The organism is Rothia uropygialis (assembly GCF_004137765.1).
Classification (GTDB): domain Bacteria; phylum Actinomycetota; class Actinomycetes; order Actinomycetales; family Micrococcaceae; genus Rothia.
The window spans coordinates 230,687-287,762 of record NZ_NOIS01000005.1 but is presented as its reverse complement, the minus strand read 5'-3'; the positions used below and the strand labels follow the sequence as shown (position 1 = coordinate 287,762).

The 57,076-nt window shown below is 61.4% G+C and carries 55 protein-coding genes and 1 tRNA gene (2 of these 56 cut by a window edge); 40 read left to right on the top strand and 16 right to left on the bottom strand.

Going from position 1 to position 57,076, the window contains the following annotated elements:
- Positions 1-715, bottom strand: the 5' end (the start) of a protein-coding gene (locus tag EWV35_RS12405) for a beta-phosphoglucomutase family hydrolase (RefSeq protein WP_129662299.1). Its footprint begins 2,597 nt before the window's first position; only the first 715 of its 3,312 coding nucleotides appear in the window; the start codon lies at positions 713-715; the stop codon falls past the left edge of the window.
- A 220-nt stretch (positions 716-935) separates the two neighbouring features.
- Here EWV35_RS12405 and glyA point away from each other — a divergent pair, with 220 nt between their 5' ends.
- The 6 genes from glyA (at position 936) to EWV35_RS12375 (ending at position 6,533) form a co-directional block, all read left to right on the top strand.
- Positions 936-2,222: a serine hydroxymethyltransferase gene (gene glyA, locus EWV35_RS12400; protein ID WP_129662298.1), complete on the top strand. Its 1,287-nt coding sequence runs from the start codon at positions 936-938 to the stop codon at positions 2,220-2,222.
- Between the two features lie 44 nt (positions 2,223-2,266).
- Positions 2,267-3,169 carry a bifunctional methylenetetrahydrofolate dehydrogenase/methenyltetrahydrofolate cyclohydrolase gene (locus tag EWV35_RS12395; protein WP_129662391.1) on the top strand — a complete coding sequence of 301 codons (903 nt, stop codon included), beginning with the start codon at positions 2,267-2,269 and terminating at the stop codon, positions 3,167-3,169.
- A gap of 181 nt (positions 3,170-3,350) precedes the next feature.
- Positions 3,351-3,887 (top strand): hypothetical protein, encoded by a 537-nt coding sequence (locus tag EWV35_RS12390; RefSeq protein WP_129662297.1) that lies wholly within the window; start codon positions 3,351-3,353, stop codon positions 3,885-3,887.
- A 91-nt stretch (positions 3,888-3,978) separates the two neighbouring features.
- Complete coding sequence (locus tag EWV35_RS12385) at positions 3,979-4,848, top strand: exodeoxyribonuclease III (protein ID WP_129662296.1); 870 nt, start codon at positions 3,979-3,981, stop codon at positions 4,846-4,848.
- A gap of 65 nt (positions 4,849-4,913) precedes the next feature.
- Positions 4,914-5,951, top strand: a complete 1,038-nt coding sequence (trpS, locus tag EWV35_RS12380) for a tryptophan--tRNA ligase (protein ID WP_129662295.1) — start codon at positions 4,914-4,916, stop codon at positions 5,949-5,951.
- A 15-nt stretch (positions 5,952-5,966) separates the two neighbouring features.
- On the top strand, positions 5,967-6,533 hold the full coding sequence (locus tag EWV35_RS12375; RefSeq protein ID WP_129662294.1) for a 2'-5' RNA ligase family protein: 567 nt from the start codon (positions 5,967-5,969) through the stop codon (positions 6,531-6,533).
- Between the two features lie 157 nt (positions 6,534-6,690).
- Here the strand turns inward: EWV35_RS12375 and EWV35_RS12370 are convergent, their stop codons facing one another.
- A complete protein-coding gene (locus tag EWV35_RS12370; protein WP_129662293.1) occupies positions 6,691-7,800 on the bottom strand; it encodes a mannose-1-phosphate guanylyltransferase in 1,110 nt (369 codons plus the stop codon).
- A 332-nt stretch (positions 7,801-8,132) separates the two neighbouring features.
- On the opposite strand from EWV35_RS12370, the gene sdhC reads away from it, so the two are divergent.
- The 24 genes from sdhC (at position 8,133) to ilvA (ending at position 34,955) form a co-directional block, all read left to right on the top strand.
- The gene (gene sdhC, locus EWV35_RS12365; RefSeq protein ID WP_129360852.1) at positions 8,133-8,534 is read left to right on the top strand and encodes a succinate dehydrogenase, cytochrome b556 subunit; all 402 of its coding nucleotides are present in this window, start codon (positions 8,133-8,135) and stop codon (positions 8,532-8,534) included.
- A gap of 3 nt (positions 8,535-8,537) precedes the next feature.
- The gene (locus tag EWV35_RS12360; RefSeq protein WP_129662292.1) at positions 8,538-9,023 is read left to right on the top strand and encodes a succinate dehydrogenase hydrophobic membrane anchor subunit; all 486 of its coding nucleotides are present in this window, start codon (positions 8,538-8,540) and stop codon (positions 9,021-9,023) included.
- Positions 9,024-9,108: 85 nt separating this feature from the next.
- Positions 9,109-10,869 (top strand): succinate dehydrogenase flavoprotein subunit, encoded by a 1,761-nt coding sequence (gene sdhA / locus EWV35_RS12355; protein WP_129662291.1) that lies wholly within the window; start codon positions 9,109-9,111, stop codon positions 10,867-10,869.
- The gene (locus tag EWV35_RS12350) at positions 10,869-11,660 is read left to right on the top strand and encodes a succinate dehydrogenase iron-sulfur subunit (protein WP_129360751.1); all 792 of its coding nucleotides are present in this window, start codon (positions 10,869-10,871) and stop codon (positions 11,658-11,660) included. The genes sdhA and EWV35_RS12350 overlap by 1 nt, the downstream gene beginning before the upstream one ends.
- A 125-nt stretch (positions 11,661-11,785) precedes the next feature.
- Complete coding sequence (locus EWV35_RS12345; protein ID WP_129662290.1) at positions 11,786-13,018, top strand: amidohydrolase; 1,233 nt, start codon at positions 11,786-11,788, stop codon at positions 13,016-13,018.
- Between the two features lie 132 nt (positions 13,019-13,150).
- Positions 13,151-14,269, top strand: a complete 1,119-nt coding sequence (locus EWV35_RS12340; protein ID WP_238654494.1) for a BMP family lipoprotein — start codon at positions 13,151-13,153, stop codon at positions 14,267-14,269.
- An 11-nt stretch (positions 14,270-14,280) separates the two neighbouring features.
- Positions 14,281-15,840: an ABC transporter ATP-binding protein gene (locus tag EWV35_RS12335; protein ID WP_129662289.1), complete on the top strand. Its 1,560-nt coding sequence runs from the start codon at positions 14,281-14,283 to the stop codon at positions 15,838-15,840.
- Positions 15,837-17,153, top strand: a complete 1,317-nt coding sequence (locus tag EWV35_RS12330) for an ABC transporter permease (protein WP_129662288.1) — start codon at positions 15,837-15,839, stop codon at positions 17,151-17,153. Before EWV35_RS12335 ends, EWV35_RS12330 begins: the two co-directional genes overlap by 4 nt.
- Positions 17,150-18,454, top strand: coding sequence for an ABC transporter permease (locus EWV35_RS12325; protein WP_129662287.1), 1,305 nt, complete (start codon positions 17,150-17,152; stop codon positions 18,452-18,454). Before EWV35_RS12330 ends, EWV35_RS12325 begins: the two co-directional genes overlap by 4 nt.
- 5 nt (positions 18,455-18,459) lie before the next feature.
- On the top strand, positions 18,460-18,885 hold the full coding sequence (locus tag EWV35_RS12320; protein ID WP_129662286.1) for a cytidine deaminase: 426 nt from the start codon (positions 18,460-18,462) through the stop codon (positions 18,883-18,885).
- 64 nt (positions 18,886-18,949) lie between these two features.
- Positions 18,950-20,257: a thymidine phosphorylase gene (locus EWV35_RS12315; protein ID WP_129662285.1), complete on the top strand. Its 1,308-nt coding sequence runs from the start codon at positions 18,950-18,952 to the stop codon at positions 20,255-20,257.
- Between the two features lie 76 nt (positions 20,258-20,333).
- Entirely contained in the window at positions 20,334-22,130 is a 1,797-nt protein-coding gene (locus tag EWV35_RS12310; protein WP_129662284.1) for a hypothetical protein, read from the top strand.
- Positions 22,131-22,169: 39 nt separating this feature from the next.
- Positions 22,170-23,417 carry an adenosine deaminase gene (locus tag EWV35_RS12305; protein WP_129662283.1) on the top strand — a complete coding sequence of 416 codons (1,248 nt, stop codon included), beginning with the start codon at positions 22,170-22,172 and terminating at the stop codon, positions 23,415-23,417.
- Complete coding sequence (locus EWV35_RS12300; protein WP_238654492.1) at positions 23,414-24,253, top strand: MazG family protein; 840 nt, start codon at positions 23,414-23,416, stop codon at positions 24,251-24,253. Before EWV35_RS12305 ends, EWV35_RS12300 begins: the two co-directional genes overlap by 4 nt.
- Before the next feature lie 145 nt (positions 24,254-24,398).
- Positions 24,399-25,688 (top strand): phosphopyruvate hydratase, encoded by a 1,290-nt coding sequence (eno, locus tag EWV35_RS12295; RefSeq protein WP_129662282.1) that lies wholly within the window; start codon positions 24,399-24,401, stop codon positions 25,686-25,688.
- 114 nt (positions 25,689-25,802) lie between these two features.
- Entirely contained in the window at positions 25,803-26,450 is a 648-nt protein-coding gene (locus tag EWV35_RS12290) for an FtsB family cell division protein (protein WP_129662281.1), read from the top strand.
- 43 nt (positions 26,451-26,493) lie between these two features.
- Positions 26,494-27,096: a DUF501 domain-containing protein gene (locus EWV35_RS12285; RefSeq protein WP_238654490.1), complete on the top strand. Its 603-nt coding sequence runs from the start codon at positions 26,494-26,496 to the stop codon at positions 27,094-27,096.
- A gap of 15 nt (positions 27,097-27,111) precedes the next feature.
- Positions 27,112-28,083, top strand: coding sequence for a Ppx/GppA phosphatase family protein (locus EWV35_RS12280; RefSeq protein WP_129662280.1), 972 nt, complete (start codon positions 27,112-27,114; stop codon positions 28,081-28,083).
- 6 nt (positions 28,084-28,089) lie between these two features.
- The gene (locus EWV35_RS12275; RefSeq protein WP_129662279.1) at positions 28,090-29,541 is read left to right on the top strand and encodes a S8 family serine peptidase; all 1,452 of its coding nucleotides are present in this window, start codon (positions 28,090-28,092) and stop codon (positions 29,539-29,541) included.
- Positions 29,542-29,640: 99 nt separating this feature from the next.
- On the top strand, positions 29,641-31,026 hold the full coding sequence (locus EWV35_RS12270) for an NAD(P)/FAD-dependent oxidoreductase (RefSeq protein WP_129662278.1): 1,386 nt from the start codon (positions 29,641-29,643) through the stop codon (positions 31,024-31,026).
- An 81-nt stretch (positions 31,027-31,107) separates the two neighbouring features.
- A tRNA-Leu gene (locus tag EWV35_RS12265) sits at positions 31,108-31,184 on the top strand.
- A 165-nt stretch (positions 31,185-31,349) separates the two neighbouring features.
- Positions 31,350-32,204 carry a Bax inhibitor-1/YccA family protein gene (locus EWV35_RS12260; RefSeq protein ID WP_129662277.1) on the top strand — a complete coding sequence of 285 codons (855 nt, stop codon included), beginning with the start codon at positions 31,350-31,352 and terminating at the stop codon, positions 32,202-32,204.
- Between the two features lie 112 nt (positions 32,205-32,316).
- Positions 32,317-33,648: an AI-2E family transporter gene (locus EWV35_RS12255; RefSeq protein ID WP_129662276.1), complete on the top strand. Its 1,332-nt coding sequence runs from the start codon at positions 32,317-32,319 to the stop codon at positions 33,646-33,648.
- Positions 33,649-33,704: 56 nt separating this feature from the next.
- On the top strand, positions 33,705-34,955 hold the full coding sequence (ilvA, locus tag EWV35_RS12250) for a threonine ammonia-lyase (RefSeq protein ID WP_129662275.1): 1,251 nt from the start codon (positions 33,705-33,707) through the stop codon (positions 34,953-34,955).
- Positions 34,956-35,065: 110 nt separating this feature from the next.
- On the opposite strand, the gene greA is transcribed toward ilvA, so the two are convergent.
- Positions 35,066-35,566, bottom strand: coding sequence for a transcription elongation factor GreA (gene greA / locus EWV35_RS12245; RefSeq protein ID WP_129662274.1), 501 nt, complete (start codon positions 35,564-35,566; stop codon positions 35,066-35,068).
- A 177-nt stretch (positions 35,567-35,743) separates the two neighbouring features.
- On the bottom strand, positions 35,744-36,157 hold the full coding sequence (locus tag EWV35_RS12240; RefSeq protein ID WP_165168566.1) for a DUF4307 domain-containing protein: 414 nt from the start codon (positions 36,155-36,157) through the stop codon (positions 35,744-35,746).
- A gap of 180 nt (positions 36,158-36,337) precedes the next feature.
- Between EWV35_RS12240 and mca the strand changes: the two genes are divergently transcribed.
- Both mca and EWV35_RS12230 read left to right on the top strand, forming a co-directional pair.
- Entirely contained in the window at positions 36,338-37,276 is a 939-nt protein-coding gene (gene mca, locus EWV35_RS12235) for a mycothiol conjugate amidase Mca (RefSeq protein ID WP_238654530.1), read from the top strand.
- On the top strand, positions 37,273-37,641 hold the full coding sequence (locus EWV35_RS12230; protein ID WP_193554110.1) for a hypothetical protein: 369 nt from the start codon (positions 37,273-37,275) through the stop codon (positions 37,639-37,641). Before mca ends, EWV35_RS12230 begins: the two co-directional genes overlap by 4 nt.
- Before the next feature lie 6 nt (positions 37,642-37,647).
- Here the strand turns inward: EWV35_RS12230 and trhA are convergent, their stop codons facing one another.
- Positions 37,648-38,451 carry a PAQR family membrane homeostasis protein TrhA gene (trhA, locus tag EWV35_RS12225; protein WP_129662271.1) on the bottom strand — a complete coding sequence of 268 codons (804 nt, stop codon included), beginning with the start codon at positions 38,449-38,451 and terminating at the stop codon, positions 37,648-37,650.
- Positions 38,452-38,644: 193 nt separating this feature from the next.
- Here trhA and EWV35_RS12220 point away from each other — a divergent pair, with 193 nt between their 5' ends.
- Genes EWV35_RS12220 through EWV35_RS12210 form a run of 3 tightly spaced genes read left to right on the top strand, consistent with a single transcriptional unit; the run spans position 38,645 to position 40,487 of the window.
- Positions 38,645-39,406, top strand: coding sequence for an isoprenyl transferase (locus EWV35_RS12220; RefSeq protein WP_129662270.1), 762 nt, complete (start codon positions 38,645-38,647; stop codon positions 39,404-39,406).
- Positions 39,407-39,414: 8 nt separating this feature from the next.
- On the top strand, positions 39,415-39,942 hold the full coding sequence (locus tag EWV35_RS12215; protein ID WP_129662269.1) for a prepilin peptidase: 528 nt from the start codon (positions 39,415-39,417) through the stop codon (positions 39,940-39,942).
- Positions 39,943-40,001: 59 nt separating this feature from the next.
- Positions 40,002-40,487 (top strand): NUDIX hydrolase, encoded by a 486-nt coding sequence (locus EWV35_RS12210; RefSeq protein WP_129662268.1) that lies wholly within the window; start codon positions 40,002-40,004, stop codon positions 40,485-40,487.
- Between the two features lie 77 nt (positions 40,488-40,564).
- Here EWV35_RS12210 and EWV35_RS12205 read toward each other — a convergent pair whose 3' ends face one another.
- The 6 genes from EWV35_RS12205 to EWV35_RS12180 form a co-directional block, all read right to left on the bottom strand.
- On the bottom strand, positions 40,565-42,310 hold the full coding sequence (locus EWV35_RS12205; protein ID WP_129662267.1) for a pyruvate dehydrogenase: 1,746 nt from the start codon (positions 42,308-42,310) through the stop codon (positions 40,565-40,567).
- Positions 42,311-42,484: 174 nt separating this feature from the next.
- Complete coding sequence (locus EWV35_RS12200) at positions 42,485-44,236, bottom strand: MDR family MFS transporter (RefSeq protein ID WP_238654528.1); 1,752 nt, start codon at positions 44,234-44,236, stop codon at positions 42,485-42,487.
- A gap of 86 nt (positions 44,237-44,322) precedes the next feature.
- Complete coding sequence (locus EWV35_RS12195) at positions 44,323-44,994, bottom strand: TetR/AcrR family transcriptional regulator (protein ID WP_238654487.1); 672 nt, start codon at positions 44,992-44,994, stop codon at positions 44,323-44,325.
- Positions 44,995-45,181: 187 nt separating this feature from the next.
- On the bottom strand, positions 45,182-46,588 hold the full coding sequence (locus tag EWV35_RS12190) for a class II fumarate hydratase (RefSeq protein WP_129662265.1): 1,407 nt from the start codon (positions 46,586-46,588) through the stop codon (positions 45,182-45,184).
- Positions 46,589-46,625: 37 nt separating this feature from the next.
- A complete protein-coding gene (locus EWV35_RS12185) occupies positions 46,626-47,264 on the bottom strand; it encodes a carbonic anhydrase (protein ID WP_129662264.1) in 639 nt (212 codons plus the stop codon).
- Positions 47,265-47,340: 76 nt separating this feature from the next.
- On the bottom strand, positions 47,341-48,042 hold the full coding sequence (locus tag EWV35_RS12180) for a DUF4245 domain-containing protein (RefSeq protein ID WP_129662263.1): 702 nt from the start codon (positions 48,040-48,042) through the stop codon (positions 47,341-47,343).
- Positions 48,043-48,322: 280 nt separating this feature from the next.
- Between EWV35_RS12180 and glpX the strand changes: the two genes are divergently transcribed.
- Complete coding sequence (gene glpX, locus EWV35_RS12175) at positions 48,323-49,315, top strand: class II fructose-bisphosphatase (RefSeq protein WP_129662262.1); 993 nt, start codon at positions 48,323-48,325, stop codon at positions 49,313-49,315.
- 246 nt (positions 49,316-49,561) lie between these two features.
- Here glpX and EWV35_RS12170 read toward each other — a convergent pair whose 3' ends face one another.
- The 4 genes from EWV35_RS12170 to EWV35_RS12155 all read right to left on the bottom strand — a co-directional run bounded on the left by EWV35_RS12170 (position 49,562) and on the right by EWV35_RS12155 (position 54,091).
- Positions 49,562-50,563 (bottom strand): lipid II:glycine glycyltransferase FemX, encoded by a 1,002-nt coding sequence (locus EWV35_RS12170; protein ID WP_129662261.1) that lies wholly within the window; start codon positions 50,561-50,563, stop codon positions 49,562-49,564.
- 17 nt (positions 50,564-50,580) lie between these two features.
- Positions 50,581-52,200, bottom strand: coding sequence for an LCP family protein (locus tag EWV35_RS12165; protein ID WP_129662260.1), 1,620 nt, complete (start codon positions 52,198-52,200; stop codon positions 50,581-50,583).
- A gap of 84 nt (positions 52,201-52,284) precedes the next feature.
- On the bottom strand, positions 52,285-52,911 hold the full coding sequence (gene purE / locus EWV35_RS12160; protein WP_129662259.1) for a 5-(carboxyamino)imidazole ribonucleotide mutase: 627 nt from the start codon (positions 52,909-52,911) through the stop codon (positions 52,285-52,287).
- Between the two features lie 37 nt (positions 52,912-52,948).
- Positions 52,949-54,091: a 5-(carboxyamino)imidazole ribonucleotide synthase gene (locus tag EWV35_RS12155; RefSeq protein ID WP_238654526.1), complete on the bottom strand. Its 1,143-nt coding sequence runs from the start codon at positions 54,089-54,091 to the stop codon at positions 52,949-52,951.
- A 275-nt stretch (positions 54,092-54,366) separates the two neighbouring features.
- On the opposite strand from EWV35_RS12155, the gene EWV35_RS12150 reads away from it, so the two are divergent.
- Entirely contained in the window at positions 54,367-54,972 is a 606-nt protein-coding gene (locus EWV35_RS12150; protein WP_129662257.1) for a GtrA family protein, read from the top strand.
- 16 nt (positions 54,973-54,988) lie between these two features.
- On the opposite strand, the gene EWV35_RS12145 is transcribed toward EWV35_RS12150, so the two are convergent.
- Positions 54,989-55,765, bottom strand: coding sequence for a TIGR03089 family protein (locus EWV35_RS12145; protein WP_129662256.1), 777 nt, complete (start codon positions 55,763-55,765; stop codon positions 54,989-54,991).
- Between the two features lie 175 nt (positions 55,766-55,940).
- On the opposite strand from EWV35_RS12145, the gene EWV35_RS13550 reads away from it, so the two are divergent.
- From EWV35_RS13550 to EWV35_RS12130, 3 genes are all read left to right on the top strand, one after another.
- Positions 55,941-56,462, top strand: coding sequence for a WhiB family transcriptional regulator (locus EWV35_RS13550; RefSeq protein WP_129662255.1), 522 nt, complete (start codon positions 55,941-55,943; stop codon positions 56,460-56,462).
- A gap of 47 nt (positions 56,463-56,509) precedes the next feature.
- Complete coding sequence (locus EWV35_RS12135) at positions 56,510-56,845, top strand: DUF3499 family protein (protein ID WP_129662254.1); 336 nt, start codon at positions 56,510-56,512, stop codon at positions 56,843-56,845.
- A 69-nt stretch (positions 56,846-56,914) separates the two neighbouring features.
- On the top strand, positions 56,915-57,076 hold the 5' end (the start) of the coding sequence (locus tag EWV35_RS12130) for a L,D-transpeptidase (protein WP_129662253.1). Its footprint extends 1,134 nt past the window's final position; only the first 162 of its 1,296 coding nucleotides appear in the window; it begins with the start codon at positions 56,915-56,917; the stop codon falls past the right edge of the window.

Sequence of the window (57,076 nt, the reverse complement as noted above, 5' to 3'; positions counted from 1 at the left end):
CGATGACCGCGGCATCCTTGGGGGTGACGCCGAGTTGCTTCGCCGCAGCGAGGAACATATCCGGCGCCGGTTTTCCGGGGACGTTGTTCTGGAGAGCGTAAGTACCGTCGATGATGAGGTCGAAGAGGCCCCCCAGATCTGCGGCCTCGAGAACCGACGTGGAATTTCTGGACGCCGTGACGAGGGCGATTGGCACGCCGCTGCGCTTGAGACGGCGAGCCAGCTCAACGGTTCCCTTGAACACGGTCACCCCGTTGGATTCGAGCTCCTCCTGAAAGTAGTCGTTCTTGAGGCGAGACTGTCCCTGAACCGTCCACTGGCCTGCGGGGTCGTTCTCACTGCCTTCGGGGAGAGCCGCGTTGCGGGCCGCCAGCAAGGTTCGAACGCCGTCCTCGCGGGCACGTCCGTCCACGTAAGAGCGGTAGTCCGTCGTGATGCTGAATTCGCTGCGATCTATGTCCTCGGCGTCGTGCCCGTCCGAAGGCTCCAACCGAGAATCGGACAGGATGGCATCGAAGAGCTTCTTCCACGCGTTCGCGTGCACTGCTGCCGTGTCCGTGACGACGCCGTCCATGTCGAAGATGACGGCCTTCTGGGGCACCGAAAGCGGCAGTTGCGAACGATTTTCTCTCGTAGTGCTCGATTCCGGCCTGTAGGGGGAACCGGATCGCAGGTTAAGGGGATCGCTGGTTCCGAGCGGGTTGAGAGAGTTCATCAAGGACCTTTCCTGTTGGCTCAGGGACCCATTAAACACGCTCAAGTTACCGATTGGTTCGATACGAGGGTTATTTCTTGGGCCGTTCACGTACGGCTGTACACGTCCCGTCCTACTGTGAAACGGACCAATGCCCATAGTGTCCCATGTCCTAGAATGGTGCAGAAGCCTTTCGCGTGCCACGCCGGGCCCGGTGTGGAGTCAGCCCAACAGGAGAACTATGAGCAACTCGTCCGCGCAGGATGTCAACAACCGGCCGCTCGCCGAACTCGACCCCGAAGTTTCGAAAGCCATTGACAACGAGCTGAGCCGACAGCGCAATACCCTGGAAATGATCGCTTCGGAGAATTTCGCTCCTCGGGCGGTTCTGGAAGCACAAGGATCGGTACTGACCAACAAGTACGCGGAGGGTTATCCCGGACGTCGTTACTACGGCGGCTGTGAGTACGTCGACGTCGTCGAGGACCTGGCTCGCGAGCGCGCCAAATCGTTGTTCGGTGCCGAGCACGCCAACGTGCAGCCGCATTCCGGCGCCCAGGCCAACGCGGCCGTGATGATGGCGCTCATGCAGCCGGGGGACACCCTGATGGGCCTGTCACTTGCCCATGGTGGCCACCTGACCCACGGGATGAAGCTCAACGTCTCGGGCAAGCTGTACAACATCGCCGCTTACGAGGTGGATCCGGAAACCGGCCGACTCGATATGGATCGTGTGCGAGAGGTCGCTCTGGAGGCCAAGCCCAAGGTCATCGTCGCCGGCTGGTCAGCGTACCCGCGGGAACAGGATTTCAAGCGTTTCCGTGAGATCGCCGACGAGGTCGGCGCATACCTGTGGGTCGACATGGCTCACTTCGCCGGTCTCGTCGCCGCAGGGATCCATGCGAACCCTGTGCCCCACGCTCACGTCGTGACGTCCACGGTCCACAAGACTCTGGCCGGTCCCCGCTCGGGCGTGATCCTCTGCACCGAGGAACTCAAGAAGAAGGTCGACTCGGCCGTTTTCCCGGGACAGCAGGGAGGACCGTTGATGCACGTCATCGCGGGCAAGGCCGTCGCTTTCAAGATTGCCGCGAGCGACGAGTTCAAGGATCGGCAGAGGCGGACCGTCGAGGGTTCCAAGATCCTCGCGGACCGTCTCACGCAACCCGACGTCGCCGAGCACGGAATTGCCGTCCTTTCCGGAGGCACCGATGTGCATCTGGTTCTGGTGGATCTGCGCAATTCAGAGTTGGACGGCAAGCAAGCCGAAGACATCCTGCACGAGGTCGGCATTACCGTGAACCGCAATGCGGTCCCCAATGATCCTCGTCCGCCCATGGTGACGTCGGGGCTCCGCATTGGAACCCCTGCCTTGGCGACCCGTGGATTCGGTCGGGACGAGTTCACCGAGGTCGCGGACATTATTGCCGCGGCCCTGAAACCGGGCGTCGATATCGAATCGCTGCGGAACAGGGTCGAGAAGCTGGCCGGAGAATTCCCTCTCTACGAGGGCCTCGAGCAGTGGTGACGGTAACCGAAGAAGAAAAAGAAAGAGAATCCGAAATCAGCGATATGGCCAACCACGGCAATTCCCCAAAGATCCTCGATGGCACCGCGACGGCTGCGGCCATCAAGTCAGAGCTCCATGACCGGGTGGAGGTTCTCAAGGGAAAAGGAATCACGGCCGGACTCGGGACGGTTCTGGTCGGTGACGATCCGGCGTCGCACTCCTATGTAGGTGGCAAACATCGCGATTGCGCCGAGGTGGGGATCGCGTCGATTCGCCGAGAACTGCCTGAGGATGTGACCCAGGAAGAGCTCGAAAGAGTTGTCGAGGAGCTGAACCAGGATCCGGAATGCACCGGTTACATCGTTCAACTTCCGTTGCCACCGCATATCGACACGAACCGAATCCTCGAGAAAATCGACCCGGACAAGGACGCTGACGGTCTGCACCCGACCAACCTGGGGCGGCTTGTGCTGAACGTCTACGGGGACATCGATTCTCCGCTTCCGTGCACGCCGAACGGCATCATCGAGCTGATGCATCGGCACGGAATCGATTTGGTCGGAAAGAATGTGGTAGTCCTGGGCCGCGGAATCACTGTCGGGCGGCCTTTGGGTTTGCTGTTGTCGCGCCGAGACATCAACGCGACCGTCACGATCGCTCACACGGGAACCAAGAATCTCGACGATGTTCTGTCCCGTGCGGACATCATTGTTGCGGCAATCGGAGTTCCGCATGCTGTACGGCCGGAACAGGTCGCTGACGGGGCGATTCTGTTGGACGTCGGGGTTTCACGAGTTCTGAACCCGGAGACGGGCAAGAAGAAGCTCACCGGGGACATCCATCCGGAGGCGGCGGCGAAATCCTCATGGTATTCGCCCAACCCGGGCGGAGTCGGGCCGATGACCCGTGCGATGTTGCTCGTGAACGTCGTGGAGAGAGCCGAGAGGCTGGCGGCGGCCGCATAACCGGCCGCGGTTTTTCGCCACTTCGAGCGGCCGCTCGGCGAGCGATCCGTAGAGGAATCGCGTACGTCGGGCGGCCACTTTTTAATAGGGGAGGATGGCCTCTCGATCTGTGGCCATAGGGCTTCTCCACAGGCTCGTCCGCCAGGTGTTTGTGCGAAAACGTCCTTGTACAATGGGCACCATGCAACCGATCGGAAGTTCAGGCCCCCGCGTGGGCAACGCAAGTACCAACAGCGCAACGAGCGGAAGGGCCTTTTGGGCCACCGTGATCGGCATGGCGGTGATGGTTCTGATCTTCGTGTTTGCGGTGATCACCGCGGCCAATGAGCAATCGGTTCTGGGTTGGATCCTGGCCGCTATTGCGCTGGGCTGGCTTGCCCTCGCGGCCTATGCTCTATACCTGGTTCGAGGAACGTTGCGGTTCGGCAAAAATGCTGTCAGAAAGCTGCGGAGCGACCTCGAGGACGCTCAGCTCCGGGCACCGTCTTCGGGAACATCATCTGTACCTGAAGCGGACGCCATGCGGGATCAAAAACTCGCGCACTCCTTCCAGATCGTGCTGGTCCAGAACAAGGTCCTGAAAGAGGAAATCGCCAAAGGCGACCACGCTGATCAGGAAGTCGTCGACCGTGCGATCGATACCATCAACTTCACGGCCAAGAACGGGATGGGTATGGTTCAGTCGCAGGACCCGGTGGACGGTACGGTCGTCGACTGACACCCATCACGAACATCGGCACATGCGCCAGGGCGCCTGAGGGCGCCTCGCGCCGGCAATTCGAAGGATCATGAGGAAGGCCCCCGTATACATGGATGAGAGCACTCGAGACGCCAAAAGTCTGCGCGTCGCGACCGTCAACGTCAATGGAATCCGTGCCGCTTACAACCCCAAAAAGAAGCAGACCATGGGGGACTGGCTGGCAGATCGCGACATCGACATCCTGTGCATGCAGGAAGTTCGTGCTCCGGACAAGAACCTCCGCAACCTTCTCGGTGAAGAGGAATGGGACATCCTCCATGCCGAGGCCGAAGCCAAAGGGCGCGCCGGTGTCGCGATTGCTACTCGCAAGGATTCGGCCGAGCGTCCTTCGCGTTTGTCCGGTCAGCCCGTAGCCAAGAGGGAGAACATCGGAGTCGACTACTTCGCGACGTCGGGCCGCTGGGTCGAGGCCGATTATGAGCTTCCCAACGGTGAAACCCTGACGGTTGTCTCTGCCTACGTCCATTCGGGCGAAGTCGGCACGGAGCGTCAAGATGACAAGTACCGTTTCCTGGACGTCATGCTCGAGCGCCTGCCTGCGTTGGCTCAGCATTCCGACCACGCGCTGATCGTAGGCGACCTCAACGTCGGGCATACCGAACTCGACATCAAGAACTGGAAGGGCAATCTCAAGAACGCCGGATTCCTTCCGGAAGAGCGCGCCTATTTCGATCGATTCTTCGGCGACCTCGGATACCGCGACGTCGCCCGCGAGCTGGCTGGCGAGGTGCCCGGGCCGTATACGTGGTGGTCCTACCGAGGCCAAGCTTTCGACAACGACGCCGGCTGGCGGATCGATTACCACATGGCGACTCCGGCTCTGGCCGAAGCCGCGAAGTCCGCAGTGGTCGACCGCGCGCCGAGTTATGACACCCGTTTCTCCGACCACGCACCGCTCGTGGTCGATTACCAGTTCTAGGAATACCTGGCCCATTCGCCGATGATCGGCCATGAGGGGGCAGGTATTGAAGAGAGTAGAAAAGAATGATTGAACGCACGATCCCCAACGCATCCACCGGCGCGCCCCGAGTATTCTCCGGTGCGCAGCCCTCCGCTGACTCCCTGCATCTGGGCAACTATGTGGGAGCGGTCCGGAACTGGGTGGACATGCAAGAGGAAAACGAGTGCATCTACTTCATTCCCGATCTTCACGCCATTACTGTGCCGCAGGATCCCAAACAGCTCGCGGAACGGACGCGGAAGACGGCTGCGCAGTACATCGCGGCAGGCATCGATCCCACGAAGACGCCGTTTTTCGTGCAGTCGCACGTTCCGGAGCATACGCAACTGGCCTGGTTGCTGAACTGCATCACGGGCGACGGCGAGGCCCGTCGCATGACGCAATTCAAGGACAAATCCGCTAAGCAGGGATCCGAGAACACATCCGCCGGACTGTACGCGTACCCGATGCTCATGGCCGCCGACATCCTGCTGTACCAAACCGACCAAGTCCCGGTCGGCGAAGACCAGCGCCAGCACCTCGAATTGACCCGCAACCTCGCACAACGCTTCAATGCACGTTTTGGGGAGACTTTCGTGGTCCCGGAGGCCAAAATCCTCAAGGACACCGCCAAGATCTACGATCTGCAGAACCCGTCTGCCAAAATGTCCAAGTCTGCGGAGTCTGAGAACGGAATCATCTGGTTGCTGGACGAGCCGAAGAAGTTGGCGAAAAAGATCAAATCCGCGGTCACCGACGACGGCACGGAGATCCGTTTCGACAGGGAATCCAAGCCGGGTGTTTCGAATCTTCTGACCATTTATTCTTCGCTCACCCGTCGTCCGGTCGATGAGATCGTCGCGGAATACGAAGGCAAGATGTACGGACACTTGAAGGTCGGACTGGCCGAAGTCGTCGCTGAGATCTTCGGACCGATCCGTGAACGGACCCTCGAGATTATGGACGATCCCGCTGAATTGGACAGGCTTCTGGCGATCGGAGCCGCCAAAGCCCGGGAAATCGCGGTTCCGACCATCGCCTCAGCTTACGAGCACATGGGATTCCTGCCTCCGCGGGCCTGAAACCTCTTGGAAACCATGGTGTCCACTTCTGACGTGAACAACGGCAAGATCAGCGTGAGCCCGACCATCTTGCCTGGTCACAGCTATCTGAGTCTGGTTCTGGATGTGCCCCTTCAAGTGCACGAGGACGTTATTCGCTGGCGTTCGGAACACTGTACGGGCACTGGGGTTCCTCTCCACATCACGATTTTCATCGCGGAGTTGGGCGAGAATCCTGAAGAAGAAGCCACGGGCTTCCTCTCCGAGTTGCGAGAAAAATGCCGCGGCCTCGCGCCGGGGAACCTCACGCTGTCCGGCACCGGGACTTTCCGGCCCATGAGCGACGTCGTGTTTCTCTCGGTGGGGGAGGGCGAGGACTTTTTGACCGACCTGCACGAGCGGTGCCTGTCGTTACGGCAGAGCGCCTCACCGTTCCTTTATCACCCGCACATGACACTGACTCAGAACGAGAACCGCAGCACCCTCGAGGCGGCCTTGGCTGACTTCCGCGATTACAGGGTCACGTTCCCCCTTCGGGGAATGGACGCCTACATCGGTGAAGTCAGCGGTTGGCGACCGCTGGGAAGAATCAACTTCGGCTGAGACGCCGGTAAGGACCGGCACCCACGGAAGTCAGAGCCACCGCGTCTTCCGCAAGAGACCGGGGCGGCTGCGAGGCTTGCGGGCCCGGCATCGGATCACCAACCGATGCCGGGCCCGCGGCCTCCAGGGGCATTCGGGCATCGTGGCGACAATGCCTTTACAGGACGTCGGTGTCGCCATTCTCTTTGAGTGCATTGACAGCATTCTTGACCCGTTGCGCGTGCTCCTGAGTGGTCACCAGCAGGGCATCCGGGGTATCGACGACGACAATGTCCTCGACCCCGATCAGCGCCACAATGCGGCTCGTGTCCGAGGCGACGATCCCGGAGGCGTTATCGGTCATCACGCGCTTGTTCTTGCCGATGACCGCCACCTCGTCCACGTTGACGGCGCGGTTCAGTCGGCTGATGGCGGCGAAATCCCCGACGTCATCCCACGTGAAAGACGCGGGAACCATGGCGACGTCGCCCGCGGCAGCGGCGGGCTCCGCGACGGCATAGTCGATGGCGATCTTGGGGAGATTCGGCCAGATGCGGTCCATCACCGCATCTCTCTGCTCTGTCTCCCATGCTTTGGCGATCTCCATAATGCCTGCGTGCAGCTCGGGCTGGCTGGCCTCGAGATGGGCCAAGAGGAGCTTGGCTGGCGCCACGAACATTCCGGCATTCCAGGTGTATTCGCCACTGCGGACGTAGGCTCGCGCAGTGTCTTCGTCCGGTTTCTCGACGAATTCGGCGACTTTTAGCGCCGATGGAGCCGCCGGGACGTCGAGACCTTCGTTGGCACGGATATAGCCGAAGCCGGTGGAAGGGGACGTCGGAGTGATACCGATGGTCACGATCCGACCCGTGGCCGCGGTCGCGATCGCTTCCTCGACGACCCTATGGAATTCATCTGTGGGTTCCACCACATGGTCGGCGGCGAACGAGCCGATAATGGCTTCCGGATCCCGCAGGGAGATGATTGCCGAAGCCAGGCCGATAGCTGCACCCGAATCCTTGGGGGAGGGCTCCAAGACCAGATCCGATTCCGAGCATTCCGGCAACTGCTGGCGGACGGCCTGCGCGTGAGAACGGCCAGTGACAACCATCACACCACTCGAGCTGAGATCGATCAGCCTGTCGAAGGTGGAGCGCAGAAGCGAATGGCCCGATCCCGTGAGATCCAGGAGAAATTTTGGCGCGTCTGCCCTAGACAGGGGCCAAAGCCGGGACCCAACCCCGCCTGCCGGGATAAATGGGTGGAAGTGTTTGTGTGGTGATTTCATCGCTCACATCGTACCGGTTGCGTTCGTCATAATTCTCAAGGCTCGGGGAGGGAGCTTTGGGGGCAGGTTGACTAGGCCCCTGGGAATTTCCCGGGAGCCGATCGGCGGAAACAGTGGGAAGCAAGGTATTAGGTGATGAAATTGTTGCTTATTGCCCCCAGGATTCCGGGGAAGAGCGGCGTCGACATGGTGTCAGCAAGCCGTCTGGCTGCTGGTAATCTGACAAGAGAACTCGCTCACTCATGACTCACGGGCCTGCCCGGTCTGCGCAGTGGCAGTGTAAACGTGGGCCCCTCGCCGGATGGAAGACCGACGCCGCGGCCCTCCGGTTGATGAAACAGGGAGGTTATTCAGTGCCGAATACATCCAAGGGCACCCTCTATCGAGGCCGCCAGGGCATGTGGTCCTGGGTGGCCCATCGCGTCACAGGCATCGCTATCTTCTTCTTTTTGCTTGTCCACGTACTTGATACGGCCCTCGTGCGGGTTTCCCCCGAGGCCTACAACCACGTGATCGCCACGTACAAGAACCCGATCATGGGCCTCGGCGAAGCTGGCTTGGTTGCCGCTATCGTCTACCACGCCTTCAACGGTCTTCGGATTATCCTGATCGACTTCTGGAAGAACGGCGCCAAGAACCAGAAGGCGATGCTTTGGGGCGTTCTGATTCTTTGGGTCATTGCCGTTGTGCCGTTCCTCATCCGCCATCTCGCCATCGTCTTTGGAGGTCACTAACCAATGGCAACTCCGTTGAAAACTCGGATAGCGGTTCCCCGTAGCCGTGACAACAGCATCGATGGCATCAAGTACAACCGGTCCGGTTCCAAGCGCAACAACTTCGAGATGTTCGCATGGTTGTACATGCGAGTCTCCGGTGTGCTGCTGATCGTTCTGATCTTCGGCCACTTGTTCGTCAACCTCATGATGGGCGACGGCGTACACGCGATCGACTTCGGCTTCGTGGGCGGCAAATGGGCCAATCCGTTCTGGCAGACCTGGGACTTGATCATGTTGTGGCTCGCCATGATTCACGGAACAAACGGTGTTCGCACCGTGATCGACGACTACGCTGAAAAGGACAAGACCCGCTTCTGGCTCAAGACCCTGCTCTTCCTGGCCTCCGGGTTTATCCTGCTCGTCGGCACCTTGGTGATCTTCACCTTCTCGCCGTGCCCCACGGGCGCAGACCCCTCGCTGGTTCCGTCCTTCTGCCCGGCACCGTAATACCGGCCGAGGCACGACGCCGGGGGATCCGGCCGACCGCCGCCCCCACACATACAGAGACTCAACAAGGAAAGAGCATCGAAGAATGCAGCTTCACAAGTACGATGTGGTCATCGTCGGTGCCGGCGGAGCCGGTATGCGCGCAGCCATCGAGTCCGGCCAGCGCGCCCGCACCGCCGTACTGACCAAGATCTACCCGACCCGTTCGCACACCGGTGCGGCACAGGGCGGTATGTGTGCGGCACTCGCCAATGTCGAGGAAGACAACTGGGAGTGGCACACCTTCGACACCATCAAGGGCGGCGACTACCTGGTGGACCAGGACGCCGCGGAGGTCATGGCCAAGGAAGCCATCGACGCCGTGCTGGACCTCGAGAAAATGGGTCTGCCCTTCAACCGCACGCCCGAGGGCCGCATCGACCAGCGCCGTTTCGGCGGCCACACCCGCGACCACGGCAAATCGCCCGTGCGACGTGCATGCTATGCGGCCGACCGCACCGGGCACATGATTCTCCAGACCCTGTACCAGAACTGCGTCAAGCACAATGTCGAGTTCTTCAACGAGTACTACGTCCTGGACCTGGTCATGACGGAGGTCGACGGCGAGCGCCGCCCCTCCGGCGTCGTCACCTACGACCTCGCGACCGGCGAAGTCCACGTTTTCCAGGCCAAGTCGATCGTCTTCGCTTCCGGCGGTTGCGGGAAGATTTTCAAGACCACTTCGAATGCGCACACCCTCACCGGTGACGGGATGGCCATCGCTTTCCGCAATGGCCTTCCGCTCGAGGACATGGAGTTCGTCCAGTTCCACCCCACGGGACTTGCGGGTCTGGGTATTCTCGTCTCCGAGGCCGCCCGAGGTGAGGGCGGAATCCTCCGTAACTCCGAGGGTGAGCGCTTCATGGAACGCTATGCCCCGACCATCAAGGACCTCGCTCCGCGTGACATCGTGGCCCGATCCATGGCCAATGAGGTGCGAGAAGGCCGTGGTTGCGGCCCGAACAAGGATTACGTCCTGCTCGACCTGACCCACCTCGAGCCGGCGCACATCGACGCGAAATTGCCGGATATCACCGAGTTTGCACGCACCTATCTGGGCGTCGAGCCGTATACCGAGCCCGTCCCGGTGTTCCCGACCGCGCACTACGCGATGGGTGGTATTCCCACCAATATCGACGCCGAGGTCTACCGGAACTCCGAGCAGACTGTCCCCGGGTTGTTTGCGGCGGGAGAGGTCGCCTGCGTGTCCGTTCACGGTTCCAACCGTCTCGGCACCAACTCCCTGCTGGACATCAACGTTTTCGGCAAGCGGGCCGGCATCAAGGCCGCCGAATACGCCGCGACCGCAGATTTCCTGCCGGTTCCGGAGGATGCTGCGCAGCCAACTCTCGACTTGCTCGATCTGATGCGCAATGGAAAGGGCGACCAGAAGGTTGCTGTCCTCCGCAAGGAGCTGCAGGACGTCATGGACGCCGATATGCAGGTGTTCCGCACGGCTGACACCATCCACAATGCTCTGGACAAGATCGCCGATCTGCAGGAGCGTTACAAGCACATTCAGATCCAGGACCAGGGCAAGCGTTTCAACCTGGATCTGCTCGAGGCCGTCGAGCTGGGCTTCTTGCTCGAGCTCGCCAAGGTCATGTCGGTCGCGGCCTTGCACCGTGAGGAGTCACGCGGCGGTCACTTCCGTGAGGACTTCCCGAATCGCGATGACGACAAATTCATGAAGCACTCGATGGCCTACCTGGACGAAGGTGCGGAGACCGACAGCGTCGCCGGCATTCGTCTCGAGACCAAGCCGGTGATCTTCACCCGCTACGAGCCGATGGAGCGTAAGTACTAATGACTACTCAGGAACAGGAAGCTGCCGAGCCGGCATCGAAGGTCGACCTACCGGGTGAGACCGGTGGCGGGGGAGAAATTCCCACGTACGATCTGACCTTGAAGGTTCGGCGCTACAACCCCGAAGTTTCGGACGAGGCTTACTGGGACGAGTTCGAACTCGAGATGTTCGGTACGGACCGTGTTCTGGACGCACTGCACAAGGTCAAGTGGGAGATCGACGGCTCGCTCTCCTTCCGCCGCTCGTGCGCTCACGGTGTGTGCGGTTCGGATGCGATGCGTATCAACGGTCGCAACCGTCTGGCCTGCAAGACCCTTCTCAAGGACCTCGACCTCTCCAAGCCGGTCACGGTCGAGGCCATCAAGGGTCTTCCGTGCGAGAAGGACTTGATCGTGGACATGGAACCGTTCTTCCAGTCCTACCGCGAGATCATGCCGTTCCTCATGAACGAGGGCCACGAGCCTGAGCGGGAACGGTACCAGTCCCAGGAGGATCGCGAACGATTCGATGACACCACCAAGTGCATCCTGTGCGCCGCCTGCACTTCGTCTTGCCCCGTATTCTGGACCGATGGTCAGTACTTCGGACCCGCGGCGATCGTCAATGCGCACCGTTTCATCTTCGATTCGCGTGACGACGCCGGTGATCTTCGTCTGGAGATCCTGAACGACAAGGAAGGCGTGTGGCGTTGCCGCACGACCTTCAACTGCACCGAGGCATGTCCCCGTGGGATCCAGGTGACCAAGGCCATAGCCGAGGTCAAGCAGGCCGTACTGGCTCGCGCCTTCTGATCCAACCGCTGCCGGGCAATATCACGACGCCGCCCTTCCCCGAAAAGGGGGAGGGCGGCGTCGTCATGTTCTGACACGGATGCAACGTGGGCGCGATTGCCTTGCGGGGCGCTAAGGTCGCTTGTATGGCAAATAGTCCGTCTCCTTCAGCATCTGGTAGTCCGCTCCACGTGACCCCGCTCGTGGGCAAATTCATCGACGAACTGATCGATTTCAGACGCGTGATTCACCGCCATCCGGAGCTGTCTTTCCGGGAACACCGAACGACGGACAGGATCGTCGAGCGTCTGGAAGAAGCCGGCCTGCACCCCGTCCGGTTCAAGTACACAGGGTGCTACGTCGACATCGGCAACGGCCCCCTTGCCGTTGCTCTCCGCGCGGACATCGATGCTTTGCCGATCGAAGAGAATACGGGCCTCGAATTCGCCTCGATCAACGAGGGCGTGATGCACGCGTGCGGTCACGATATTCACCAGACCGTCATGCTCGGTGTGGCGCTGACCCTGGCGGACATCAATTCTTCCGCGCCGCTGGCGGGCACCGTGCGGATCATTTTCCAGCCCGCCGAAGAGAAGCTTCCTGGTGGCGCGATTTCGGTGATCAAAGAGGGCGTTCTGAAGGGGGTTCCGAGGGCATTCGCTCTGCATTGCGAGCCGAAGGTCGACGTCGGGCAGGTCGGCACGCGTATCGGAGCAATCACATCCGCGACCGACACGATCAAGCTGACCGTGCGCGGACACGGCGGGCACACGTCCAGGCCGCATCTGACGGAAGACCTGATCTACGCGATGGGCCAGATCGCGATCAACGTTCCGGCGGTACTGTCCAGAAACCTGGATGTCCGCTCGGGAGTCCTGGTGGTCTGGGGACAGATCGAGGCAGGCGTAGCCCCCAACGCGATTCCCGCGACCGGTTATATGGCCGGGACCATGCGGTGCCTGGACGCTGATGCCTGGTACAAGGCGGCAGAAATGCTCGACGAGGTCGTCGAGCAGGTCGCAGCGCCGTATGGCATAGACGTGGAACTGGAACATGTTCCTGGCGTTCCGCCCGTGGTCAACACCGAAGCCGAGACGACGCTGTTGGAAAATGCCGCACGGGCCGAACTGGGCGAAGACTCCGTGGTGCTCATGGAACAGTCCATGGGCGGGGAAGACTTCGCGTGGATGTTGCAAGAAGTTCCCGGTTCGATGATGCGATTGGGAACTCGCCTCCCGGGCGGGCCGACCTACGATCTGCACCAAGCGGACTACGTCGCCGACGAACGAGCCATAGAGTGCGGCGTGCGTGTCATGACAGCCACGGCCCTCCGGGCCATCAACTACCAACGCCGGACTGACGAGGACAAACATCGGTAATTAATGCTGGCAGCTGACAGCGAATGACCGAGTGACGGTTTAGACTATGGGGCGTACCGCAGATCACTCGCTGCCGTCGCCCTCCTGCATCGTCAATGGAGACCCGGGGAACGGCGCACCCGGAGGTTTCTCATGCCTGCCCTTTACCCTATGGGCCCGCGCCGTGCCGTACTGGCAGGTGGCGCCATCGTCAGCGCAACAGCGTTGCTTCTGGCCGGTTGCGCCCCCGCACCGGACAAAGACGCGGATATTGCCAATGACCGCTCGGATTACACGGGATGCATCGTCTCCGACTCGGGCGGATTCGATGATCGCTCATTCAACCAGAACTCGTACGAAGGCTTGCTCAAGACCAAGGACGATTACGGCATCCAGACCAAGCAAGCCGAATCCCAGGCGGTCACGGACTACGAGCCGAACGTCAACTCCATGGTCCGGGGCGGCTGTGGGCTGACCGTGACGGTCGGCTTCAACCTTTCGGACGTTACCAAGTCGACCGCACAAGCACACCCGGACAAGCATTTCGCGACCGTCGACGACAACTCGATCGACCTGCCGAATGTGCGTCCGATCATCTACGACACGTCACAGGCCGCCTTCCTGGCGGGATACTTGGCCGCCGGTTCGACCAAAACCGGCAAAATCGCGACCTTCGGCGGACAGGAGATTCCGACCGTCACGATTTTCATGGACGGCTTCGCCGAGGGCGTGAACTACTACAACCAGCAGAAGCACAAGGATGTATCGCTGCTGGGATGGGACGTCCAGAAACAGACTGGCAGTTTTACGGGCGACTTCGAGGACACGGGCAAAGGCAAGACCACGACCCAGAACTTCCTCAATGAAGGCGCCGACATCGTGATGCCCGTTGCTGGACCCGTCGGCAATGGTGCGATGGACGCGGTAAACGGGTACAACGCCGACGAACCGAAGAACCCCGCCCGCGTCATCTGGGTGGATTCGGATGGATACGAAACCCTGGCTGGCGGACAGGAATATTTGCTGACCTCGGTGATCAAGAAAATGGGCGACGCGGTCGAACAAGCCTATGTGGATGACATGGACGACAAGTTCACCAATACCCCGTACGTCGGCAACCTGGAGAACGACGGCGTCGGGTTGGCCCCGTTCCACGATCAGGACGGCAACGTCTCGGATGAGATGAAGGACGAGTTGAAAGACCTCAAGAGCAAGATCACCAGCGGGGAAATCACAGTGCACTCGCAGGCCAGCCCGGTGAAAAACCAGTAAGGACCCCGACGATGAAACTCGAATTGCGGTCCGTGACCAAGCGTTTCGGCACTTTTGCAGCGAACGACTCCATTGACCTGGCTGTGCAGCCGGGAACCGTCCATTGCCTTCTCGGGGAGAACGGCGCCGGCAAATCGACGCTCATGAACGTGATCTACGGATTGTACGAACCCAGCGCCGGCGAGATCCTGATCGACGGGAGCAAGGTGAGGTTCTCCGGACCTGGCGACGCGATGCGCGCCGGGATCGGGATGGTCCACCAGCATTTCATGTTGGTCCCCGTATTCACGGTCGCGGAGAATATCGCGTTGGGGGCAGAATCGATGCGCGGCCTGAGCCTGGATCTGGATCAGACCCGACGCAAGATCCGCGAAATCTCGGACCGGTACGGATTCCGTGTCGACCCGGACGCGGTCGTCGAGGACTTGCCGGTCGGAGTCCAGCAGCGCGTGGAGATCATCAAAGCACTCGTCCGGGACGCTGAAATCCTGATCCTGGACGAACCCACCGCGGTTCTGACTCCCGCGGAGACGGACGAATTGCTCGCGATCATGGCTCAGCTGCGAGACGACGGCAAATCCTTGTTGTTCATATCGCACAAATTGCGCGAGGTGTGCGCCGTATCGGACGAGATCACCGTGATCCGACGGGGCAAGGTCGTCGGAACCGTGGAACCCACGGCGTCGACCACGCAATTGGCGTCCATGATGGTCGGTCACGATGTCAACCTGACGGTCGCCAAGGAAGAACCGCAGTACAGTGACTCCCGCTTCTGCGTCCGAGGACTCTCCTTGGTCGCTGATTCCGGAGTCAAGGTCCTCGACGACATCGACCTGGACGTCCGCGGAGGCGAGATCGTCGCGGTTGCGGGCGTCCAAGGCAACGGACAGACGGAATTCACGGAGACAGTTCTGGGGCTGCACCCCAAAGCCTCGGGCAAAATCATGCTGGACGGCAAGAACTTGCTGGGTTCCTCGACCAAGAGGATCATCGAATCTGGAGTCGGCTTCGTCCCCGAGGACCGGATGGTCGACGGGCTCGTCGGTACGTTCAGCATCGAGGAGAACCTGGTCCTGAACCAATTCGACCACAAGAAGTTTTCCGCGGGGCCCTCGCTCCGACGAGGAGCGATACGGTCCAACGCCCGAGAGAAAGCCGCTGCTTTCGACATCCGGATGAACGCGGTCAGCGACCAGGTCGCGACCCTTTCCGGCGGCAATCAGCAGAAGGTCGTGGTCGCCAGGGAGCTGTCCCGTCCTCTGAAACTGTTCATCGCCTCGCAACCGACCCGCGGCGTCGACGTTGGGTCGATCGAATTCATCCACGAAAGGATCGTCGCGGAGCGCGACGCCGGTACCCCCGTAATAATTGTCTCGACCGAGCTCGACGAGGTTTACGCCTTGGCGGATCGGATCGCCGTATTCCACCACGGAAGGCTCATGGGGATCGTGGGGCCGGATACCCCCAGGGAAGTCCTCGGTCAGATGATGGCCGGCGCGACCGCCGAGGAAGCCTTCTCCGAAGACCAGGACCACACCGCCCAGATCACCGTCGAAGGAGAGCACGCATGAGCTCGACCGAATCACAGCAGCCCGTTGCGGCCCCGGCCGACGGCTTGGGAGCAACGCCGGAAGCACAGTCCTCGCCGAGCCCGGTAACGCCTCCGTGGGCCACCGGGCCGGAGAAACCGTCGCTGGCGTACCGGATTACGTCCTCACCCCTCGTCCTGTCCGCGGCCGCACTGATCGCCGCTCTGATCGTCGGTGGGCTGCTCATCATTTTCACGGACCAGCGCGTGCTGACCCGGATGAACTACTTCTTCAACCGTCCCAGCGACACTTTCGAGGCCGCATGGAAAGCCTCCAGCACCGCGTACGCCGCGCTGTTCGAAGGCGCGATCTTCAATCCGCACGGTGAGACTTTTGTCGACAAAATCTATCCGCTTACCGAAACACTGACTATTGCGACTCCACTGATCTTTGCCGGTCTGGGTGTGGCGATTTCCTTCCGGTCCGGCCTGTTCAACATTGGCGCACAAGGCCAGATCATCCTCGGTGCAATCGTTGCGGGCTACATCGGGTTCAGCTGGCACTTGCCCATGGCGATTCACCTGCTGCTCGTCGTACTCGGTGGCGTCATCGGCGGCGCGATCTGGGGAGGGCTCGTGGGGCTTCTCAAGGCCAAGACGGGTGCTCACGAGGTCATTCTGTGCATCATGCTCAACTACGTTGCACTCAACCTGGTGTTGTACTTGCTGACGACGCCGGGGTTCCAGCGCCCGGGATCCACGAACCCCATTTCTCCACAGATTGATTCCAGCGCGCAGCTGCCCAAGATGTTCGGTGATTCCTTCCGATTGCACTGGGGCTTCGTGCTGGCGGTTCTCGCGGTCCTCCTGGTCTCCTGGATGATCAATCGTTCAACGATCGGCTTCAGGCTCCGTGCCGTAGGGGCCAATCCCGAGGCGGCGAAGTCGGCCGGCATCAACGTGACCGCCGGCTACATCATCGTCATGCTGATGTCTGGTGGTCTGTCCGGGATGGCGGGCGTATCGCAGATTTCAGGTACGGAAAAGGTCTTGACCGGCGACGTCGCCGCTTCCTTCGGATTCGACGCAATCACCGTCGCGCTCCTGGGCCGTTCGACCCCGTGGGGAACGTTCTGGGCCGGTTTGCTCTATGGCGCTTTTCGCGCCGGCGGTGTCGCCATGCAGACCAATACGGGAACCAACATCAATATCGTTCTGGTGGTCCAGTCCCTGATCGTCCTCTTCATCGCGGCTCCGCCGCTCGTACGGGCGATCTTCCGCTTGCCCGACCCTTCGAAAACCCGCAAAGCCAAGCGCCACATGCCCGCCGCACGGAAGGCAGGAGCCACCCAGTGAGCACCTCCGTTCAGGAATCAACGAATCCCTCCGGCTCGTCCCGGCAAGCAGCTCCCACGGCGATCGTGCGTCAGTGGCGCAACGCCGTCATCTTCACGGTTTTGGCCGTGGTCACCCTGGTGGTGTGCGGTCTCAATTCGATCGAGGACACCGTAGTCTTCCGGTTGTCGGAGTCGGGGGATGCGATCAGGTTGGGTGATGTTCAACTTGCTGCGACCCCCACCGGCTGGGTCCTCGGAACCGTGACCGCTATGATGGCCGTGATCGCTTGGGTGCTCGGCACGCGTGGCCGCAAAGTTCCCAAGTGGTGCGCTGTCGTTTTCTGGGCAGCATTCGTGATCGCGATGCTCGTCTGGGCGGTGAGTCACGCGGACAGCAATAGTTTGTCCTTGCCTGGCCTGCTGGGCGGTTCGCTGACACTCGCGGTGCCGCTGATCTTCGGTTCGATGTCCGGGCTGCTCTGTGAGCGGAGCGGCGTCGTGAACATTGCGATTGAAGGGCAGCTTCTTTTCGGTGCTTTCGCCGCCGCCGTCGCAGGCTCCGTGGCGCACAATGCCTGGGTCGGTCTGGTTGCGGCAATGTTCGGCGCGGTCCTCGTTTCCCTCATCCTCGCGATCTTCTCGATCAAGTATCTGGTCAATCAGGTGATCGTCGGCGTCGTTGTCAACGTGTTGGTCTCCGGACTGACGGGCTTTCTGTACTCGACCGTTCTCTCTCGGTCCAATGTCGGTCTCAACGCTCCGGAGCATCTGCCCAGTTTTTCGATTCCGTTCCTCTCCAAGATTCCGGTCGTCGGCCCGGTCCTCTTCGACCAATCCGTGATCGTGTACTTGATGTACGTCGTCGTGTTCCTGATCTGGTACGGGCTGACCAAGACTCGGTGGGGGTTGCGGACGAGGGCCGTCGGCGAGCACCCGAAGGCGGCGGACACATTGGGCGTCAAGGTCAACCTATTGCGCTTCTGGAACGTGCTTCTCGCCGGCGCCGTTGCGGGCATGGGCGGCGCCTTCTTCACCCTCGTCTCGGTGTCTTCCTTCAATAAGGACATGACCGCTGGTCAGGGGTATATCGCGCTGGCAGCCCTGATTTTCGGCCGCTGGCGTCCCTTCGGCGCACTGTTTGCGGCCCTCCTATTCGGATTTGCGACCAATTTGCAGTCCGTGTTGTCTCTCCTGGGAACAACGGTTCCGAGCCAATTCCTCGCGATGCTTCCGTACCTCGTCACGATCGCGGCAGTGACTGGGCTTGTCGGCCGGTCGCGCGGTCCGGCCGCAAGCGGCGTCCCGTACGTCAAGGAGTAGAAACGATGAACCAGCCTTTGTTTTCTGCCGATGATTCCGTGTGGAGGTCCCTGCTGGACGCGGCCCATCAGGCGCTCGAGCACTCTTACAGTCCGTATTCCCGTTTTCCGGTAGGTGCTGCGGGGCGGGTCGAAGACGGCCGGATCGTCGTCGGCGCCAATATTGAAAATGCCGCATACGGGGTGACCCTCTGCGCGGAATGCTCCATGGTTTCGGATCTGTTCCGGACCGGGGGCGGCAAATTGTCAGCATTCGTCTGCGTCAACGAGCCGGGAGACGTCATTATGCCCTGCGGACGCTGCCGGCAGCTGCTGTACGAGCACCGGGCACCTGATATGCAGATTCTGACGCCGAAGGGCCCATGGAGCATGGACCGGGTGCTGCCCCAGGCCTTCGGGCCGCAGGACATCGCTGGTTACTCGGACCGGTGAGCACGCCCCTTCGGTGAACCGCACGCAGGGAACACCCCAGTCGAAGAGCAAAGGACACAGAGCAATGAGCGAAGCATTCGACGCGGTCGACGTCATCCGCGCCAAACGAGACGGACAGGAACTCAGCGACGAACAGATCGACTGGGTCGTGGATGCGTACACCAGGGGTGCAGTCGCGGAGGAACAAATGTCCGCGCTGGCGATGGCGATTTACCTCAACGGCATGAGACGCGAAGAGATCGCTCGTTGGACGCGAGCCATGATCGCAAGCGGAGAACGGTTGGACTTCTCTGCGATCCTCGGCCCTACGGGCAAGATCGCTACCGCGGACAAGCACTCGACGGGCGGCGTCGGTGACAAAATCACGTTGCCTCTGGCCCCACTCGTGGCCGTCTACGGGATCGCCGTTCCCCAGTTGTCCGGTCGTGGGCTGGGTCACACCGGCGGGACGCTGGACAAATTGGAATCGATCCCCGGATGGCAGGCTTCCGTCAGCAATGAGCGCATGATGAAGATCCTGGGAAGCATCGGGGCCGTCATCTGTGCGGCCGGAACGGGCCTTGCCCCGGCGGACAAGAAACTCTACGCGCTCCGGGACGTCACCGGGACGGTAGAAGCCATACCCCTGATTGCCTCATCCATCATGTCCAAGAAGATCGCCGAGGGCACGGATTCCTTGGTCCTGGACGTCAAGGTCGGATCCGGCGCGTTCATGAAGGATGAGGAGTCCGCCCGCGAACTGGCTCGCACCATGGTCGCCCTCGGAGACGAATCGGGCGTTCGGACCAGCGCATTGTTGACGGATATGTCGACGCCGCTCGGCCTGACCGTGGGCAACGCGATCGAGGTCGAGGAATCCGTCGAGGTACTCTCGGGCGGTGGGCCGGAGGACGTCGTGGAGCTCACTGTCGCATTGGCTCGCGAAATGCTGCTCGCATCGGGGGTCGACGAGGACCCGGCCGAGGCTCTCGCGGACGGACGGGCCATGGACATCTACAAGAATATGATCCGGGCCCAGGGCGGAGACCCGGACGCGGCGCTCCCCGTCGCACGCGAATCGCACGTGATCAAGGCACCGGAAACCGGTACGTTACACAGTTTGGACGCGCTTTCGGTCGGCGTGGCTTCGTGGCGGCTGGGTGCAGGGCGGTCCCGCAAGGAAGACCCCGTGCAGGCCGGCGCGGGCGTGCGTCTTCACGCAAAGCCCGGCGACCACGTCGCCGAGGGTCAACCCCTGATGACCCTGCTGACGGACACACCGGAGCGCTTCGAAAGAGCCCTGAATACTCTGAATGGCAGCTTTAAGATTGCCCAGTCCGGCCCGGCCGATGTCGAAAGGCGCCTGATCCTCGATAGACTGTCGGCAGAATAGGGTTCAACATTCATGTCTCGATCGACTGAGGCATATCTCGAGGCGCCTCACGGGGGCGCAGAAAACAAGGTGAGTCGTGGCTTTCAAGCTTTTCCGCAAGAACTCAGACGACGACGCCGTGCGGCGTTCAGACGACGAGCTGAACGACGCGGGGCGGCAGGAAGAAACACCGTCGAGCTCAGAGGTCCGCGCCCTACCGGACCGCCCCGAGCTGCCGAAGACGAATGGTCTTCCCGAAATCGTCACGATGATGGAGTCCAACAGGGTCGCCACGCTCCAGCTGAACCAGCATGGCAATGAAATGACCGCCGTGATGGATCCCAGCGAAAAGCCTGAGCGCAAAACCACCGTGGATACCCAGTCCACCTGGTTCGACCCGGTGGCCAAGCTCTACACGGCGGCGCAGGCCAGCGAGAACGGACCCTGGCGGCGCGCTGAGATCATGATTTCCTCGGTCAGGAACGGAAAGCGGTCGGTCGAAATCGAGTACACCTACCCGAACTCGGATGAGCAGGCCCGCGAGGCCTACACGCAGACCGTTCCGACCACGCTCTCGCGCGGCGGTGAAGCGACCTCGGTCGATGCAGAGGCCAGCCAGGAGTCGGGACGGTCGGAAGCCGGTAAGGCCGCCGCGACCGGCGCCGTCGCCGGGGGAGCCGCCGGTGCTGCCGCATCGACCACCGCCAAGCCGTCAACCCAGGCCACCCCGTCCGTTGAGAAGGACCGTAGCGAAGCCCTCAGCGCCGTGGCGGACGACGCCGAAGCGCGCAAATCCGGGGGTGACCAGACGAGCTCCTCACCGTCCAAGCCCTCGGTTCTCGGTACGCCCGAGGGATCCGATTCCAGGGCCAAGCCCACGACCTCGAACGAGTCGAGCGCAACCGTAGTTTCCGGAACCGAGAAGACCTCGGCCGTCACGGACGCCTCGAGTGATTCGGAGGATGCCGCCAAGACCTCCTCGTCAGCGCAGACGAGCAGCTCTTTTTCCGAGGCCAACGCCAAAGGATCGAAGAAACAGGCCGACTCGACTTCCGGCGTCGCCGTAGGAGGCGCTGCCCTGGGCGGTGCGGCCGCTGGTGGAACCGCGGCCGCTGTGGCCGATTCGGGCAAGGACTCGAAACAGGGCGAAGAAACGGCCGCGCACCAGGCGGCCCCGTCCGTCAAAGACGTTGACAAGGGCGCGAAGACGGCGACGACAGACGGTCAGTCGACGGCCGAACCGGTTCCCGCCGTGGTCGAGGACTCCCATTGGGAAGAGGAGGAAAACCGCCCCGAGACCGGTGCTCCCTCCGCAGTAGCCGCCGATTTGCCGGATTCCGTGCCGTCCACAGCAGATCAGACCGATGTCGCGCCGTCCTTCTCCAGCTCGGGCCAGTCCGCTCCGCAGAAGCCATCGACCACGCAGCTCGCACCGGGCAACCTGGTCCTGACGGAGGCCGACGTCCTGCACCGCATGGGCGAAGCCCAGAAGACTCTCTTCGGTGCAAACGGTACGGCCCGTGATGTCTCGACGGTGCTCGTCCGCGTGCGCGCTCTCGGCTCCTACTACGATGCTCTGACCCATGTTCGCCGCAATGGTTTCTGGGATCAGCGCAAGACCTTCGATCTCGTTCCCGAAGAGGCCCTCCACATCCTGGAGCTCAAGTCGGATTCGTACCAAGAGGGTGCGGGTTCACCGATCGCGATGATGTTCCGCTTCACCCCCGGTGTTCCTCCCCAGGTTTCGTTCTCCTACGAGGACGAAGAAAGCTTCGTCAAGTACAAGGATCGCCTCCCGGCCCAGCAATACATTGAGGAACTCCGGATGTTCCCCCGCACCGGGGCAAACATCCCCGAGCACATGACCGATGCGCTGACTCAGTGGAGTCTCTGAGCGGAGAATGACAGTACGGACCCGCCGGCGAGCTGCGCAATGAGCGCGCAGGTTGTGACGCCGCTCTTCGATACCGCTTATGACGAAGGGTGGATTGCCGCCCTACCGAAGGTATGTCTGCATGATCACCTGGACGGTTCCTTGCGCCCGCAGACAGTGATCGAGCTGGCCGCCGAGGTCGGGCACGAACTTCCGTGTACCGACCCGGCCCGACTCGAACGGTGGTTCGCAGAAGCAGCGGATTCGAGGTCCCTTGCTCGCTACCTCCAAACTTTCGAGCACACCGTGGGCGTGATGCGCACCGCCGAGGCGCTCGAAAGAGTCGCCAGGGAATACGTGCTCGACGCCGCCGCGGACGGCATCATTCACGGTGAGGTGCGCTGGGCGCCCGAGCAACACCTCGGCCACGGGCTGGACCTCGACGCCGCGATCCATGCGGTAGAGCGCGGGATCGTTGCCGGGGAATCGGAGGCCGCGGACCGCGGGCACATCATCTCGATTCGTCAGATCCTCTGCGCGATGCGGCAGAACGATCGTTCCCTGGAAGTCGCACAGGCCGCCGTGCGGAACCGATCGAGCGGCGTCGTCGGATTCGACCTTGCGGGCCCCGAACTCGGTTTCTCCGCCGAACTGCACCGCGAGGCCTTGGACTACTGCGCGCAGCATTTCCTGCAGGTCACCCTGCACGCAGGAGAAGCCGACGGTGTCGAGTCAATACGTCGGGCTCTCCACGAGGGCAGGGCCGCACGGCTCGGCCACGGGGTCCGTATTGTCGAAGACCTGACTCGCCGGCAGGGTCACTCCGCGCTCGCGGACAATGTGGCACGTCTACCGCATAGCCACGATGTCTCCTTGGTGCCTGCGACCTCGCTGTACTCGATGGGAGAAGTCGCGGCGTGGGTCAGGGACCGGCGCATCCCGCTCGAGATCTGCCCCTGTTCGAATCTTCAGACCGACGCTGCCCCTCGGATGAGCGATATCGGGGTCGCGGCGAGGAGAGGGGATTCGTCGACCGTCTGGGCCAGGAAATACCGGGAACACCCCGTCGAACTGCTGAGGAGCCTCGGTTTCGCCGTGACCATCAATCCGGACAACAGATTGATGTCCCGCACATCGATGACAAGCGAATTTTTGAAACTAGCTCATGAGTTCGGATATGAACGCGACGATTTCCTGAGTGTCACGTTGACCGCGGCGGAAAGCGCATTCCTGCCGTTGGATGAAAGAAACGACCTCGTCGACCGCGTGTTGGCCGGATACTCCACATTCCCGGAGGTCGGTTCATGACCAAATCGCAGATGCCGAAAAGCAAGTCCGATGGGCCGGAACTCGCGACCGAAACCCCGACTGCGGCTTTCGAAGAGCTCATTGCCATCATGGATCGCCTGCGGTCGCCGGGCGGTTGCCCCTGGGACGGCGAACAGACACATGCTTCTTTGGTCCGTTACCTGATCGAAGAGTCCTACGAAGTCGTCGAGGCCATCGAGGCACCGAACGGAGTCGACCGTGCACTTCTGCAGGAAGAGCTCGGTGATGTGCTCCTCCAAGTGGTCTTCCACGCGAGGGTCGCGGAAGAAGTTCCTTCGGAACACGGCGGTTTCGGAATCGTGGACGTCATCCGAGGGCTCAATGACAAATTGATCCGACGGCATCCCCACGTATTCGGGGGATTCGCCGTCGCTGACGACGACCCCGTCGGAGAGCGGACTCTGGCCAGTGACGAGCTCGAAACTCTTACCCGGCGTTGGGATGAGCTCAAACGCGCCGAAAAGCCCGAGCGGAAAGGCCCTTTCGACGGAATACCACCGGCCTTGCCGGCTCTGGCGCTCGCGGAGAAGACACTGAGCAAGGCTGCCAAGGCGTCTTTGCCGTTGCCCGAAGCGGTCGAGACCCAGGACGGCGTGCATTCCTCCGAAGTCGTGGCTTCCTCCGCCCATGATCGCCCGCAGACTCAGATATCTCCGGAGTCGATCGCGCCCGGAACCACGGATAACGCCGAGGAAGAGATAGGCAGGCACCTGCTGGGGGTGGTGGCTCATGCCCGTGAACGGGGCGTGGATCCTGAAAAGGCGTTGCGGCGCGCGGTTCGTCATTTCGTAGATTCCTCAGGTGGGAATGCCTGAGAATATGTGTGCTTATGTGGGAATTGGATAGTATGGGGAGTGAGAACGGCCCCACCGTGCGGGAGCAGTTCAGAATTTCCCACAAACTCACTAGGCTCGGTACAGAAAAGCCAATTCATCCTTCACGATTTTTAGGAGCATCCAGATGGCTATCATCATCGACGTTCATGCCCGTCAGATTCTCGATTCCCGAGGCAACCCGACCGTAGAGGTCGAGGTCCTTCTCGAAGACGGAAGTTTCGGTCGCGCCGCCGTTCCCTCCGGCGCGTCCACGGGCGAGTTCGAGGCGGTCGAGCGCCGCGACGGAGACAAGAGCGTCTACCTGGGCAAAGGTGTCCTGGACGCAGTCAAGGCGGTCATCGAGGAGATCTCTGAGGTCGTCATCGGCCTCGACGCCACGGACCAGCGCGTGGTCGACGCCGCGATGCTCGAGCTCGACGGCACCGACAACAAAGGCAAGCTGGGCGCCAACGCAATTCTGGGTGTGTCCCTCGCTGTTGCCCGTGCGGCCGCCGAAGCGTCGGATCTGCCCCTTTACAAGTACCTCGGCGGACCCAACGCCCACGTTCTGCCGGTCCCGATGATGAACATCCTCAATGGTGGCTCTCACGCGGACTCCAACGTGGACATCCAGGAATTCATGATTGCCCCGATCGGCGCGCCGAATTTCGCAGAAGCCTTGCGCTATGGTGCGGAGGTATACCACGCGCTCAAGTCCGTCCTGAAGGATCGCGGGTTGGCGACGGGCCTCGGTGACGAAGGCGGTTTCGCTCCCAATCTCGATTCGAACCGGGCCGCACTCGACCTGATCCTCGAGGCCATCGAGAAGGCTGGTTACACGCCGGGCAAGGATGTTGCTCTGGCCCTGGACGTCGCCTCTTCCGAATTCTTCAACAAGGAAGACGGCACCTACTCCTTCGAAGGCGGACGCAAGACCGCTCAAGAAATGACGGCCTACTACGACGAACTCGTCAATGCGTACCCGCTCGTGTCGATCGAGGATCCGCTCGACGAAGACGACTGGGACGGCTACCAGACCATCACCCGGCAGCTCGGCGCGAAGGTCCAGATCGTCGGTGACGACCTGTTCGTGACCAACCCCGAGCGGCTCGGCAAGGGCATCAAGCTCGGAGCCGCCAACGCCCTGCTGGTCAAGGTCAACCAGATCGGCTCGTTGACGGAGACCTTCGACGCGATTTCTCTGGCGCAGACCAACGAATTCCGTTGCATGGTTTCTCACCGGTCCGGAGAGACCGAGGACACCACGATCGCGGATATCGCCGTGGCAACCAACGCCGGCCAGATCAAGACCGGTGCCCCGGCACGGTCGGAGCGGGTTGCCAAGTACAACCAGCTTCTGCGCATCGAAGAGGAATTGGGCGGTGCGGCGACTTACGCCGGAGCCTCCGCTTTCCCGCGTTTCTCCGCCGAGTAGTATCTACGCCGGATATCCGATGACGACGCCCCGCCGGGTTCTTACGGGCGGGGCGTCGTTCGGTAGAGTGAGGGTTCGAAAGCTCCTTCCCCTGCTTCGAGAGGTCCGATCGCTATGAAGAACCCCTTCTCAGCCGCGGCTCGCCGTCTCCGTCGCAAGAAGGCGGATAGCTCGAACGATCTCACGGGCGAACCGTACGAGACCCGTTCCGAATCCCCGTCGCGGGAACCCCAGACGCTAGGGTTCGGATCGTGGCGGCAGAAGCGTGTCGTTGAGCGCGCCGAGCCGAGCGGAAGCACTGCGTTTCGCGACCCCAAATCCTCTGACGAGGACCAAATCGGTCGCGAGGACTGGGGCGACGTCGAGGACACCCGAGCACCCGTAGCTGCCAGGACTTTTTCAGGCAGGACCGTATTGCTGCTCCTGATCATCCTGGCCCTCGTCGTTCCTCTGGCCCCCACGGTGCACCGGTACTTTGCCCAGCAGGCAGAGATCAACAGTTTGCAGCAGGATATTTCCCACCTCAAGGACGAGCAACAGGACCTCAAGGATCAGAATGACCGCTGGAACGACGACGACTACGTCCGCCAGCAAGCCCGAGAACGGTTGTTCTACGTCAACCCGGGGGAAACACCGTATGTGGTGACGGGCAAGGACAAGCAGAGTGACCAGGCCGACGACTCATCGGCCGAAGCGACCACGTCGACTCCGCCCTCGTGGGGAGAGAACCTGTGGACGTCGCTGTCGGAGTCGTCGAAATGACCCACGCACAATCCGTGAAAGCAGCACCTCGAGAAGGAGTTCGGTGACTCAGAAATCAGCCGCTCAAGAACCCGGCGGATTCGGCGCCAGCCAGGCCACCCTGGACCCGACCCAACAGGATCTGCTCGTACTCTCGCGCGAGTTGGGGCGGAGCGTGCGTGACGTCGTCGAAATCCCGGCTCGGTGTGTCTGCGGGAACCCGCTGGTTGCCGCGACGGCACCTCGATTGTCGAACGGTTCGCCGTTCCCGACCGTTTTCTATCTGGCCCACCCGATCATTACGCAGGCCGCTTCCCGGTTGGAAGCCGCCGGCCTGATGTACGACATGACGGACCGCATCACGCGGGACCAAGCATTGGCCAAGGCATATCAGGCTGCTCACCAGAATTACCTCGACGAGCGCGAACGGGTGCGTCTCAAAGCAGGCACGGACCCGGTTCCGGAGATCGCTGGAATATCCGCCGGCGGGATGCCGCAACGGGTCAAATGCCTTCACGCCGTGCTCGGCCATACACTGTCGGTGGGCGAAGGAATCAACCCCTTCGGGGACGAGACCTTGCATGCCATTGAGCAGTGGTGGTCACCCGAACAATGCGCCTGCGACCCAGCGTGGCGCGAAGAATCGTCACCGTCGGAACAGGCCTAAGGAGCACGGACAACTATGCGCGTTGGAGCTATAGATTGCGGCACCAATTCGATTCGCCTGCTCATCGCGGACGTCGAGAAGAATTCGTCAGAGGGGATGCCCCCGAAGGTCACCGACATCGTCCGCCAAATGCGGGTCGTTCGGTTGGGCGCGGGAGTCGACGCAACCGGCTGGCTGGCACAGGCTTCCCTGGACCGGACCTTCGCGGCCGCAGAGGAATACGCGGCGTTGATCAAGAAGCACAAGGTCAAACACGTTCGCATGGTCGCGACGAGTGCGACCCGAGACGCGGGCAATCGTGATGCCTTCGTCGAAGGAATCACAGAGCGGCTCGGGGTCGCTCCAGAAGTCATCTCAGGTTCGGAAGAAGCCGAGCTGTCCTTTTACGGTGCCGCCGCGACCATCCAGGCCGCCCACAGCGGACGGGACTTGATCGTCGACGTCGGAGGAGGATCCACGGAATTCGTCTTGGGGGACGAGAACGGCGTGATCGCGTCCCGGTCGGTCAATATAGGTTGCGTTCGGTTGACCGAGCGGCACCTGAGCTCCAATCCGCCGACCGAAGGCCAGGTTCGGCGGCTCCTGGACGACGTCGATGTTGCCGTCACCACGGCGCTCGATTCGGTGGCGATCGGAACCGCAACGCGCCTGGTCGGTGTGGCCGGCTCCGTCACAACGGTCACCGCACAGGCTCTCGGCCTCAAAGAATACGACCCGGATCGGATCCACGGCAGCGAACTGAGCATCGATGCGGTCTCCGAGGCCGCGCGGGCACTGACCAACATGACACGTCAGGAACGTTCCGAACTCGGGATCATGCATGAGGGCCGCGTCGACGTGATCGGTGCGGGCGCTCAGATCTGGGCACGTATTGCGGAACGAACTTCCGAACTGACTGACGGTCGCATAACCACGTGCACCGCGAGCGAACACGACATCCTGGACGGTATCGCCCTGTCCGTCGCCGCTGCACGGAAGAAGCCCTGAGTCATCATGGGGCACGAGCGCGGTCTTCGGGTTGTGGCGGCGGCTCTGGTAGCGGGAATTGTCTCCGTCACTGCCGTTACGTCTGCCCATGCGGAACCGGGCCCATTGCCCGTTGTCCCGGTCGTCTCGTCCCATCCCAAGGGCGACGATGTCAGGGACCACGAGTACTGGCTCGACGAATTGGGCATCCGCTCCGCGTGGAAACAAACGACCGGCAAAGGCGTCAAAGTCGCCGTGATCGATACCGGCGTGGACGGAAACCACCAGGACCTCACGGGAAATGTGGAGTCGGGTAAGGACGTGTCCAAGGGAGGCACCTCGGACGGCTGGAAACCGGTCGGAGCCGAACCCGAACACGGCACCCTCGTTGCGTCGATGATAGCGGGGCACGGACACGAAGGCCGCGATGCGAACAAGGCTCCTAAAGGGGAGCCGGGGCACGGCGCAGGCGTGATCGGCATTGCTCCCGAAGCCAGCATCGTCCCGATCTCTGCGTGGTTGGGAACCCAGAACCCCGGCGGCGTCGCGGTCGAAGACCAGATTCCGCGAGCCGTGCGGGAAGCCGTTGACTCGGGTGCCAAAGTCATCAACCTTTCGGTTGGTTCGTCAAAGACCGATTGGCCGGAATCGTGGGATCAGGCCTTCGAATATGCGCAGGACCACGATGCCGTGGTGGTCGCCTCGGCGGGCAACCGAGGCTCCGGGGTGACACAGGTTGGCGCGCCGTCGACTATCCCCGGGGTACTCTCAGTGGGCGGCGTGGACCGCCAGGGAAAGGCATCGTGGGATTCCTCGGCGCAAGGGATCTCGATCGCCGTTGCGGCTCCGAGCGAGGACCTCATCGGCGCAATGCCCGAGAACAAATACGGACTCTGGTCCGGTACATCGGCCTCAGCACCGATGGTCTCCGGGGTTCTCGCCTTGATGAGGCAGAAGTATCCCGACGAGTCCTCCGCCCAAATCATCAAGCGGCTCATCGACACGGCCAAAGACCAGGGCCCGCCGGGCCGTGATCCCCAATACGGGTACGGGGTCGTCGATCCGATGGCCGCTCTGACGCGAGACGAAGACGTCTCGGGGGTTCGAGACAATCCGTTGGGTTCCGTCGCCGCGTGGGCGAAGATTCATCGTCGGGCGGATCCCACGGACGAGCCCAGCGATCCTCCGGCGGAAGAACACACGGTGGGGGAGAAGATCGATCCAGTCGCCGCCCCCGAGGCGGCCCCGGGTCCACATGTGAACCTTCTGCTGCCGATCGGGCTGATTGCCGCGGTTGCCGGCTGGATGTGGCTGCTGGCCGCCGGAACCGTCGCCAGACTGCGGAGAATTCTGGGCTCGCCACCTCACCCTCCGAGGCGAGTCCTGGCCGAATATCTTGGGCTGGGAAAACGCGGCAGGAACTCTCAAGGGGTATTGGAAGATCAAAGAAGTACAGATTTCTGGGGGCGTAGGCAATAAAGCGGCGGAAACCCGGATAGCGGCGTAAGGTTTTGGATGGCAATATGGGGATTCGAGACCATCGCAGTCCACACATCTCAAGGGAGTAGCATTTATACCATGTCTTTTAACCAGGTGGCGAACGATCGCCCTCGCGTTCTGATAGTTGGCGGCGGATACGTCGGATTCACCGTAGCAACCAAGATCCAGAAGGCCATCAAGGCTTCGGGCGGCGTTGTGACCGTGGTCGACCCCAACCCGTACATGACCTACCAGCCGTTCCTGCCCGAGGTGGCCGCCGGCAGCATCGAGGGGCGCCACGCAACCGTTCCGCTGCGCCAGCACCTCCAGGACTGCGAAATCTTGGGCGCTCGGGTCGAGAAGGTCGACCACGAGTCGAAGACCGCTATTGTGCGCGGCAATGACGACGGTGACACCTACGAACTCAAATACGATCAGATCGTGATCGGCGCCGGTTCCGTAACCCGTGCTTTCCCGATTCCTGGTTTGGCCGAGGCCGCGATCGGCATGAAGACCGTCGAAGAAGCCGTCCACGTTCGTAACTGGGTGCTTGACCGCATCGAAACCGCGTCCCTGCTCAAGGACGAGGCGGCTCGCCGTCGTGCCCTGACGTTCGTGGTGGTCGGCGGCGGTTTCGCCGGCGTAGAGACCATCGCAGAGCTCGAGGACATGGCTCGCGACGCGGTTTGCCGCAACTCCCGCCTTCGCGTTTCCGACCTACGTTTCGTGATGATCGAGGCCATGGGCCGGATCATGCCGGAGGTCCCGGAGGACCGCGCCGAGTCGGTGGTCGCGCACCTGCGTTCGCGCGGCATCGAAGTACTGTTGAATACCTCCTTGGGCGAGGTCGACGGAGACACCTGCAAACTGATCAACATGGGCGACAAGTCGCCGGCCGGTGAGGTCGAGACTCAGACGCTGATCTGGACTGCCGGTGTCATGGCCGCCCCGTTCCTCAAGAACTCCTCATTGCCGATCGATGAGCGCGGCCGTGTCCGTGTGGGCGCAGATCTGCGCGTCACCGGCGACGACGGTGCCCTTGAGGGTGCTTGGGCCGCCGGAGACAACGCTGCCGTTCCGGACCTGACCGGCAAGGGCGTGGGCGGCTTCTGTGTCCCCAACGCTCAGCACGCGTCACGTCAGGCCGTCACGCTGGCCGAGAACCTGTTGGCCGCACGCAACGGTGGACAGCTCAAGGACTACTACCACGAGAATCTGGGTGCCGTGGCCGGTTTGGGCGTCTACAAGGGCGTTGCCAACATCAAGGGCCGTTCCTTCGAAGGACCCGTGGCCTGGCTCATGCACCGTGGATACCACGGCATGGCGATCCCGACCGTCGAGCGGACCACTCGTGTGGCCGCGAACTGGTTGCTGGGCACGATCTTCGGCAGGGACACCTCCCCGATCCGCAATGAGCGTTCCCCGCGGCTGCCCTTCCAAGAGGCAACCGGAACCGCTCCGAAGGAAGAGAAGGCTCGACTCTGATCCGACTTCAGTTCCCGTAATATCGGAGAACGACCAATGACACCACCCCGTACTTTCGCGTGAAAGTGCGGGGTGAGTCTCGCCCCAGTAGCCCAATCGGCAGAGGCAGCGGACTTAAAATCCGTTCAGTGTGGGTTCGAGTCCCACCTGGGGCACCAGAGATATCCATCATTTTCTCGCCCGAGAGCGGAATGGCCGGTATTGCCCTGATGTCCTGGCGCGCCATTCTGTAGAATGGAAAAAATCCCGGGTATGCTTCGGCCGGAGCCACAGGCACGGTGCGCTCGTCCCGGGGGACCACCGCTTGAGAATCGAGGAATCCCATGGGACGTGGAAATCCCCTGATCAGGCGCATGAACAATGATGCGCAGCGAACCGACCATGCTTACGCCGGACAGCCGCAGCAGGGCCAGTACGGGCAGAACCGCTATGGCCAGCCCCAGGGCGACCCACAGCAACAGGCGCCGAGCGCCGCGTCTTTGAATCAGATGTACAACGCTCCCGCGGCAACATCGGCGGATATGCAGCGGGCGACCATGGACGACGTCGTGGTCAAGACTTTGAGCATGCTCGGTCTGATTGCCGTCGGCGGAGCCGTCGGTTGGTTCCTGGGCGGAATTTCCGCTCTCTTCGGGATCATCGGATTCGTCCTGGCGATGGTCGTGATCTTCAAGCGTAAGACTTCGCCAGCCCTAGTGATGGCTTACGCGGTGTGCGAGGGGCTCTTCCTCGGCGGTATCTCTCGTATATTCGAGTCCCAGTTCGGCGGCATCGTCTTGATGGCCGTCGTATCAACACTGGTGGTATTCCTCGGCATGCTGGCCCTCTATGCGAAAGCCGGGGTCCGGATCTCGGGCAAGACCGCGAAGGTCTTGGCCATCGGGATGGTCGCCTACCTGGTCTTTATCGTCGGAAACCTGATTTTCGGCGCCTTCACCGGCTCGTCGATGCGCGACTTCACGATCTTCGGCATCCCCGTGGGAATCATCATCGGTTTGCTCGCCGTGATCATGGCCTGCGCATGCCTCATCCAAGATTTTCAGCAGATCGACGGCGCACTGCGCGCGGGGGTTCCCCAGAAGGAATCCTGGCGACTCGCATTCGGTTTGATTGTCACGCTCGTGTGGCTGTACGTCGAGATTCTTCGTCTCCTCAGTTACTTCATGCCGAGGAATTAGCGGAATCATTTATTCGGGTACGTTTCCCAAACCGACCGGGGCCTCACCTCAAAGGTGAGGCCCCGGTGCCGTCTTCAGAGAAAGAACCACCATCACCTCTATGATGAAATCTATGAACTCGAGTTCGAACGTGACCGCAGAAAACATCTCAGAAGTCCGTGGGGCCAAGAACGGAGGCTCGGGACGCCCATCGACCGGGCCCGATATCCCATACGCTCTCAATGTCGCGGCCGCCTGGTCGTGGCGGATCATCGTGATTCTGGCGATGGCGGGTGTCGTCGTCTTCCTCTCGCGTTCGGTAAGCACCGTGATTATTTCGGTTCTGGTGGCCGCATTGATTGCCGGGCTTCTTTCTCCCTTCGTGTTGTGGCTTCGCGGGAAGAAAGTGCGAGCCGGTATCGCCACCGCGATCGTTGAACTGGGCGGAATCGTTCTGGTCCTCGGTCTTTTGACCCTGGTCGGTCAGCAGCTGGTCAAAGGCTTCTCCCAGCTCTCCGACCAGCTCGTCACCGGCTATCACGAACTCATGCAGTGGCTCTCCGACGGGCCACTGCAGTTGTCGGTGGGCGAAGTCGACAACGCCATCAGCTCGCTGACCACCACGGCCAAGGAGAATTCCAGCCAGCTCATGAGCGGTGCGGCGGCCGTCGGTTCGACCGCCGGAGAAGTCGGCACCGGTTTGCTGATCATGTTGTTCACCCTGATCTTCTTCCTGCTCGAAGGAGAGAAGATCTGGCTCTTCATGCTCAAGTTCTTCCCCCGCAAAGCCCGGCAGGCGGTCAACGGCGCCGGACGCCGAGGATGGCACTCTCTGGTTTCCTACACCCGCGTGCAGGTCCTCGTGGCGTTTGTCGATGCGTTGGGTATTGGACTGGCCGCCCTGATCCTCGGTGTGCCGCTGGCTTTCCCTCTGGGCGTCCTGGTCTTCTTGAGCTCATTCATACCGGTTATCGGTGCCCTCGTCTCCGGCGCGGTGGCCGTATTGCTGGCCCTGATTGCCAACGGACCGATCAACGCGGTCATCATGCTGGCCGCGGTACTTCTGGTCCAGCAAGTCGAGTCCCACATTCTTCAGCCGCTCGTCATGGGCAAAGCCGTCTCCTTGCATCCTCTGGCGGTTGTGCTCGCGGTGGCCCTCGGATCAATGGTCTTGGGCATCATCGGTGCGCTTTTCGCCGTTCCTGTTCTCGCTGTGGTGAACACCGTGATCCGTTACCTGGCCAACCGGGAATGGGAGGACGACCCCAATATTCGAACCACCCCGTATGCCTTTGAGTGGGAGATACGACGGGCTCAAAAGAAGTCCGCGGCCCAGAAGGTCAAGGAAAGGCTTTCCAAGAGCAACGGTTCCACGAAAGCCCCCGCGGCCGACACCGATGCGCCGGACGTCCAGAACGCGGACGACGAGGGATCGCCCTCGACTCAGGTGTCCAACGAAAAGTAGTTTGTCGTGAGTGGGCCAACGCCCATGACGGCAGTATCCGAAGTAAGGATGGATCAGTGACCCCTTTGGAAAATCTCCCTGTCCAGATCGAGGACATAGAACAAGCGGCCCAGCTTGTGGAAGGGATCATTGAGAGGACTCCTATCGCGCATTCTCGAGCGCTCGAACGGAAGATTGGTTCGCCGGTCTATTTCAAGTGCGAGAACCTGCAGCGTTCCGGATCATTCAAGGTGCGAGGCGCCTACAACCGTATAGCCCAGCTCAGCGACGAGGAGAAGGCCGCGGGCGTGGTCGCTGCCTCCGCCGGCAACCACGCGCAAGGAGTTGCGCTGGCAGCGTCGAAATTGGGAATCACCGCTCGTATCTACATGCCACAGGGCGCGGCCCTGCCGAAGATAGCGGCGACCCAAGGACACGGTGCAGAGGTCATCCTCCACGGGGACACGGTGGACGAGGCCTTGGCCGAGGCTCAACGATACTCGGACGAGACGGGCGCGGTGTTCGTTCACCCTTTCGACAACAAGAACATCGTGGCGGGCCAGGGAACGCTCGGCACCGAAATCATCGCCCAAGTGCCCGAGGTTGACACCATCATCACCGGCGTCGGCGGCGGGGGTCTTCTGGCCGGCGTGGCCGTAGCGGCCAAGAACCATGAGGCCAGAACCGGCAAGAAGATCCGAGTGATCGGCGTTCAGGCCGAGCACGCGGCCGCCTATCCTCCGTCCCTGGCCGCGGACGCGTTGGTCCCTCTCAAGAAGGTCTCGACGATCGCAGACGGCATTGCGGTGGGCCGTCCGGGCCAGTTGCCCTTCTCCATCATCAAAGAGCTTGTTGACGACGTCGTCACGGTATCCGAAGACGACCTCGCCCGTGCTCTCATCTTCCTGATCGAGCGCAATAAGCTCGTGGTCGAACCGGCCGGAGCCGTCGGCGTCGCCGCCTTGATGAATGGCAAACTCAACGAGAAATACGGCAACCTCGGCTCGACCGTGTGCCTACTCTCGGGCGGCAACATCGATCCCATGCTGATGCTGAAGGTGATCCAGCGGGGTCTCTCGGCCGCAGGACGCTACCTGACGGTCAAGATCATGTTGACCGACCACCCGGGGGAGCTGCGCGACATTTCCCGTATCATCTCGGACTGCGATGCAAACGTGACAGGTGTGGACCACACGCGCGTCGGCGGCTCGCTGTCGATGGGGGACGTGTCCATCACGATCGACATGGAGACAAAGGGGGAGGAGCACAGCAACGAAGTGCTTCAGGCCCTCGAAGCCGAGGGCTTCACACCGATGGTCGTCGGCTGACGACGTAGCGTGCGTGGGAGCCAACCGGCCTCCCAGACGCTCTGAGACGACAAAAATCCGGACCCGCCGATAGCGGGTCCGGATTTTTCATGACGTCTGGAAGGGATGGACTAGTACGGCTTGGCCGAGAGGACCTTCAACTGAATGTCCTTTCCGTTGGGCGCCTTGTAGGACAGCTGGTCGCCGACCTTGTGGCCGTGGATGGCCTGGCCCATGGGGGACTTCTCGGAGAAGACCTGGATGTCTTGGTCGCCCACGAGCGTCTCGGCGACCTCGCGGCTGCCGAGGAGGAAGGTCAGCTTCTTGCCGCCGATTTCCGCTTCGACAAGCATGCCGGATTCGACGACTCCGTCGTCCGCGGGCTTGGCGCCGACTTCGGCGTTCTCGAGCAAGTAACGCAACTGGGCGATGCGGCCCTCATTCTTGCCTTGCTCTTCCTTGGCCGCATGGTAGCCACCGTTCTCGCGCAGGTCGCCCTCTTCGCGAGCAGCTTCGATGCGGTCGACGATCTCCTGGCGCTTGGGACCCTCACGATCATCGAGTTCGGCCTGGAGGCGGTCGAAAGCCTCCTGGGTCAGCCACGTGCCATTTTCGGTGGTTTCTTCTGACATGATGTCTCCTTGGTGCGACGCCGCGGCCGTGATTTTCACGGTGGTTCCTGCGAGGAAGGGGTTGACCTCCCCACACGGCGTCTGAACGGATAGATAAAACCCGCCAGGGCAAACCCATGGCGGGAGACGTCAAGGTTCAATTGTAGCTAGTGACGCACGGAACTGAAAACTAATCTTTTAGCTTGACTTCCAGCAGGAGTCCACGGTCGCCGTATGGGCTTGTGAGGTAGTGCGAAGGCTGACCCTGTGGGTCGAGGTCTTGTTCTTCAGCTGATCGGCCGGGACCTCGCCGACAGTGATCTCTTTCCACCCCACGATCGCGTGCTGGTCGTTGAGAGCCTGAACGGCGCAGGTGACTTGCTGATCAGGTTCCTTGGTCAGCTCGAAATCGAGCGTGACTGCATCAGCGCGGGAGTCGTCGAAGCTCACTTCCTTGAAGGACGGAGCTTGTGAGTTTCCGTACGCGAGCCACGCCACGAATACAGCCGCCAGCACTACAAGCACGGCGACGATGCCCCACCATGCACGTTTGGAGAGATGACGTGCAGAACGGTTCTTGCCGTATCGCTGGTCTAGAGTGGAAGTGGTCAATTTTGGGAAAACCTGTCCATAGTCTGCGGGCCCGCCCGCGAGAGCCCTGCAAAGGCGTAGGGGGCTGCGGATGGGAACCGTGAAGTACTCTCTACTGTATCGAAAAGAATGAGGTGTCAGTACGTGACAAGCGCTCAAGAATCTGCCTCGACACAGGCGAAGCGCTCTGGACAGCACGAGCTGGAGTCGGACTACACCGGCCTGAGAATCCTCGCGGTTCATGCGCACCCTGACGACGAGTCGAGTAAGGGCGCGGCATCGATGGCTGCGTACGCACGTCGCGGAGCCCGGGTGATGGTTGTCTCATGTACCGGTGGTGAGCGTGGGTCGATTCTGAACCCAGGCGTCGAGGAGAACCCGAGATCGCACTGGGATCTGGCAGGGTTGAGGCACCGAGAGATGGCAGGCGCCCGAGAAGCCCTCGGAGTCGAGCACCGTTGGCTCGGATTCATGGATTCCGGACTGCCGGAAGGCGACCCGCTCCCTCCTCTGCCGTGGGGATGCTTCGCGAAGACCCCGTTGGAACGGGCGGCCGCTCCGTTGATTCGAGTGGTCCGCGAATTCCAGCCCCATGTGATCCTTGCCTATGACGAGAACGGCGGTTATCCCCATCCGGACCACATCATGGCGCACAAGGTCGCCATCGAGGCGTGGGAGGCCGCCGGCGACCCTCGCCGCTACCTCGCCGAGGGAGACGCGTGGGAGCCGCTCAAGCTCTATTACGACCGCGCCTTCAATGTGGACCGCTTTCTGGCTTTCCACAAGGCCTTGGAAGAACGTGGCATGGAGTCGCCTTTCGCCGAGCGCATCGCGATGTTCACCGAGTCTGAGCCGGAAGGTGCACCGCCGGTTTCGCGCCATCAGACCACGACGCAGATTCCGTGCTCGGACTGCTTCGACGTCCGGGACCAGGCCCTGAAATCGCACGTTTCTCAGGTCGACCCGGACGGCTTCTTCTTCGCCGTCACCAACGACCTGCAGCGCGAGATCTGGCCGTATGAAGACTACGTGCTCGCCGCGAACCGGGTTGAGACGGAACTTCCGGAATTCAGCTTCGCCGAGGGCATCGACTACAAACAGGCACCGGCTACTCGTTTAGGAAATGATCAAGCCTCATGATGAACGCCAGCTCTACCGTTGTGCACCTTTCCGCGGGACTTCTCGCTGACGGAGAGTCGCCGAGCCTGAAACCGGGGCTGGACGCAAATCAGGTCTCGCCCGGCGTCGTGGGCTTTCTGCTGACACTGTTGCTGGCGGTTCTGATCATCCTGGTGGCTCTCGATCACACCCGGAGGCAACGTCGCCTCAAGAACCGTTTCGACTATGCGATGGCCCGTGAGGCGGAAGAGCGAGAAGCCGCCGGACAGGACGGCACCGAAACGGCCACCGGCGTCGAGGAGTCCGACCCGGATCCGGCCGCACACGGGAACCAAAGTGCCGATCAGCACCCCGACTCGGGATCGAGCCGAGAAGGGCGCATCTAGAACCGCTCATACGTAGATCGAGAAGACTACCGCGATGTAGTGGCACGCGAAGCCGAGGATCGTGCAGACATGAAATAGCTCGTGGAACCCGAAGACTTGAGGTGAGAGCACGGGTCGTTTGAGAGCGTAGAAGGCCGCCCCGACGATGTAGAAAACTCCACCCAAGCAGATGAGGATCGTCGCTACGGGACTGACCGACCAGAAATCGGCCATGTAGAACAGGGCCATGAGCCCCATAACCACGTACAACGGTGTGTAGAGCATGCGCGGTGCTCCGGTCCAGAAAACCCGGAAGGCGATGAGCAAGAGCGCGCAGGCCCAAACGCTCCAGAGCAGGATTGCGGTCCGCGGCTGGTCCAACAACGTCAGCGCCAACGGCGTATACGTTCCCGCGATGACCAGAGAAATGTTGGAGTGATCTAACCTCTTGAAAGTCATCCGTGCCCTGTCCTGCCAGTACGCGCGGTGGTACATCCCGGAAACGGAGAAGAGCACGACGCTGGTCAATCCGAAGACGGCGCAAGCAGCCGAGCGCGCACCGCCTCCGGCCAGGACAATCAGGACGATCCCTGCCGCGAAGGCCAGGGGTGCGAAGGACGAGTGAATCCATCCCCGCCACAGGGGTTTGCGTTCCAGAACGTCGTGAAAGCGGTCCGCCGCCGCAGTGGCGACGTCCTCAGCCTTTGCTGTTGCCGCACGAGCGGCAGGGCCGGAATTCTTCCCGAACGGCCTCTGGTGGTGTGAATCCGCGTTACCGCTGGCCGGCCTGGGTCTTCCGGTAGGTCCTTGTCGGTTTGAGTGCGAGCTCATGCGTTGGGGTCCTCTCGAGCGCGGGCGGTTCATGTGAAGTCTATTAGGGTGCATCGTGAAGCGCCTGTGTGACTGTGGACGTGCACATCGGTCAGGGGCGAGAGAAGGTACGGTTAAGCCACAAAGGATCTCTGGTCGGTTGCTGCACGACGTCGGGATCTGCCATACAAACCTCTCGGGTCAAAGGAACATCATGAAGCTAGTCAAGCCTCTGTACAGCGTGTACGAGCGCAATCTGGCGGCTTCAATACCTTCCGAACGCTTGCCCCACCATGTCGGTGTCATGGTGGACGGGAACCGCCGTTGGGCTGCCCTCATGGGCCAAACCACCAAACACGGTCACCAGAAGGGCGCCGAGCGCATCATAGAATTCCTCGGATGGTGCCGCGAGCTCGGAATCAACGTCGTGACCCTCTATATGCTTTCGACCGAGAACCTGAAGCGGCCGGCCTCCGAACTGGGGGACCTCATCGGTGTCATTGACGACCTCCTGCATGAGCTTGGCAAGAGCCGAATCGCGCGTCTGCAACCTGTAGGGGCTCTGAATCTGCTTCCCGAGGGGCTGCCGGAGACGGTCGCGAATGTCACGGAACAGACCGCTGACGTGGACGGACTGCACGTGAATATTGCTGTCGGGTATGGCGGACGCCAAGAGATCGTCGATGCCGTTCGGGAATTGCTGAGCGACGCCGTCCACGCCGGCCGCGATATCGCCGACGTCGCAGAAGGGCTCACCGCGGACGACATTTCGAGCTATCTCTACACGAGGGGCCAGCCCGATCCCGACCTGGTGATTCGCACCTCGGGCGAGCAGAGGCTCTCCGGGTTCATGGTCTGGCAGTCGGCCTACAGCGAATTCTATTTCTGTGAAGCCCTCTGGCCTGATTTCCGCCGCGTTGATTTCCTGCGCGCTTTGAGGGACTACGCTGGACGGCAGCGCCGCTTCGGATCCTAGAGCAGTCGATGATCGATGTGATCTGCACATGGTGGGGCAGAGGCGGCCCAGGCATCGTCGCCGGAGCGACCGGCGGCCTCTGCATTGGGCTCTACGTGCTCGCCATCGGACGGTTGAGCTGGATCGACGCCCATGAGCACCTCCTTCCGCGGCGCATAGTCCGGCCTCTATACCCCGTCTTGGGCGGTGGGCTCTCCACCGCCGCCTGGTGTGCGGACGAGGCCGATCGGATGATTACGTCGGTCTTCGGCGCTCTGCTGACAGGAGGGGTTTATGCGGCCATGCGCTTGCTGTCCCCGCGATCCGTCGGGCGTGGAGATATCAGGTTGGCGCCGCTGCTCGGTGGGGCGTGCGGCTTTGTATCGGTTCCTCACGCGGTTGCGGGCATTGTGCTGACTTTCGGCGCGTGCGGCCTGTGGGCGTTGTTTCTGCTCGTGCTGCGGAGGATTGAGCCCCGTGGCCACGTCGCCCTGGGCCCATGGATGGGTGGCTGCTCGGCCGCGGCATGGTTGGCCTTGCCCGAAAGCATGGTGTGAACGCCCGCGAGTAAGGTGGGTGCTGATGTCGACGTCGTCTCCAGAAGGAGCAAGCCCACATGCCCACACCGGACTTCATCCTGTCACTGCGCGAGAAAATCGGACATGACCCATTGTGGATGCCTGGAGTGACGGCCGTGATTTTTGATGAGCGAGGTCGTGTCCTTTTGTGCCGCCGCTCGGACAACGGCGCCTGGACCCCCATCACCGGAATCGTGGATCCGGGAGAAGAACCCGCGGTAACGGCCATCCGCGAGGCCGAGGAAGAAGCCGGCGTCGTGATTGAAGTCGAAGGCCTCGCATCGGTCAAGGCCAACCCGCCGCAGACATTCACCAATGGAGACCGAGCTCAGTTCCTCGATCTGACTTTCCGATGCCGCTACGTTTCCGGAACGGCCCGCGTGAACGACGAGGAATCCACGGAAGTCGCATGGGCCGACTTCGATGACCTCCCGGAGATGAGCGAGCGGATGCGTTACCGGATTCGAACGGCCTCCGAATTCACCGGCCGTACAGAGTTTTCCCTGGAGGGCCTCGAGCCGTGAACGACAAAAGCGTTGCGTGAAAAAGGCTGTCTCAGAGAGAGTCTTTTTCACGCAACGCTGTTATGTGAGGTCGGTTACTACCTCAGTGCATTGATGTTGCGCATATTCGACCGAGCCATCGAAACGGCCTCACCCGCGCCGCGGTTGAACACGATCTTGGACATCGCGGTCGCGAAGCCGAAGACCATGCTGTTGTTGATCTGCGGGGGAACCGAGAGGGCCAGCGGATCCGTGATGACCTCCACGACGCTCGGGCCGTTGTATGCGAGGGCGTCTTCGTAGGCTTTTTGCAGCTTCCGGGGATCGGTCACGCGAATCGCGTGGAAACCCATCGCCTTGGCCACGTCGGCGTAGTTGATGTCGGGGACGTCGACGCCGTAGTCCTGCAGACCATCGACCATCATCTCCATCTTGACCATGCCAAGTGTCGAGTTGTTGAACACCACGATGTTCAGCGGCAACTGGTACATCGAGGCGGTCGCGAGTTCGCCCATGAGCATCGAGAGACCGCCGTCACCCGACATCGAAATGACCTGACGGTCCGGGAAGGCCACCTGTGCGCCCACGGCCTGTGGCAATGCGTTGGCCATTGACCCGTGCAGGTAGGAGCCGATCAAGCGCCGGGTTCCGAGCGGGTTGATGTACCGAGCGGACCAGACGTTGCACATGCCGGTATCTGCGGTGAAGATCGCGTCCCTGTCGGCGACCTGGTCCAGCAGGGAAGCAGCGTACTCCGGGTGGATCGGCTTGTGCTTCTCCACGTTGCGCGTGTAGGCGCCGACGGCCTTGTTCATGATGGTGTCGTGCCGCTTGAGCAACTTCTCCAGGAACTTTCGATCCGTCTTGCGATCCACCGCGGGGAGCAGCTTCTCCAGCGTCTCCAGGACGCTGCCTTCGATCTGGAGATCCACGTTGGTGCGTCGGCCCATGTGCTCGGGTGCGATGTCGACCTGGATGGTCTTGGTATCCGGCAGGAACTGGTCGTACGGGAAGTCCGTGCCGAGCATAATCATCAGATCGGCGTCGTGAATGCCTTCCGCGGCGGCACCGTAGCCCAGCAGACCCGTCATGCCGACGTCGAACGGGTTGTCGTACTGAATGAAGTCCTTGCCGCGCAGGGAGTGCCCGATGGGGGCCGCGATCTTGTCGGCCAATTCGACGACGACGTCGTGGGCGCCCTTGGCACCGGCACCGACGAACAGAGCAACCTTGTTGGCGTTGTTGATCTCGGTGGCGAACTCGCTAATCGTCGCATCCGAAGGAACCTTCGGGGAGCGGCGGAGGTTGCCGATTTCCGGTGCTTCTGCGGTGGCGTCTTCATCCGCGAGGTCGCCCGGGAGAGTCACCACGGAAACTCCGGACTGGCCGACCGCGTAGCGGATCGCGGTCGAGAAAACACGCGGGGCCTGGTCAGTCGTGGAGACCAGCTCGTTGTAGACGCTGCACTGCTCGAACAGGCGGTCGGGATGGGTCTCCTGGAAGTAACCCTGGCCGATCTGAACACTGGGGATCTGTGAGGCGATGGCAAGGACGGGGGCCTGGGAGCGGTTCGCATCAAACAGCCCGTTGATCAGGTGGAGGTTGCCCGGACCGCAGGAACCGGCACACACGGCGAGTTCACCGGTCAGCTGGGCTTCGGCGCCCGCGGCGAATGCGGCAGCTTCTTCGTGCCGGACATGCACCCAGTCGATGCCGCCCTTCTTGGCGCCGCCTGTGGCGCGCACGGCGTCCACGATGGGGTTGAGGGAGTCACCGACAATGCCGTAGATGCGGTGTACGCCGGCCTCGACCAGTTGCTTCACGATCTGTTCTGCGAGTTTCAATGTTCCTCGATTCTTTGTCGATCGGATTCGACCTAACTCAATCACGCTTCTACTTACTTCAACTAGGCCTTTAAACAGACTATTCCGCCCCAGGCCTTCTTGAGGGTCGAATCACAAAGAAGGCGGGGCGGAATAGTGTTGTGCGGAACATTTCCGCGGTTTTGCGGGTGTTTCCTAGCGTTCGGTGGACTGGTGCACGGCGGCCTCCTCCTCCGGGTCGACTCGCGCGGCGTGACGTCCCCTGTATCCCTTGACGGTTTCGTCCGCGGAGGGATTCGAGGTTTCGGACCCCTCGGTCGCACCAGCCGAGGTCGAGGCGGTGTTGGTCGAAACGACGGGGAAACTACCCGTCATCAGCCCCTGGTAGGCAACTTCTGCTTCTTCGCCGTCGATCGCTTCGCCCCTGGCGACCATTCCGGAGACCGAACGGAGCGGAATTTCTTTGAGGAAGAACGCGAGGACGAATGCCAAGGCCATGAAGGGCAGGAGATACCAGAATACGGGTGCCAATGACTCCGCGTACGCACGAACCACGCCGTCCCTCAGGAAATCAGGCATATCGTTGAGCATCTGCGGTGTCAAGGACGAAGCCGAGTTCCCGCCGGCGCCTTCGGCCCCTTGCGCGGCTTCCGGCGGCAACGACGTGAACAGATCGCCGAGCTTCGTCGATAGCTGCGAGGTGAACATTGCACCGAAGATCGCGACGCCAACCGAGGAGCCCATCTCACGGAAGTAGTTGTTCGCACTTGTGGCCGTACCCAACTGGGTGAAGGGAACCGAGTTCTGGACGACCAGCACGACAACCTGCATGATGAGGCCCAGGCCGAAGCCGAAGCTGAAGAGCATCGCGCAGATGACCCATACCGGGGTATCGGCCGTCAGAGAGGTCATCCATACCATCACGGCCGAGGTCACCAGGGTTCCGATGAGCGGGTAGGCCTTGTACTTGCCGGTCTTCGAAATCAAATTACCCGAGACGATCGAGGTGAGCATCAGGCCCGCCATCATCGGCAACATCAGCAGCCCCGATGCCGCGGCCGACGTCCCGGTCGACATCTGAAGGAAGGTGGGGATGAAGGCGAGGGCCGCGAACATACACATACCCAGGAAGAATCCGATCGCCGTCGCGATGATGAAGATCCGGTTCTTGAACAGGGTGAGTGGAATGATCGGGTCACTGGCCTTGGACTCGGTCAACACGAAGACGAAGCCGGCCAGGAGCGCGCCGGCGCCCCACATCCAGGTCTCGATCGCGTCCCAGCCGTGGGTTTCGGATCCGCCGAAATCGGTGAAGAAGATCAGGCAGGTCGTGGTAATCGACAAGAAGATGACGCCCAGGATATCGATTCGATGCTCCGGGCGGTGGGACGGCAGCTTCAGGAACACCATCGCGACGATCAGTGCGATGACGCCGAGCGGAACGTTGACATAGAAGCACCACTGCCACGTCAGGTGGTCCACGAAGAACCCGCCCAGCAGCGGGGCGATGACGGCGGACATGCCGAATACGGATCCCATGACACCCATGTAGCGTCCGCGCTCCTTGGCGGGGATGATGTCACCGATGATCGCCTGGGCCAGAATCATCAGACCACCGCCGCCCAGGCCCTGAATCGCACGGAAGATCACGAAGAACCAGAAACTCGTGGACAACGAGATGACCAGGGAGGCGCCCGTGAAAATCACCAGCGCGATGAGGAACAGGTTTCGGCGCCCCAAGGTGTCACCGAATTTGCCGTAAATGGGCATGACCAGGGTTGACGCCAGCAAATAGGCCGTGGTGACCCACGTCTGGTGCTCGACGCCGCCGAGGTCGCCGACAATGGTGGGCAGAGCCGTCGAAACGATTGTCTGGTCCATGGACGCCAAGAACATGGCGACCAAGAGAGCCGCGAAGATGGTCCAAATCCTTCGCTTGGTCAGCAGAAACTTACCGTCAGCGTTAGTAAGCTGCTGGTTGCGCCGCGACTTCTTGCCCGCCGCGGGGGCCGCGCCTTGCGCGGAGGTACTGGTCAATTCGTCTCCTGTAGGGTCGTGCTCGACGCGTCCGTCACGGGGCTGAACCCGATGCGTGCGACATCGTCGTAAGTTTTGATGAGTCTCTCCGGCCCATACGTCGTGGACTCTCCGAGATGCTCTATGTAAAGGTGGCGGACCGTCTCGACGGTCTTGAGCGCGATCATGCGTTCTTCGGACGACAAATGCGGATGCCGCTGTTTGAGGATTTCCGAACGTTCCTGGAAATTGGCTTCCGCCTTCTTGATGAAGTGGTCGATCAATTTCGGATTCTCGGTGAGGATGCCTCGGACGCGTCGCATGTGCGAGGGTCGATAACCGTCCAAGCGAGTGCGCTCAATGTCGGCATACATGCGGATGATTTCCCCGACGACGGAACTGTCCGTGGAATGGTAATCACCCGCGAGATACCTCTCGCGGTAGATCTCTCGGACGTCCTCGGATTCGATGTCGAAGATCGCGTCTTCCTTGTTCGCAAAATAATTGAAAAAGGTGCGGCGCGAAATGCCCGCTCGTGCTGCTGCCTCGTCGACAGTGAATCCGCTGAAGCCGTTTTCTTCCGCGAGGTCCAAACAGGCTTCGTGGATTGCTCGTCGAGTCTCGAATCGCTTGCGCTCGCGGAGTCCCTCGTTACGAGTCTCGGTTCGCAAAAATTCACTTTCTGTCACAAAGTGTATTTTTGCACTCGTCATGGATGAGTGCAAATAAATGCTCTGTGACGTGCAGCTACATGGTGGGCGGGCCTTTTCTTGCCACCGGTTTTGGGCGTAAAAGGGCCGGCGTCCTCGTGGAAATTCGGGAAGTTCACGACGGCGCCGGCCCGGTCACGCGCACCGAAGCGCGTAGTTCGAAAGCCTAGTGGTTTCCGAGCATCTTGGTCACATCAAGGGCTTCATCCAGCTGGTCCTCCGTAACCTCACCGCGCTCCACATAACCCAGCTCGATCACTGCGTCACGCACGGTTGTCTTGTGGGCGACGGCGTGCTTGGCAATCTTGGCCGCGGCCTCGTAACCGATGAGCTTGTTCATGGGAGTCACGGTCGAGGGAGACGCCTCGGCGAGGAACCGGGCGCGTTCTTCGTTGGCCTCCAGACCATCGATCATCTTCGCCGCCATCACACGCGTGGAATTGCTCAGGAGCCGGATCGACTCGAGCAAATTGGCGGCCATGACCGGGATGCCCACATTCAGCTCGAAAGCGCCGTTGGTCGAGGACAGGGCGACGGCGGTGTCGTTGCCGACGACCTGAGCCGCAACCTGGATCACCGCCTCGCAGATGACGGGGTTGACCTTGCCAGGCATGATCGAGGAGCCGGGCTGCAAATCGGGGATGCGCAGCTCACCCAAACCGGTGTTGGGGCCGGAGCCCATCCACCGAATGTCATTGCACATCTTCATGAGCGAGTATGCAATGGTACGCAACTGTCCGGAGGCTTCGACCAGACCGTCGCGGTTGGCCTGCGCTTCGAAGTGATTGCGTGCTTCGGTCAAGGGAAGACCTGTTTCTTCCGCGAGCAATTCGATCACGCGAGCGGAGAACCCGTCCGGGGTGTTGATTCCCGTGCCCACGGCCGTCCCGCCCAAGGGAACCTCGGCCACGCGGGGGAGGGCGGCGTCGATGCGTTCGATGCCGTAACGGATCTGTGCGGCGTAGCCGGAGAATTCCTGACCCAAGGTCACAGGCGTCGCATCCATGAGATGGGTCCGTCCCGATTTGACGACATTCTTGAACTCCTCGGCCTTGTTCTCGAGCGACGTCGCCAATTGGTCCAATGCAGGTTTGAGGTCATTGATCAAAGCCCCTGTCACGGCGACGTGCACCGAGGTCGGGAAAACGTCGTTCGAGGACTGCGAGGCATTGACGTGGTCGTTCGGATGAACCTGGATGCCTTTGGCCTCGAGTGCGCGAGAGGCCAACGTCGCAAGAACTTCGTTGGTATTCATGTTCGAGGACGTGCCGGAACCGGTCTGGAACACATCAATCGGAAAATCCTCGTCGTGTTCGTGCGCGATGACCTCGTCCGCAGCGCTGCGGATGGCCTCTGCCCGATCCTGGTCGAGGACGCCGAGTTCCAGGTTGGCCTGGGCCGCGGCCTTCTTGACGCGCGCTAGAGCGGCGATGTGCGCCGACTCCAAGGTTTTGCCCGAGATCGGGAAGTTCTGGACGGCGCGCTGGGTCTGCGCGCTGTACAGGGCGTTGACCGGTACTCGGACTTCGCCCATGGTGTCGTGTTCGATGCGGAATTCTGTATTTTCAGCCATACCGCCAGTTTAGGCCGAGAGTGCTTCTATTTCCGCTCTAGGACTGAAGATCGTGCGATGAGAAGACGAGCTCGGCCTTCCCATCCCTGAGGTGGTAGAACATGCCGATGACCGCGGTGCGGTTCTCGTCCACGGCATTCGAGATGATTTTCGACTGGTCGATCATGCGCTCGGCGACTTGCCGGGTGTTGGTGCGGACCATTTCGTTCAGCGTGACGTCTTCCTCATCGGAATTGCGACGAGTCTCTATGACGGCCGGCATGATCTCTTCGACCAGGTTCCGCACAAAGCCTGGTGGCATGGCACCGGTCTCGTAGGAATCCTTGGCGGCTGTCACCGCACCGCACGAGTCGTGGCCGAGCACAACCATGAGCGGAACCTGCAGATCCGTGATGCTGTATTCGAGAGAACCGAGGGAAGCGTTGCTGAGCACCTGGCCGGCGGTCCGGACGACGAAGGTGTCGCCCAAGCCCAGGTCGAAGATGATCTCCGCGGCGAGACGGGAATCGGAGCAGCCGAAGATCACGGCGAAGGGATTCTGCCCGCCGGCCAGGGACTCTCGCCGGGCGGCGTCCTGATTCGGGTGGTGGGACTCGCCGGCAACGAATCTGGCGTTGCCGTCCGCCAGTCGCTTCCACGCTTCTTGAGGAGTGATTTGTGCCGGCTTCTCAGACATGTGTTCGGTACCCTTTCGTGGATTTTCTTGATGCAGCCCAACGTGAGCGGACGACACCAGTCGATATTAGGCCTGGTCAGCCGTTTTGCGCGGAACTTGTTGGGGATGGAGAGGTGGCATCGCCGTTCTTGAGGGACTCCATGGACTGGTGCGCCAGATCCTTGAACTCGTCCCGTTCGGCATCGCCGGAGAGGATCAGTGTGGTTCCGTTGACGTCGCCGACGTACGCGGTGGTCCCGTTCCCACCGTTTTTGTCCTGTTTGACGCGGGTGCTCCATGTGACGCCGTCAATATCCGTCTTGCCCGTGGCCGGGGCGCCGTCGGTCTTCTGCGAGATCCACGTCGGGTTGGCCTTGTCGGTCTGGGTGACCGTAATGAAACCTTGGGAGGGTGTCACGAATCCGGCCTCCCAGAAGGGCACGCCGTCCGCCGAACCGGAATTCCAGCGCGCGAAATTCGCGTGCCAGGAGTCGTCCAACTGCGGTGCGACGACGGCGTATCCGGCGGTTTCGCTGGCTTCCTGCGCGGTCTTGGTGAGATCCACATCCGGCCGGTACGACTGGTTGTCCGGTCTGGGTACGAGCCACAGGAAAGGGAGGAGAATGAGAAGGAGAGCGATCATCGAGAAAACCATGGCCCGGACGGGCGTGTTGAGACGTTTTGCCTGAGACTCGGTGAGCTGCGGTTTGACGGGCAACTCGTCACCGTCGGTGCCGTCCCCGCCCGAGGAAGGCTGGCCGGATGGATCTACGGGATTCTCGTTGTTGGATTCGCTCACCCGGCTATTCTGCCGCAGGCGGAGGGATGCTCAAAGCTGACTCATGAAACTCGCGGGCTCTTTCACGGTCGCACCCAGAGACGGGAGCTCGGCCCGCGAAGGATGAGGGCCGCGTCCGTCAGGGACAACCTTTCGTCATATCGGGCGACCTGAGGCCGGTGTCGGGCAGAGCAAGTAAGCTGGGCAGAGCACCCGTGTTGGGCAGACAGGCCCACGGACACCACGTGGCGCGCCACAGGCCGGTGCGTCGCGGACGACAACTTCGAAGGCGAGGAACTCTGTGTCGGAAGCGAACGAACAGAACAACCAGGCAGACCGCAACCTAGCGCTCGAGCTGGTTCGAGTAACCGAGGCCGCAGCGATCGCGGGCGGCAACTGGGTAGGGGCCGGGGACAAGAACTCGGCCGACGGTGCGGCCGTTGATGCGATGCGCAACATGCTTTCAACCGTGCATTTCAACGGCACCGTGGTGATCGGCGAAGGTGAAAAAGACGAAGCCCCCATGTTGTTCAACGGGGAACACTTGGGTGATGGGGACGGTCCGGCCCTCGACGTCGCGGTCGACCCCGTTGACGGAACCCGCCTGACGGCGCTCGGTATGAACAATGCGTTGTCGGTCATCGCCGTGGCCGACGGTGGTTCGATGTTCGATCCGTCCGCCGTTTTCTACATGGAAAAGTTGGTGACCGGCCCGGAGGCTGCTGACCTCGTCGATCTCCGCCTGCCCGTCAAACAAAACCTCCACCTGGTGGCCAAGGCCAAGGGCAAGCGCATCAACCAGCTCACCGTGTGCATCCTTGACCGGCCTCGCCATGCGGACTTGGTCGAAGAAGTCCGTGCAACCGGTGCACGTACCCGCATGATCCTGGACGGCGACGTCGCCGGCGCTATCGCAGCGTGCCGCGAGAACACGGGAGTGGATGTGATGCTCGGAACCGGCGGAACCCCGGAAGGAATCGTCGCGGCCTGTGCTATCAAGGCTACCGGTGGTGTGATCCAGGGTCGGTTGGCGCCCAAGGACGACGAAGAAAAGCAGAAGGCACTCGACGCGGGCCACAACTTGGACGCCGTGTTGACCACCAACGAATTGGTCACGAGCGACAACTGCTTCTTCGCCGCAACCGGTGTGACCGACGGAGACTTGCTGCGTGGCGTTCGGTACTTCGGCGACCGCATCAGCACCCAGTCGATCGTCATGCGGTCGAAGTCCGGGACCGTGCGAATGGTCGAAGCTGAGCACATTGCCGAAAAATGGGATAAGTACCAGCGGTAATTCCGGCTCATATTTCGCAACGGCCCGGGGACGCGAGCGTTTCGCCTCGTCCCCGGGCCGTTCCGGTATCCTCCGGTGGTCGACGGCATCTCCAGTGCCGAGGGCACGCGATCGCTCGTGCCGGGGGGGGGCAGGTTGAGGCAAGGCCGCGTTCGCCCGAATCGTCGAGCTGGGCAGTCTCGGGGTCTAGCCGTCTGCCCACCGGGGTCCGAAGAGACCCTGTGAGCGGAACACAACGAGCGGTGGCTACCTGCTCAACGTCTTCCGCAACCGAGCCGCCGCGGCAGAGGCAAGGCGCTTCGCCTTCGGGAGACCGGTTTCCCGGGCCGAGTACGCGAGCCGGTAAGCCTTGTACGCCAGGTTGTTGACCGGAAGGTCCCACGTGCCCGGAAGCGTCACGGGGTAGCCGCCGAATGATTTCTTGAAACCGGTGAACCCCGCCCACGGATGGTTCGGCTCGCCCTCCGGCGCAATGCCGAACATATCGAAACGGCTCAGACCCTTGTTCTTGGCATCGAGCATCATGGTCGAGACCAAAGGGTTATTGGCACTGAGTTTGCGGTGCTCGTACGACATGGATGCGTGCGCGTAGGTTCGGGTGTCCTCGGAGTCATAGACCATCGCCGCGCCGATCGGCTCGCCATCGACGCGAGCAAGGTACACCGATGCTGCGCCGAGCGGCATGAGCGACTTCGCGGCCTGCGTCAGGTAGTCATCCTTCTGCCGGTTGAACCCCACTCGCTCCGCCGTCTGGTTCAAATACTTCAGCAGCACTGCGATGTCGGCAGGATCGTGCGATTCCTCGAAGCTGACTCCCTTTTTGTGGATGTTTCGGTGGAGGTTCCGGTTGGTGGATTTCATCCCCTTGAGGATCGCGTCCTCGTCCTGAGTGAGATCAATCATCCACGTGTGACTCGGCTGAACCTGTCGGGGTGCGAAATGCATTCCGCGGCTCTCAAGATCCTCGAAATGGTCTGCACCTTGGGGGAACATCTCATCGAGGGTCGGTTCCACACGGATGAACAGGCACTTCTTGCTGGCGGCAAGCTGCTTGAGGTCCTCGAGGGCTCGGGTGAAGGCCTGCACGGAATCGGCAATCGGCCCGTACGGGCAATACAAGTAACGCCCTGTACGCCCGCCCTCCAAGGTAGCGAGGTACGAGTAACCGTCACCTGATCTCTGGAATACCTCATGGCCTAGATCGCGCTGAAATTTCGCCCACGCATCGGACTGCAGAATTGTGCTCATTCTTCCCATCTTAGGAGTTAGGGGACTGAACAGGTGCCATTCTCGGTGAGGTCGGCGGCAAGCTGTACATCGAGATTATCGGTCTGGGCCGCATTGGTCCGGTCCTGGCTGCTCAGGCCCAGCGTCTGGGCCACAGCAAGCGGCGAAACAGCCGATACAGGATTCGCCCCGCCTCCGGGAGCCGCCTGAGCGTTCGCGTCCTTGGTATCCGGGGTCGTGCCGTCCTTGGAATCCTGAATGACCTTCGAAATCGACGACTGGAACTTATCGAAATCCGGATACGTCGGAAATTCCTCTGCGAAGTAAGGCGGCGCCATGCCGTACTGGATCAGGTCGTGATCCTTGGACTTGAGACCAAGGTCCACAAAGCTAGGAAGCTGGTTCTCAGGGATATCGGTTTCAATGATTTTCTGGCCGGCGTCGGAGATGTCCTGGAAACGGGTCAGAAGCGTGCCTGGGTCGAGTTGTTTGAGCATTGCAGATTGCACGCAACGCTGCCGCGCCTCACGATCATAGTCCGAAGCACCCTCACGGGATCGTCCGTACCAGAGGGCATGGAAACCGTCGAGATGCTGTTTGCCGGGCTCAATGTATCCGTCGATGGGGTTCGGCTCGCCCGTGATCTCGTCGTGTCCGCCGCCGATCGGCACGCGTCCACCGACATTGATATCGATACCGCCCATTGCGTCGATGAGGTTGGAGAACCCGTCCATGTCCACCAACACATAGGCCTGGATGGGGAGCCCCGTGATGCCTTCCGCTGCGTCCTTCATGGCCTCGGCTCCGGGGTCGGCGGCATTCGGGTAGAGGTCTTTGTGATCATTGGCGACGTCGGGGTACAGGGCATTGAGGATGCATTCGTCGCCGCAGTTGTAACCATCTGGGTAGATGTCCCAGAGCGGCGAATCCTTGGAGAACTGGGCATTCTGCGTATTGCGCGGCAACGAGATCGTCACGGCTTGCCCGGTCTTCGCATCAACGCTGAAAACCGTCATCGAATCGGGGCGTCGACCGACGCGATCATCACCCGCGTCGCCACCCATGAGGAGGAAGTTGTACCGGCCGTCCACGGGTTTCATCTTCGCTCCGGACGCAAAGATTCCGCTGACGGCCCCGCGTCCTACGTTCACCAGATACGCCGAGTACCCGACACCGCCGGCCGTGACGAACAGCAGAACCACGAATCCGATGATCACGGCGGGGCGCATCCCTTTGGCCAGGAGCACGGGCCGAATCAACCGCAAAGTGTCGAAGAACAGGAAAGCCCAGAAGATCGCCAGGGCCACAAGCACGATGACCAGGATGAGCGACATGTAACGCCCCGTGACGAGCTCGATCACCCAGGCGCGATGGATCAGCCATGTGAGGAGCAGGAGAATGAGCAGAACCCACACGGTCAGCGTCACGGTCAGGGCGATCCGCCCCACCTTCCGGTGACCCGCAACGAGCTGGGCCGAGCCTGGGATGATGGTCGTCAGAATCAGGAGTAACCAAGCCCGCTTGGTGCGCGTGAGGGCCCCGCCTGAGCGGGGATTGCGCAGGGGGTCGGTCATTCGCGAGCTGCCAGCCTGCTCGTCCAGTCCGCGTGCGGCCTCGATGTGGTCGGAGGGATCCTGGTTGCTTGGGGGAGTAGTCATGATCGAACCCGATCCTACAGTTTGACCAGCGAAAACACGTGGCTTTGCCGGAGAATTTGGGGAAGTTGAAAGTGTTTACCAGGGTTACGGTGCATAACCGGCGGGCGGGTCGTCGACTTGTTCTTCGGCAGGAACGGACGGTCGACGGGGCCTCGAGGGGGAATCCGCTTCGTCGCGCTCCTGGCGGCGGGTCTCGACTTTTTGGGTCAACGCAGCGCCCTTGTCCTGCGCACTCTGCTTGAGATTCTCTGCGAATTCCGCGAGTTCCGTGCGAATTTCCCGCGCGTCGCGCGAATCGCCGGAACCCAGGATCCGGAGCGCGAGCAACCCAGCATTCTTGGCCCCATTGATTGACACCGTCGCAACGGGAACCCCGGCCGGCATCTGAACGATCGAGAGCAGAGAGTCCATTCCGTCGAGGGTTTTGAGCTGAACGGGAACGCCGATTACGGGCAGTGACGTGACCGAAGCCAGCATGCCTGGCAGATGCGCCGCACCGCCGGCACCCGCGATGATCACACGCAGCCCCCGTTCTTCGGCGCTCTTGCCGTATTCGATCATCTCTTCGGGCATTCGATGTGCCGAAACAACCTGGGCCTCGTAGGATACGCCGAAGTCCTCCAGAACATCGGCCGCCGCCTCGAGTGTGGGCCAGTCTGAATCGGATCCCATGACCAACCCGACGAGTGGGGTCTCTTGCGTATCGCTCATTTTGCGCTCCTTCACGATTGATGAGTCCGTGTGGCCCCTAGGCCTGACCTTGTGCTCGGTAATCTCGTATGCCGGTAGCGGCGCCGTGCGCAACCTGACGCAAGCGCGTGAGCTCATCCGACGGACCGGTCACATTGATGTGACCGACCTTGCGGCCCGGCCGCACCGACTTTCCGTAGGTGTGGATTTTCGCTCCGGGATATTCGGCCATGACGGCCGGATACGCCGAGAACAAATTCTGATTCTCTCCGCCCAGGAAGTTCTTCATCACGGTTACCTGAGCGAGACGGTCGGTCGAGCCTAAAGGCAGATCCAGAACGGCGCGGAGGTGCTGTTCGAACTGACTGGTCACCGATCCGTCCTGAGTCCAATGGCCCGAATTGTGAGGGCGCATGGCCAGTTCGTTCACCAGAAAGCCAGGGCCACGACCAGGGGTTTCGAAGAGCTCAGCGGCCATGACCCCGGTGACTCCGAGCTCGGATGCAAGGAGCAGAGCAGCTTGCTGGGCCGAGTCGGCAGTCTGAGAGTCGATCTCCGGAGCGGGAACGATGACCTCATCACACACGGAATCGACCTGAATGGATTCCGCGACGTCCCAGGCACAAGTCTCGCCCCCGGGACGGCGAGCGACCAACGCGGAGAGTTCCCTCGAGAATTCGACCTTTTCCTCGGCCAGAAGAGCGCCGTCGGTCCAACCGGCGTCACTGGCCTTCGCAAACCAGTCCGCGACCTCGGGAGAGCCGACGTCCTCCGGGTCCACAAGCATGACCCCCTTGCCGTCATAACCACCGCGAGGCGTCTTGAGGACAACCGGCCACCCGGTTCTCTCGCCGAACGTGCGCAGCTCGTCGGGGTTCCTCACGGCGTCCCACTGAGGGTTGGGCAGACCCAGGCGGTCCACGGCACGGCGCATTTCGATCTTGTCCTGCGCATGCAGGAGGGCCTCGGGTCCCGGGTGGACCGCAACGGCGTCACGAATGAGCGTGCGAAGGTGGTCGGTCGGGACATGTTCATGATCGAAGGTCAGAACGTCGACACTCCGTGCGAATTCCCGGAGAGTGCTCAGGTCCGTGTAATCGCCGACGGGCGACGTCGGAACGACCGCCGCCGCACACACCTCGGGCGATTCCGCGAGGACACGCAATTCGATACCGAGTTCACTCGCCTCGGGCGCCATCATGCGGGCCAGCTGCCCGCCACCTACTACACCGACAATGGGACCAGTTTTGGGAAAAATCACCCTTTCAGGCTACCCGTTGATCTCGGTCACGGTGACAGATTTCGTGGATTTGTGCATTCGAATCGGGGCTCGCACAGGTAGACTCGCTCTGAGCCGTAGGGGTTCTTCTCGAGCGATGATTCTTCGTGATCGGATATGCCCTTCCGCGGTCGCCACCTGAAACAGGAGGCGAGCGGCGCTGCGGCGTCCCCTATACCCGATGTCGTGGAGTATGAGTGTCGACCGTTGCTGAGAAAGTCCGTGGGCTGTGGGATCTCTTCCTCAAGGAGGTCCTGAAGTTCGGGATCGTCGGTGCGTTGGCCTTTGTCGTCAACGCGTCTGTCACGTTGCTGCTCATGAACACCTGGTTCCAAGACGAAGGGCACGCCAAAGCGAAGTTCATTGCCGGTGTCGTGGCGACCATCTTCTCCTGGATCGTCAACCGCCTCTGGACTTTCCGCGACAAGCGACAGGACAACAAAGTTCGAGAGGCCGTTCAATTCGCGGTCGTCAACCTCATCGGCATTGCCGTCGAATCCGGTTGCGTGATGTTCACGTTCTATATCTTGGGGCTGACCTCGAAAGAGGCCTCATTCATCTCCGGAACGATTGTCGGCACCGTCTTGGGCACGATCGTTCGATACTTCGCGTACCGATTCTGGGTCTACGGCGGACAGAACGAGGCCGAAATCTCGGACGAGCAGGCTCACATGACGCGAGAAGAACGAGTCGGCAGATTCGTCACCGAGGCCACCGAGATCGTGACGGGGACCCTGGACGCAGACGAGGTCGTGCGGCGCTCGCGAGGGCGCGGCTCATCCGGTTCCTCGCCGATGCCCTAAGACTTACCTCGCCTGTTCAGTCCAAGAATTCTGCCTTCTCCTCGGAGGCAATGGTGGCAAGTCGCTCCTCGTGGTGAACAACGCTGGCATCCAACAGCACGAGTGCCTTCCCGGCCGCCACGATCCCGCAAACTTGTGCCAAGAAATCCAAGTTCAGGGGCTGGCTGCCCGAATCGACCATGATGCCCTGGCGGTCGTCGTCCGTTTGGGCAACCCGGTCGCACCACGACGAGGCGAGTTCGAGCCACTCGTTGAGTGTCACCGACTGGTAGGTGCCGTTCACGACGGCGCGGCCGATTCTGTGCGAACCCATGACCGCATCGATCGGATCGAAAAGGTCACCGAAGGATCTGATTTCCGCGCAGTAGTCGATCGAATCATCCGGCCACTGCTGGACGTCCTGGTCGTAGCTCATGGCCAGTGCGCCGCGCGCCATGAAAACCGCGGTTTCCGCTTCCGCCGCGCGATCATCGACGTCGAAGCCGAGCCAGAAAGTCGATGCCTCGTTATCCGAATTCACCACGCATCCTGCGCGCAATGCGCCGAGGGTCGCGGCTATACTCCTCCAGTGCGGAGGTGCCGCAATATCCAAGGAGTCCCCGTGAGCGGCGTCGAGTTCGTCCACGAAGAGATTGGCCGACTTGGCAATCCAGTTTTCGGTGACCTTGCCCGAAAGTTCGATCCGCTCGGCATCGGGTCCGTACCAAATCAGTGCCGGCCTCGAGGACGAGGCGAGAAAACGACTGAATGTCTCCAGATTCGCGAAATTCTGGGGTGAGGGCGTGTGCGTCATGGGCCGAGTCTACCGGCATGTGAGACGAACGCGACATGCGGCGCGAGTTGGGAAACAGCCTCGGTCCTTGACTTTTGAATCACATTCGAGCTTGACGTCAGCGGCTTACACGGTTGTAATTATGAGTGGAATTTTCAAAACCACCGCGCGGCAGGGAGCGCAGGGAAGGACGAGCATGGGCGAAGCAGTGCGGCGCCGGAGCACATCATCCGCTTCCGATGGAAGGGGTATCAATGCTTCCGTTCCAGTCGACTGGTACGTCGATCCTGCCGATCCTTCCGCCCGAGGTCGTGAGACCATGGGCTCCCTGGAAGACCAGGCGACTGCTTTTCTCGCCGCGGCCGAGGACCGCGAGAAGAAAACCGGACCGTCGAACGATTCCCACGAGAACCGTGTGGACCTGTTCTCCTCGGACCCGGACGTCCTCAAGATGTGGCAAGCAGCCGCCGGTCAGTATGGCACGGATGACGAAGAAGGTGAACTCGCCTGGCAGGCCGATGCACTGTGCGCCCAGACCGACCCGGAGGCTTTTTTCCCGGAAAAAGGCGGTTCAACCCGTGACGCCAAACGCGTGTGCTCGGAATGCCCCGTCAGTGAAGCATGCCTGGACTATGCGCTGGCCAAGGACGAAAGATTTGGTATCTGGGGCGGCCTGTCCGAACGTGAACGCCGTCGTCTGCGCAAACGCGCCAGCTAGCCTACGCACACCGTCCTCCCAGCCGACGGTATTAATCTTGGGATCCCATGACTGAGAACATTCGTATGTGCTCGCGCATGATGTGTCATCGCGAGGCAACCTATACCCTGACGTACGCGTATTCGGAATCCACCGTGGTTATCGGACCGCTGGCGACCCGAGTCGAGCCTCACGCGTACGACATGTGCTCCTTCCACGCCGCACGGCTCACTGCCCCACGAGGGTGGGATATAGTTCGTTTGGACGTTGACGATGCCCTGATCGCGCCGGCTGGGGAAAGCGCTGGTGCATTGACTCGGCAGCAGGAGCCGGAAGAATCACCTGCGGCGCCGGACAACGTCACCAATCTTCACTTCTTGCGCGGGCTCGGCCCGCGCGCATAATTGCCTTGAGGTCCGCGTCGGCGGACGCGGTTGCCCTTGGATGCCGCACATTGGAAGGAATACTGCATAGTGACCGAACCGACTCCACAGAACCATCGGTCGGCCGGCCCCCGAAGAATTCGCGGCCTGGTCGGTCAGGGAGAAGGAACACCACACGGCCTGACCCGCCGCAAAGCCGTGGCAGGAGGCGCCCTCGGACTCTTCAGTGCGGCCATCCTCACGGCCTGTTCG

What these genes read in the sequence shown, in the direction of transcription:
- glyA (WP_129662298.1), top strand. Translation starts at nt 936, where the DNA reads ATGAGCAACTCGTCCGCGCAGGATGTCAACAACCGGCCGCTCGCCGAA.
- EWV35_RS12395 (WP_129662391.1), top strand. Translation starts at nt 2,267, where the DNA reads ATGGCCAACCACGGCAATTCCCCAAAGATCCTCGATGGCACCGCGACG.
- EWV35_RS12390 (WP_129662297.1), top strand. Translation starts at nt 3,351, where the DNA reads ATGCAACCGATCGGAAGTTCAGGCCCCCGCGTGGGCAACGCAAGTACC.
- EWV35_RS12385 (WP_129662296.1), top strand. Translation starts at nt 3,979, where the DNA reads ATGGATGAGAGCACTCGAGACGCCAAAAGTCTGCGCGTCGCGACCGTC.
- trpS (WP_129662295.1), top strand. Translation starts at nt 4,914, where the DNA reads ATGATTGAACGCACGATCCCCAACGCATCCACCGGCGCGCCCCGAGTA.
- EWV35_RS12375 (WP_129662294.1), top strand. Translation starts at nt 5,967, where the DNA reads ATGGTGTCCACTTCTGACGTGAACAACGGCAAGATCAGCGTGAGCCCG.
- EWV35_RS12370 (WP_129662293.1), bottom strand. Translation starts at nt 7,800, where the DNA reads ATGAAATCACCACACAAACACTTCCACCCATTTATCCCGGCAGGCGGG.
- sdhC (WP_129360852.1), top strand. Translation starts at nt 8,133, where the DNA reads ATGAAACAGGGAGGTTATTCAGTGCCGAATACATCCAAGGGCACCCTC.
- EWV35_RS12360 (WP_129662292.1), top strand. Translation starts at nt 8,538, where the DNA reads ATGGCAACTCCGTTGAAAACTCGGATAGCGGTTCCCCGTAGCCGTGAC.
- sdhA (WP_129662291.1), top strand. Translation starts at nt 9,109, where the DNA reads ATGCAGCTTCACAAGTACGATGTGGTCATCGTCGGTGCCGGCGGAGCC.
- EWV35_RS12350 (WP_129360751.1), top strand. Translation starts at nt 10,869, where the DNA reads ATGACTACTCAGGAACAGGAAGCTGCCGAGCCGGCATCGAAGGTCGAC.
- EWV35_RS12345 (WP_129662290.1), top strand. Translation starts at nt 11,786, where the DNA reads ATGGCAAATAGTCCGTCTCCTTCAGCATCTGGTAGTCCGCTCCACGTG.
- EWV35_RS12340 (WP_238654494.1), top strand. Translation starts at nt 13,151, where the DNA reads ATGCCTGCCCTTTACCCTATGGGCCCGCGCCGTGCCGTACTGGCAGGT.
- EWV35_RS12335 (WP_129662289.1), top strand. Translation starts at nt 14,281, where the DNA reads ATGAAACTCGAATTGCGGTCCGTGACCAAGCGTTTCGGCACTTTTGCA.
- EWV35_RS12330 (WP_129662288.1), top strand. Translation starts at nt 15,837, where the DNA reads ATGAGCTCGACCGAATCACAGCAGCCCGTTGCGGCCCCGGCCGACGGC.
- EWV35_RS12320 (WP_129662286.1), top strand. Translation starts at nt 18,460, where the DNA reads ATGAACCAGCCTTTGTTTTCTGCCGATGATTCCGTGTGGAGGTCCCTG.
- EWV35_RS12315 (WP_129662285.1), top strand. Translation starts at nt 18,950, where the DNA reads ATGAGCGAAGCATTCGACGCGGTCGACGTCATCCGCGCCAAACGAGAC.
- EWV35_RS12305 (WP_129662283.1), top strand. Translation starts at nt 22,170, where the DNA reads ATGAGCGCGCAGGTTGTGACGCCGCTCTTCGATACCGCTTATGACGAA.
- EWV35_RS12300 (WP_238654492.1), top strand. Translation starts at nt 23,414, where the DNA reads ATGACCAAATCGCAGATGCCGAAAAGCAAGTCCGATGGGCCGGAACTC.
- eno (WP_129662282.1), top strand. Translation starts at nt 24,399, where the DNA reads ATGGCTATCATCATCGACGTTCATGCCCGTCAGATTCTCGATTCCCGA.
- EWV35_RS12290 (WP_129662281.1), top strand. Translation starts at nt 25,803, where the DNA reads ATGAAGAACCCCTTCTCAGCCGCGGCTCGCCGTCTCCGTCGCAAGAAG.
- EWV35_RS12280 (WP_129662280.1), top strand. Translation starts at nt 27,112, where the DNA reads ATGCGCGTTGGAGCTATAGATTGCGGCACCAATTCGATTCGCCTGCTC.
- EWV35_RS12275 (WP_129662279.1), top strand. Translation starts at nt 28,090, where the DNA reads ATGGGGCACGAGCGCGGTCTTCGGGTTGTGGCGGCGGCTCTGGTAGCG.
- EWV35_RS12270 (WP_129662278.1), top strand. Translation starts at nt 29,641, where the DNA reads ATGTCTTTTAACCAGGTGGCGAACGATCGCCCTCGCGTTCTGATAGTT.
- EWV35_RS12260 (WP_129662277.1), top strand. Translation starts at nt 31,350, where the DNA reads ATGGGACGTGGAAATCCCCTGATCAGGCGCATGAACAATGATGCGCAG.
- EWV35_RS12255 (WP_129662276.1), top strand. Translation starts at nt 32,317, where the DNA reads ATGAACTCGAGTTCGAACGTGACCGCAGAAAACATCTCAGAAGTCCGT.
- greA (WP_129662274.1), bottom strand. Translation starts at nt 35,566, where the DNA reads ATGTCAGAAGAAACCACCGAAAATGGCACGTGGCTGACCCAGGAGGCT.
- EWV35_RS12230 (WP_193554110.1), top strand. Translation starts at nt 37,273, where the DNA reads ATGATGAACGCCAGCTCTACCGTTGTGCACCTTTCCGCGGGACTTCTC.
- trhA (WP_129662271.1), bottom strand. Translation starts at nt 38,451, where the DNA reads ATGAGCTCGCACTCAAACCGACAAGGACCTACCGGAAGACCCAGGCCG.
- EWV35_RS12220 (WP_129662270.1), top strand. Translation starts at nt 38,645, where the DNA reads ATGAAGCTAGTCAAGCCTCTGTACAGCGTGTACGAGCGCAATCTGGCG.
- EWV35_RS12215 (WP_129662269.1), top strand. Translation starts at nt 39,415, where the DNA reads ATGATCGATGTGATCTGCACATGGTGGGGCAGAGGCGGCCCAGGCATC.
- EWV35_RS12210 (WP_129662268.1), top strand. Translation starts at nt 40,002, where the DNA reads ATGCCCACACCGGACTTCATCCTGTCACTGCGCGAGAAAATCGGACAT.
- EWV35_RS12190 (WP_129662265.1), bottom strand. Translation starts at nt 46,588, where the DNA reads ATGGCTGAAAATACAGAATTCCGCATCGAACACGACACCATGGGCGAA.
- EWV35_RS12185 (WP_129662264.1), bottom strand. Translation starts at nt 47,264, where the DNA reads ATGTCTGAGAAGCCGGCACAAATCACTCCTCAAGAAGCGTGGAAGCGA.
- EWV35_RS12170 (WP_129662261.1), bottom strand. Translation starts at nt 50,563, where the DNA reads ATGAGCACAATTCTGCAGTCCGATGCGTGGGCGAAATTTCAGCGCGAT.
- EWV35_RS12165 (WP_129662260.1), bottom strand. Translation starts at nt 52,200, where the DNA reads ATGACTACTCCCCCAAGCAACCAGGATCCCTCCGACCACATCGAGGCC.
- purE (WP_129662259.1), bottom strand. Translation starts at nt 52,911, where the DNA reads ATGAGCGATACGCAAGAGACCCCACTCGTCGGGTTGGTCATGGGATCC.
- EWV35_RS12155 (WP_238654526.1), bottom strand. Translation starts at nt 54,091, where the DNA reads ATGATGGCGCCCGAGGCGAGTGAACTCGGTATCGAATTGCGTGTCCTC.
- EWV35_RS12145 (WP_129662256.1), bottom strand. Translation starts at nt 55,765, where the DNA reads ATGACGCACACGCCCTCACCCCAGAATTTCGCGAATCTGGAGACATTC.
- EWV35_RS13550 (WP_129662255.1), top strand. Translation starts at nt 55,941, where the DNA reads ATGGGCGAAGCAGTGCGGCGCCGGAGCACATCATCCGCTTCCGATGGA.
- EWV35_RS12135 (WP_129662254.1), top strand. Translation starts at nt 56,510, where the DNA reads ATGACTGAGAACATTCGTATGTGCTCGCGCATGATGTGTCATCGCGAG.